A 56,611-nucleotide genomic window follows, 5' to 3' on the forward strand; every position below is an offset into this window, starting at 1 on the left:
GCCACTGGGTGATCCAGCCCCAGGCCTGCTGGTTGCGGTCCCTGGGCCTGCAGCCGAACGAATGGGCCGACGCCACCGCAGACCTCGACCCCGCCGAGCTGGACGAGCGGCAGCGTTCACGACTCCTGCGGGAAGCCCTGGAGGAAGCTTCCGGGGGGCAGGACGGAAGCCCGGCCCACCTGGAGCAAGCCGGGACCTGGCTCAGCCGGCAGCGCGGCCAGGGCCTGCTGCCCCCCCAGGGTGGCGGCGAGCTGGAGGCCGCGCTGCTGGCCCAGCGCTGGGCGGACCTCCACAGCGGCCTCGAGCCCCTCGGCCCGCCCAGCTGGCGGCTGGCCTCCTGGGCGGGCCTGGAGGAGGAACTGACCTGGTGGGGGAACACGGTCGCGGTGATCCAGCCGGCCCGCGCCCGGGCACGCCACCGCCTCGATCTCTGGCTCCAGCTTCTGCTGGCGGCCGCCGCGGAGCAGGAGCCGCAGGCAGGGGTGCTGATCGCCCGCGGTGAGCGGGGATTCGGGACCCAGCTGCGCCTGGTGGCCCCAGGGGCAGCGGCGGCCCGGGCCGAGCTCGAACGCCTTCTGGCGCTTCGCGAGGCCTGGCGACTGCCCTGCTGGCCCGTGCCCCCCGACACGGGCTGGACCTTTCTGGAGCGCGGCAAGGAGAAGGCGATCGGCCGCTGGGAGGGGGGGGCCATGGAGCGGGGCGAGAGGGAGGACCCGGCCCAGGCCCTGTGCTTCGGCCACGATCTGCCCGGGGAGCTGCTGATCGGAGCGGACTTCGCCGATCGGGCGTCCGAGCTGCTGGGCCCGCTGCTGGAGCGGGTGGGATGAGCGAACCCTTCGAGGCCAACGGCTTTCCGCTGGGGCCAGGACTCCGGCTGCTGGAGGCCAGCGCCGGCACGGGCAAGACCTTCGCCCTCGCCCACCTGGTGCTGCGCTTCATCGCGGAAGCCGAGCTGAACCTGGGCCAGCTCCTGGTGGTCACCTTCACCGAGGCCGCCGCGGCGGAGCTGCGCGATCGCATCGGCAAGCGCCTGCAGGCCGCCCTCAGCGGCCTCGATGATCCCGCCTTCGATCCCCCGGATCCGACGCTGGATGCCTGGCTCGACTGGGCGCGCCCCCGGGCCCGCCAGCTGCAGCCACGCCTCCTGCTCGCCCTCGAGGATCTCGATGGGGCCGACATCACCACCATCCATGGCTTCTGCCTGCGCACCCTGCAGCGGCAGGCCCTGGAGGCCGCCCAGCCCCCCGGGCTCAGCGTCGACACCGACAGCCCCTCCCTGCTCCGCCAGATCAGCCACGACTACTGGTGCCAGCAGCTGCTGCCCCTGCCGACCCATCTGCTGGGAGGGGTGCGGCAGGCGCTCAACGGGCCCGACGACCTCTTCGCCATCCTGCAGAGGCTGGATGGCGATCCCGCCCTCCAGCTCGACCCGCTGCCCCCGGGGATCCGCGCCGACGAGGCGCTGCCGCCCCAGCTGGAGCTTCTCTGGCAGGAGGCCTGGGAGCGGTTTGGTCAGCGCTGGGCGGAGCGGGGTGAGGCACTCCAGGCCGACATCCTCAGCGCGGCGGCCGAGTGGCGGGCCCTGGGACTCCGCGACACCAAGCCCTATGCCCCGCGGGTCAGCAGGGATCGCCATGGGGAAGTGAGCGCCTGGATCGGCGGCATGCCCCCCGGGGGGGACTACGCCGCCACGCGCCGGCAGGACCTCCTCAGGACCTACTTCCACCCCGGCAGCTTTCTCAAGGTGGCCCGCCTGGTGGACGGACCCGAGCCTTCCCTGCCCCAGCGCCCCCTGCTGGAAGCGATCGCAGCGGTGATGGAGGGTCCGGCGGAAGCGGCCCTGCTCCATGCCGCCCACTGGGGGCGAGCCGAGCTGCGGCAGCGGCGGGAGCGAAGCGGCAGGGTGGGCTTCGGCCAGCTGCTGGAGGGCCTGGATCCGGGCGAGACGGCCGCGGCGCCGGGGCCGCTGCTCCAGACCGTGGGCGAGCGCTACGCCGCCGCCCTGATCGACGAGTTCCAGGACACCGATCCGATCCAATGGCGGATCCTGTCGCAGGCCTTCGATCCCGCCCGGCACCGCCTGGTGCTGGTGGGCGATCCCAAGCAGGCCATCTACCGCTTTCGCGGCGGTGAGCTGGCCACCTACCGCAGGGCCGAGGCCGCCGCCCGCGACGGCGGAGGGGTGTACGCGCTCTCCGACAACTACCGCTCCACGCCGGCCCTGGTGGCCGCCCTCAACGCCCTGATGGCACCGGGACTGCGCCGCTCCGACCTGCCGGTGCCACCGGTGCGGGCCCGGGCAGCCGCCGCAGAGGCAACGGCGGCAGAGACGACCCCGGCAGAGGCACCCCCGGTAGAGGCGCCAGCCTCCTCAGGGGCCTCCAGCCCCGCCCCAGCCCTGCAGCTGCTCTGGCTGGGCGGCGACCGCGCGACGGGCGAGAAACCCGTGAGCGCCACCACCCTGGACCAGGGGCTCCCCGGCCGGATCGCCAGCTTCGCCGCCGGCCTGCTCAACGCCGGCCAGGCCCCCGGTGACCTGTGCGTGCTGGTGAGCACCCACAGCCAGGCGGAGAGGCTCCGCGCTGCCCTGGAGCGCAGCGGCATCGCCAGTCGGCTGGTGAGCAAGGGCGATGTGTTCGAGAGCGCCGCGGCCACGGCGCTGCAGCGGTTTCTCGATGCTCTGGCCAGGCCCGCCGATCCCGGCCGGCTGCGGCTGCTGGCCGCCTCTCCCCTGCTGGGCTGGAGTGCGGCAGCGATCGCCGCAGCCACGCCCGAGCAGTGGAGCGAGCTGGCGGGCCAGCTGGCCCGAGGGGCCGAGCAGCTCCCCGGTCGGGGGCTGCTGGGGGTGCTGAGCACCCTGCTGAACGCCCCCGGCCTGGCCCGCCTGGCCATGGGCGGCAGGCTGCTGGCGGACCTGGAGCAGTGCGCCGAACTGGTGCAGCAGCGACTCCATGCCGACCAGCTGGGGCCAGCGGCGGCCGCCGACTGGCTGCGCCGGCGGCGCCTGGAGCCGGACCGGGATCCCCCGGAGGCTGAGCAACCCAACAGCGACGTGGCGGATGCGGCGGTGTGGGTGGTCACCGTGCACCGCAGCAAGGGGCTGGAGTACCCCGTGGTGATCTCGCCATTCTTCTGGAAGGCACCCCGGAGCCGCACGGCAGGCGGTGGAGCCGTGCGCCTGGGGGTGCGCTGGCAGCCCCCCGAGGCACCCCAGCCTGTGCTGGACCTGCACCTCAACAGCCACTGGGGCCGGGGCCATGGGGCCGCCGTTCAGCATGAGCTGGCCGAGCTGCAGGAGCAGGAGCGGCTGGCCTACGTGGCCGCCACCCGGGCCAAGCAGCTGCTCGTGCTGGCCTGGGGGCCGGCGGCGGGCCAGCAGGGCAACCCGCTGCACCCCTGGCTGTTCGCGCAGGACCCCGTGCCGGGCCGCGGCGAGGATCCCTATGCGGCGCTGGGCGATGCCGCGTGGCGCGCCCGGCTGGAAGCCGAGATCGACCGGCGGGAGCTCCCCCTGGCCGTGCTGGATCCGCCGCCGGCCGGGGTCGTGGTCAACCCTCCAGCGCCTGCCGCGCCTGCCGTTGAGCCGGCCCTGCAGTGCGGCCCGGTGCCGACCTGGGAACTGGACCGCCGCTGGGGGCGCTACAGCTACAGCCGCTGGACCCAGGGCAGCCACGCCGCGGCCCCCCAGGCCCTGGAGGAGGGACGCGAGACCGATGGCCTGGTGAGCGAACCGGATCCGGACCCGAGCGACCAGGCCGCGCTGGCTGACAACTGGCCGGGGGAGAGTCCGCTGGCCGACTTCCCGCGCGGTTCCCAGGCCGGCGACTGCCTCCACAGGATCCTCGAACAGCTCAACTACCGGCAGGCCGCCGCGGCCCAGGCCGGCCTGTGCAGCCGCGAGCTGCAGCGCAGCGGCCTGGGTCCGGAGCACCTGCCGGGACTGCTCGCGGGTCTCGAGGCCCTCCGCCTCAGTCCGATGGGCGGAGCCCTCGGCCCCTTCCACCTCGCCGAACTGGAGGGCTCGGAACGGCTCAACGAGATGAACTTCGACCTGCCGCTCGGGATGGTGCGGGCCGATGACCTGGCCCGGCCGTTCCGAACCTGCCCGGGCGGGGCCTTCGGCCGGACCTACGCCAGCCGCCTCGCGGAGCTGGATGTGGCCAGTCGGGGCTTTCTCACCGGCTCGATCGACCTGGTGTTCCGCCGGGGAGAACGCTGGTGGGTGGCTGACTGGAAGAGCAACTGGCTGGGGGATCGGGAGGCCGATGGTCGGCCGCGGGGCTGCGGCCCGCGGCACTACGGAACGGCCGCCCTCCAGGAACTGATGGCGGCCAACCACTACCCCCTGCAGGCCCACCTCTATCTGGTGGCCCTGCATCGGTACCTGCGCTGGCGCCTGCCGGGCTACGCCCCGACCCGCCATCTGGGGGGCTATGCCTACATCTTTCTGCGGGGCGTGCCCGGTGCCGACCCGGCGGCGGCCGAGGTCGCCGCAAGGGGTGGGGCCCTGCCCGGGATGGCGGTGGAACGGCCGCCGCTGCGGCGCATCCTGGCCCTGGATCAGGTTCTGGAGGGCCCGCCATGATCGGCCCTGCCCTGGAGCGGCCCGGCTGGTTGACGGCCCTGGCGACCTCCCTCGCCGAGTCCCTGCCGCGGCTGCATGGCTGTCCCCCCGATCCCGGGGTTGGTGCCGTCATCGAGGCCCTGACCGCCGCCCTGGCGGATGGCCAGCTCGAGCTGACGCTGGAGGATCCCAGCCATCGGCGGGCCCTGGCGGCCTCGCCGCTGACGGCCGAGCCCTGTGGCCCCCTGGTCCTGGAGGGGGACAGGGTGCTGTGGCGGCGCTGGCAGCGGCAGCGGGACACCGTGCTGGAGGCCCTGATCCGGCGGGCCGGAGCAGCGGCGGTGGACCCCGGCCACCAGGGGGATCAGCGCGAGGTCCAGGGCCTCGTGGCGCTCCACGCGGAGGGGCTGGATGCCGACCAGCGCCGTGCCGTGGCGGCGGTGCTTCGCCATCGCCTGGTGTTGCTCGAAGGCGGGCCGGGCACCGGCAAGACCAGCACGGTGGCCAGGATGCTGGCGGCCGTGCGCCTCCAGCATCCGGACTGCCGCATCCACCTGGCGGCACCGACCGGCAAGGCCGCGGCCCGGCTGCGGACGGCGATCAGCCCTGTCGCCCCGGACCTCCCCTGCAGCACCCTCCACCGGCTGCTCGAGAGCCGGGGAGAGGGCTTCGGCCGCAACCGCCGCCATCCCCTCGGCCTGGATCTGCTGGTGATCGACGAGGTGTCGATGGTGGATCTGCCGCTGATGGAGGCGGTGCTGGAGGCCCTGCCGGCCCCCTGCCGCCTGGTGCTGGTGGGTGATGCGGCGCAGTTGCCGCCGGTGGGTCCGGGCCCGGTGCTGCTGGAACTCCAGACCGCCAGCCGGCGCCAGGCCCTGGGGGAGGCAGCGGTGGAGCTGCGCACGGTCTACCGCAACAACGGGGCCATCGCGGCCGTGGCGGAAAGGCTGCGCTGCGCTGAAGCGGATCGCTCCCCCCTGGGCCTGGAGGAGCAGCTGGCCAGGCTGCCGGCCGAGGCGAATCTGCGCTGGCAGCAGGCGGCGCCGCAGCGGCTGCCGGCCTCCCTGCTGGCGCGGCTGCGGAGTCACCAGGCCAGGCTGCAGGAGCTCTGCCGGGGCCTCGATCCGCACGACAGCGCGGCCATCGCCCGGCTGCTGGGGGCGCTGGACTCCTGCCTGGTGCTGACCTCCCGGCGCCGGGGCCGATGGGGGGTGGACGCCATCCACCGGGCCCTGCTGGGCGAGGAGCAGGGCCAGCCGATCCGCGCCTGGCCCAATGGCACCCCGGTGCTGTGCCAGCACAACCTCAGCGAGCTGGGGCTGGCCAATGGGGATGTGGGCCTCGTGGTCGACAGGGGGGAGGGCCGGCGGCTGTTGTTTGCTCCCGCCGGGAGCGGCGACGGGCTCTGGATCCATCCGGCCCAGCTCCCCTCGCCCCAGCCGGCCCTGGCCCTCACCATCCACAAGGCCCAGGGGAGCGAGGCCGAGGAGGTCTGGGTGCTGATGCCCGACAGCGGCCGTCCGGTCAGCCGCCTGCTCTACACCGCCCTGACCCGGGCCCGCCGCCAGGCCTACCTCATCACCCCAGACTCCCCCCATGCAGACCAGCGGCAACGCCAGCTCCCCTGACAGCCTGCCCCGGGTGTCCCGCCCCTGGGGCTGGTTCGAGACCCTGGCCGAGGGTCTGGATTACCGCGTCAAACGGCTGCTGATCCAGCCGAGGATGCGCCTGAGTCTCCAGCGCCACCGGCACCGCTGCGAACACTGGGTGGTGGTGGCCGGCAGCGGCCTGCTGCACCTGGAGGGGCAGGACATTCCGGCGGAGCCCGGCACCACACTGTTCATTCCGGTTCGGGCCCTGCATCGGGCCAGCGCTGGGGCTGAAGCGCTGGTGATCGTGGAGGTGCAGCGGGGTGAGGAGCTGCGCGAGGACGACATCGAACGACTCGCCGATGATCACGGCCGTGCCGATGATCACGGCCTTGTGTTGGGTGATAGAATTTGAATTCAGCCTTTTTCAAGGGCAGGGCAGTTCAACGGACTGCGAGGTCGTACGGGCTCTGCGCTTCGTACCGAGCGGCACCATCGGGATCTGACCGGGTCCAGAAGGGTGATTCGCTGGTTGGTTGTCGAAAGGCGGGAGCCTGCAGCGGCGGCTTGATCTTGCACTCCACTGGTTCAGTGCATCTGGGTTTCTGCCGGCCTGCGTAGAAGGACATTCCCAGGCTTCCGCCTGTAGCCGGCCCACGTGAATCCTTTGACTGAACAGATCAGCGGCGTCGATTTCCCCTGCCCTGCCGCCACCACCTCGCCCGACCTCACCAACGACCCGGCCAGCAGCGGGAGCAGCCCGGCCGCCGGCTTCGCCTCCTTCGGATTCGGCCCGGAACTGCTCGAAGCCCTTGCGGCGATCGGCTACAGCGAGCCCTCCCCGATCCAGAAGGCCGCCATTCCCGAGCTGATGCTGGGCCGCGATCTGGTCGGACAGGCCCAGACGGGCACCGGCAAGACGGCGGCCTTTGCCCTGCCGATGCTGGCGGGGCTCGATCCCGACCAGCGCAAGCCCCAGGTGCTGGTGCTGGCTCCGACCAGGGAGCTGGCCCTCCAGGTGGCCGAGGCCTTCAACAGCTACGCCGCCCAGCTGCCGCAGGTGCGCACCGTGGCCGTGTACGGCGGCGCCGATTTCCGCGACCAGATTCACCATCTGCGGCGCGGCGCCCAGATCGTCGTGGGCACGCCCGGTCGGGTGATGGACCACATGCGCCAGGGAACCCTCGACCTCTCGGGCCTGCGGGCCCTGGTGCTCGACGAAGCCGACGAGATGCTGCGCATGGGCTTCATCGATGACGTCGAGTGGGTGCTGGGGCAGCTGCCGGAACAGCGCCAGGTGGTGCTTTTCTCGGCCACCATGCCCGCCGAGATCCGGCGCATCTCCCAGCAGTACCTCAACAGCCCGGCGGAGATCACGATCAAGCCCAAGGCGGCGGACGCCAGCCTCATCCGTCAGCGTTTCCTCACGGTCCCCGCTCCCCTCAAGCTCACCGCGCTCGAGCGGGTGCTGGAGAGCGAGTGCAGCGAAGGTGTGATCATCTTCGCCCGGACCAAGGCCATCACCCTCACGGTGGCGGAATCCCTGGAGGCCCACGGCTACGACGTCGCCGTGCTGAACGGTGACGTGCCCCAGGCCCAGCGCGAACGCACGATCGAGCGGCTCAAGAGTGGCCAGGTGAACGTCCTCGTGGCCACCGATGTGGCCGCCCGCGGACTGGATGTGGAGCGGATCGGGCTGGTCATCAACTACGACATCCCCTTCGACAGCGAGGCCTATGTGCATCGCATCGGCCGCACCGGCCGGGCGGGGCGCAGCGGCGACGCCATCCTGTTCCTCACGCCGCGGGAGCGCCGCTTCCTGGGCGGGCTTGAGCGGGCGGTCGGCAAACCGATCGAACCGATGGAGGTGCCGAGCAACGCCACCATCAACCAGAACCGCCTCGATCGCCTGCGTCAACGGCTCACCGGAGCCCTGCAGGGCTCCGGTGTCAGCGCCGAAGAGAAGGCCCTGCTGAGCGAGATCGTGCAGCGGGTCGCCCAGGAACAGGGCTGCACCCCTGAGGCCCTGGCCCTGGCGGCCCTGGAACTCAGCCTCGCCGGCAAGCCGCTGCTGCTCCAGGGCCATGAGGACTTCTCCCAGCCGCGGGCCCAGGGGCCCGGTCGCGGCGAGGGCAGGGAGATCGTCGGCCGCGGGGAAACCCGTCGTGGCCGTCCCGAACGGCCCATGGGCGCCCCCGAGGAGAACATGGACCGCTTCCGGGTCGAGCTGGGCTGGCGGGATCGGATCAAGCCCGGCAACCTCGTCGGGGCCATCGCCAACGAGACCGGGCTGAACGGCCGCGCCATCGGCCGGATTCAGATCTTTGATGCCCACAGCATCATCGACCTGCCCAAGGGCATGCCCGAGGAGGTCTTCCAGGGTCTGCGTGAGTTACGGGTCCTGAACAAGCCCCTGCAGATCTCCCGCTTCCGCGGCTGATCAGCGGCTCCACAGGCCCCACTCAGAAAGCTGGCCAGGAGGCTGGCGTGGTGCAGAAAAGCCCTGGCGAGCCCTTCCGGGCACGTCAGGGCTTTCGGGCGGGTCCTCCCCCGCCGATCAGGGAGTGCTCAGGCGCAGAGCCGGGTCACCTCCCCCAGCGAGACTGAGGTGATCTCAGTCAGGGACAGGGATTCCACCGCGGCGATCAACGAGGTCTGCACCTCGAGCGCCTCGGTCTGGACCAGGCTCTGCAGCAGATCAAAGCGATCCTGGGGAGCAAGCTCACCGTCCTCGCTCCAGGCGAGGCTCCAGGGGACAGGGGCCGTCATCTCAACCACGCGTCGGATCAGGGTTTGCTGACAATGGGGCACTCTCAGGGATCGCCGGCGCTTCTACAGGGTCTCTTCAGAACCCCTTCAAGCTTCTCCATATACGGTCCGACCAAGACCTAGGGTGGATGGTGATCCCAGGTCGGTTCTGCTCCCTGAGGGTTCGCCCAGCTCCCACTGGCCATCCCTGGTAACGGCAGCATCACCCGGATCAGTTCCAGGCTTTGCTCCATTAATGACCATCTACGTTGGCAATCTCTCGTTCCAGGCCGAACGCGAGGATTTGCTTGATCTCTTCGGCCAGTACGGAGAGGTGCGGCAGTGCAGCCTGCCGCTCGACCGCGAGACCGGCCGCAAGCGCGGCTTCGCCTTCGTCGAACTCAGTGACGACGCGGCGGAACAGAAGGCCATCGACGACCTTCAGGACGTCGAATGGATGGGTCGGATGATCCGGGTGAACAAGGCCACCCCCCGCGAAGGCGGCGGTGGTGGTGGCGGTGGCCGTGGTGGCTACGGCGGCGGCAACCGGGGTGGCGGCGGCTACGGCGGCGGCGGTGGTGGCGGTGGCGGCAACCGCTGGTGACAGCGGGCTGAACCCTGCAGAGCAGGCCCCGGCCAGCGACTCCCCCGCCGCGGCCTTCACCCCTCGACCCCCCGGACACTGGCCACGGCCGGTGCCGGGGGGTCTTCTCCTCGGGTCGCCGATCGGCCGCGGGAGAGTGGGGGCCCCGTTCCCAGCACCTCGGCCGCCATGCCGTCCCCGGCCTCTCCCCATCCCCCGGCGCTGAACCGGCTGCTCTCTGCCCTGCGGCCCCACCGCCGCCTGGTGGCGCTGGCGGCCGGCTGCTCGGTGCTCAACAAGCTGTTCGACCTGGCCCCGCCGGTGCTGATCGGCCTGGCCGTGGATGTGGTGGTGCAGCAGGACAGCGGCTGGCTCGGCCGCTGGGGCATCACTGGCGTTCCCAGCCAGCTCGGGGTGCTGGCGGTGCTCTCCTTCCTGATCTGGAGCGCTGAGTCCCTGTTCGAGTACCTCTACGGGGTGCTGTGGCGGAACCTGGCCCAGACGGTGCAGCATGAGCTGCGCCTCGAGGCCTACGACCATCTCCAGAAACTGGAGATGGCCTACTTCGAAGCCAGCAGCAGCGGCCGTCTGATGGCGGTGCTGAACGACGACATCAACCAGCTGGAGCGGTTCCTCGACCACGGCGCCAACGAGATCCTGCAGCTGATCACCACGGTGCTGGCCGTCGGTGGCGCCATGGTGGTGCTGTCCCCGACGGTGGCGGGGGTGTCGTTCCTCCCCATCCCCGTGATCCTGTGGGGCTCCCTGCGCTTCCAGAGGCGCCTGGCGCCCCGCTACGCCGCCGTGCGGGAGCAGGCCGGCGATCTGGCCAGCCGACTCAGCAACAACCTGGGCGGCATGCTCACGATCAAGAGCTACACCGCCGAAGCCTGGGAGCTGGAGCGGCTGCGGCAACAGAGCCAGGCCTACCGCCAGGCCAACCGGCGGGCCATCAGCCTGTCGGCCGCCTTCGTGCCCTTGATCCGCTACGCGATCCTGTTCGCCTTCATCGCCATCCTGGTGATCGGCGGCCTGCAGGCCTGGCAGGGCACCATCGCGACAGGCACCTATGCCTTTCTGGTCTTCATCACCCAGCGCCTGCTGTGGCCTTTGACCACCCTGGGCCGCACCCTCGATGACTACCAGCGGGCGATGGCCTCCACCAACCGGGTGCTGGACCTGCTGGCCACGCCGGTGACCATTCCCAGCGGCCGGCAGCCCCTTCCCGCCGAACGGGTGCGGGGCGACATCCGCTTCGACGCGGTGGCCTTCGGCTACCCGGGTCGGGAGCCGCTGCTGGATGGCTTTGACCTTGCCATCCCGGCCGGGAGCACCCTCGGCATCGTCGGCTCCACCGGCTCCGGCAAGAGCACCCTGGTGAAGCTGCTGCTGCGCCTCTACGAGATCCAGGCCGGCCAGATCCGCCTCGATGGCATCCCGATCAGTGACCTGCGGCTGGAGGACCTCCGCCGGGCGATCGGCCTGGTCAGCCAGGACGTGTTTCTGTTCCACGGCTCGGTGGCGGAGAACATCGGCTACGGCAGCTTCCAGGCCAGCCGCGGCGCCATCGAGCAGGCAGCACGCCAGGCCGAGGCCTCCCGCTTCATCGAGGCCCTGCCCCAGGGGTACGACACGGTGGTGGGCGAACGGGGCCAGCGGCTCTCGGGCGGCCAGCGCCAGCGGATCGCGCTGGCCCGGGCCATCCTCAAGAATCCCCCCGTTCTCGTTCTGGATGAGGCCACGGCCGCCGTCGACAACGAGACCGAGGCGGCCATCCAGCGCTCACTTGAGCTGATCACCGCCAACCGCACCACCCTGGTGATCGCCCACCGCCTCTCCACGGTGCGGCATGCCGACCGGATCGTGGTGATGGAACACGGGAGGATCGTGGAGAGCGGCCGCCATGAACAGCTGATCGCGGCCGATGGGGCCTATGCCAATCTCTGGCGAGTCCAGGCCGGCCTGCGCAGCGGTGAGGTCCTCAGCTTCTAGTGGCTCTGCGGCTACCGGGCCCCGGTGCGAGGTGCAATAGCTTTTCGGAATGAAGACATCAGCGGTCAGGCAGGCCCCCACCCGGCAGGTGCGCAGGCGCGGTCAACGGGGTCCCCTGCTGCTGGCCATGCTGATCGGCCTGACGGGAGGCCTGTTCGCCTCCATGCCGCTGGCCAAGTGGCTCAGCAGCAACCCGCTGCCCAGCAATCCCCGCATCACCAATCCCTTCGCCGCCTGGAATGGCATCGGCGACCAGAACATCCTGCTGCTGGGCACCGATGTGGGCGGCGGCAACACCGATGTGATCGCCACCCTGCGCATCGATGGCGGCGTCACCCGGATCACCCAGGTGCCGCGGGACACCTACATCGAAGCCGAGGGCTACGGCCCCCAGAAGATCAACGCCCTCTACGCGATCGGGGGCACCGAACTGCTCGAACGGGAGCTTTCCCGCAAGATGGGGCGCCCGATCACCCACCACGTGGTGGTCAACCTGAGCGCGATCCGCCGCATGGCGGATGCCCTGGGCGGGATCGAGGTGGATGTTCCCAAGCGGATGTATTACACCGACAACAGCCAGGGTCTCTACATCGATCTCCAACCCGGCCCCCAGAACCTCAAGGGTCGGGACCTGGAGGGATTCCTCCGCTTCCGTCACGACGAGTGGGGGGACATCGGCCGGATCGAACGCCAGCAGCTGGCGCTCAAGGCCCTGTTCCGCAAGCTCACCAGGCCCGAGCATCTGGTGCGCCTGCCGATCCTGCTCGGTGCCGGCGGCAAGGACCTCAAGACCGACCTGGGACCGATGGAGCTGGGCGGTCTGATCACCGCCATGGGCAGCACCCAGCTGGAGACGGAACGGCTCGGTGGCCGCCCCTTCATGCTCGACGGGATCAGTTACTGGGAGACCGACTGGCCGGGACCGAACGAGGCGGATCGGGACGACTTCGACAACCGCTACGTCTACTGAAACCGCTGCGACGCCTGAGTCCATGGCTGGGGCCCTCCCCGCCAGCCGCAGGGTCACGCTCTCCGGGGAGTTCCCGCCTGGGCGGCGGCGGATGCCAGCGCCGTCGCCAGGGGACGCAGCAGCGGAGGCACCTGGCTGAAGGCACCGCTGAAGCCCGTGAACACCCACAGCCCCGCCGCCCCCTCCACCGGGCCCACCAGGGGGCGGCCATCGGTGCAGAAGGCCACCGGGACCTGGCGGTAGGCACCGGCCGCGTCGGCCGGCACGGCTCCGAAGTCGTTCAGGCCCTGCCGCAGGCTCGCCTCCATCGAGGCAGGGTCCGGAGCAGGTCCCGCCGGATCGGGAGGCACCAGGGTGAGCTGGCCGGCCAGCCAGGCCGTGCCAGTGGGCACCAGGCCGGCATCGACGATGCTGGCGGGCTCCCTCAAGGTTGCGGCCCGCTGCTCCAGCTCCTGCCGCCGGAAGTGCCAGGGCAGCACCACCTGGGCCGGCCAGCGCATCCGCCACGGTGGAGGCTGGCTGAGCTCCAGCACCCCTGCCCAGCTGGTGCGCAGCCCGTCAGGCAGGGCGGGCCAGAGGCTGCGGCAGGCGGCACCCGCCGCCAGCACCACCTGCTCCGCCTCCAGGCAGACGGGCGATCCGGGCGTTACACGGTCAGCCGGATCGGCGGTGACCTCCAGCCTCCAGCCCAGGGCCAGCCGCCGGGGGGGAGCCAGGACGCGCCCGCACAGCCGGCGCACACCGGCGGCGTCGAGCAGGCGGGGCAGGACCTCCAGCAGGGTGGAGGCCTCCACCTGGGCCACCGGCAGCGGTAGCCGTCCCAGCCCCGCGGGCAGGCCGTGGAAGCGAGCCAGGCGGAGACGCAGCCCGAGCGGACCATGGCGCCGCTGCAGCGCCAGCCAGGGACCGATGGCCGTGAGCGGCAGGAGGCCATAGCTCAGGGCGGTGGCCCCGACAGGACCGGCATCGACCAGCCATGGTGGTGAACCCATGGCGGCGAGCTCGAGGGCCAGCAGGCCACCGGCCAGGCCCCCACCGACCACGACGACCCCGGCCTGTTCCGGGGTCGCCATCTCAGACCAGGAGGGTGAAGGAGCTCACCACCTGCTGGAACAGCTCCTTCACCTTCCCCCAGCGGATCTCGTTGGTGCTGGCCGCGAACGTGTAGAGCCGGCCGCGGTCCACCACCACCGTGGCGAGCTCGTGGCGGTCGCGATCCTCCAGGTGCACGGCGTACTCCAGGTCGTAGAAGGTGCGGCCGTCCTGAACCCGCTCCTCAGCCTGCAGGAGTTCGGCCTCGCGCCCGGTCCCCTCGGGCGCGATCACCCGGCGCCGCAGGGTCTCTCCCACCGCCACCGCACTGCCCAGGGCCGTGAGGTCACTGTCGGGGGTGACCTCCGAAATCACCAGGCTGAGGGTCTCGTCACTGTTGATCAGGTCGTGGAACACGACCTGGGGGCCGCCGCTCACCTGCACCCGGGTCCAGCCTGTCGGGTAGAGGAAGGCGAACCGTCCATCGGGGTTCTGGTAGCGGTTCAGACCGGCCGCACTCGCACTGCAACCCACCAGCACCACGGCCAGCAGAAGCGCCAGCACCCCCCGCAGCAGGGGCCTGGACAGCGTGCTGGAGGGGGGACTGGGCGGGACGGGCAGTGTGGGGGCCATGGCAACCGGGGCGGGGGGAGGAGCTGCCGCCATTCTGCTGGCCCCCCTGGCCGCAGCCTCGGCACCCCGCCTGATCCCGCTTACATTCGCGCCATCTGCGGCGGATCGCTGAGCGGCTTCACGCGCCCGTTGGCCCGATTGATCGATCAGTTCGAGCGGCTGCCGGGCATCGGCCCGCGGACGGCCCAGCGGCTGGCCCTTCACCTGCTGCGTCAGCCGGAAGAGCAGATCCGCAGCTTCGCGGAAGCCCTGCTGGCCGCCCGCAGCCAGGTGGGTCAGTGCCAGCGCTGCTTCCACCTGTCGGCCGAACCCCTCTGTGAGATCTGCCGCAACGAGGAGCGCCGCAACGGCCAGCTCTGCGTCGTGGCCGACTCCAGGGACCTGCTGGCCATGGAGCGCACGCGGGAATTCCGAGGCATCTACCACGTACTGGGCGGTCTGATCTCGCCCATGGACGGCATCGGCCCCGAACTGCTGCAGATCCAGCCCCTGGTGCAGCGGGTCGCGGACGACGGCATCACGGAGGTGATCCTGGCGCTGACCCCCAGCGTCGAAGGTGACACCACCAGCCTCTACCTGGCACGCCTGCTGAAGCCGTTCACCACCGTGAGCCGAATCGCCTACGGCCTCCCCATGGGCAGTGAGCTGGAGTACGCCGACGAAGTCACCCTGGCCCGGGCCTTCGAGGGCCGTCGCACCCTGGACTGATCCCGCCCCACCACCCCGCACCTGCTGGCCCGCACCTCCTTGCCCGCCCGGCTGGCGCGCTTGGCTGGGGACGCAACGATCTGCGTCGGGTCGGACACACCGTCGCCCCGCGAGCTGGGCTGCGGCGATGCTCAGAACATCCACACGCTTCCTGCTGGCAGCCCCGCGGAGGGAAGGCCCGGATCTCCGAGCGCTCCTCGCCAGGCCTGCCGATCGGAGGGGGCGCGAGGGCCCTGATCAGCCTCTGATCAGCCGCTGTCAACCCGTTCCTTCACGACCCCCATGCCCCTGTCCGAAGGGAGCGAGCAGTCGAGGGCCTTCGATCTGCTGGCCGGCTTTGTGGATCCCCCCAGCAGCCCAGGCCGACGGCGATGGCTGCCCACGGCCGGCACCCTGCCCCAGCTTGGTCACGCCGCTGGGCATCCTGCGGCGGTGCCGCTGACCGCGGCCCTGCGAAGCCTGGGGCAGGTGATCTTCATCAACAACCCGGTCAGTGGCCTGCTGCTGTTGCTGGCCCTGGTGTGGCAGGCCCCCGCCATGGGGCTCCTTGCGGCCGTGGGGATCGCCACGGCGAACATCACCGCCCGCTGGGTCGGCGCGGACCGCGGCGCCCGTCGCAACGGCATCTACGGGTTCAATGGCGCGCTCGTGGGCAGTGCCGCGGCCGCCTTCGCCGCCCTGAATGGCCCCCTGAGCCTGGTGGCGTGGATGGGGTGGGTGGCCGCCGGAGCGGCCCTCACCACCCTGCTCCTCGAGGGCCTCGGAGGCTGGCTCGTGGGTCGGCTCGGGGTGCCGCCCCTCACCCTGCCCTTCTGCCTGATCACCTGGCTTGTCCTGGCCGTGGTGATGGGCCTCGACCATCCGGCCCTCAGCCTGCTGGCCCAGGGCCCAGCGCCGGCCCAGGTGCCCTGGGGGCTGGGCCTGCTGGAGGGGGTGGTGCGGGGCTTCGGACAGGTGTTTCTCTGCTCCTCCCTGCCCAGCGGCCTGATCGTTCTGGCGGCCGTTGCCGCCGCCAGCCCCCTGGCCGCCCTGCTTGGGCTGGCCGGCGGCCTGGTCTCCAGCCTCACGGCGCTGGCCCTGGGCATGGATACCGGTGCCCTCGCCCTGGGTCTGGGCAGCTACAACGGCGTGCTCACCGCCATCGCGATCGGCGGCACCTTCTATGCCACGACCCGGGACAGCCTGGTGATCGCCCTGCTGGCGGCCGCGGGCTCGAGCCTGATCTCACCGGCCCTGGCCCAGGGCCTGGGCAGCGCCCAGCTGCCCGTGCTCACCCTGCCCTTCGTGCTGGCCACCATGACCACGATGGTGCTGGTGCGCCGGGCCCTTCCCTCCCTCCTGCCGGTGGCGCTGCATTCGGTGCTCACCCCCGAGGAACACCGGCAGCGGTTCATCGTCGCCAGGGCGCTGCTGAGGGACTTTCGTCGCCAGCTGCACCAGAGCGTCGCCGGTGAACAGAAGGCCGTGCTGTTGCCCCGCGCGGATGCCGCCGAACGCGAGCGCCTCCGGCATCTGTTCGAGGACCTCGACCGGGACGGCAGCGGCAGCCTCAGCGTCGCGGAGCTCGCCACCGGGCTGATGCGCCGCCAGGGGGGCAGCCTTGCCGATGGCGCCAGCCGCCAACGCTTCCTGCAGCTCGAGACGATCCTCAGGCGCATGGATCTCGATGGCGACGGCCAGGTGGACCCCGAGGAATTCGGCGAACTGATGCTGCGGCTTCGTCGCCTGCACGCGGGACGGGCCGAGCTGCTCACCTATCTGCAGCCCGTCGATGCCGACGGCAATGCCGAACTGGACCCCGCCGAGCTCGACCGGCTGCTGGTGAGTGTGGGCCTGCCCCCCCTGCGGGACGAGGAGAGCCGCCAGGTGTTCGGCAGTCCAGGGCGGGGCCTGAGCTGGGGGAGCTTCCTGGATCTGCTGCTGCTGACCTGAGGGCCGGCTCCGGGACGGCCAGGCCAACCCCCTTGGCAGACAACCGCTCTTACAGTTCCCGCGCACCAGCCGGGCCAGCCACGGTCGGTCGCCACTCCTGCTGGTCGCCACTCCCGATCGATGCGTCCAACCCGCGGCCGATACAGCAGCATCCCGCCCCGGGAGCGCCTGCCCGCCTGGATCCGTTCCCCGATCGGCAACGCCACGGCCCTCGAGGCCGTGCAGGGGGTCGTCAAGCAGCAGCGGCTGCACACGATCTGTGAGGAGGGCCGCTGCCCCAACCGGGGCGAGTGCTACGCCGCGGGAACCGCCACCTTTCTGCTGGGTGGCCCGATCTGCACGCGCAGCTGCGCCTTCTGCCAGGTGGACAAGGGCGCCCCACCGGCGGCCGTGGACGATGACGAGCCCGAGCGGGTGGCCCAGGCCGTGGACACCCTGCAGCTGCGCTACGTGGTGCTCACCGCCGTGGCCCGTGACGACCTGGACGACCACGGCGCCAGCCTGTTCACCCGCACCATGGCCGCCATCCGGCGTCGCCGGCCGGAGGTGGCGATCGAGGTGCTCACGCCGGATTTCTGGGGTGGGCGGCAGGGCGAGGAGGAGGGTCGGGCCGCCCAGCGGACGCGACTCGCGGCGGTGCTCGCGGCGGAGCCGGTGTGCTTCAACCACAACCTCGAAACGGTGGAGCGGCTGCAGGGGGAGGTGCGCCGCGGCGCCACCTACCGCCGCTCCCTCGAGCTGCTGGCGGCAGCCCGGGAGCTCGCCCCGGCCCTCCCGACCAAGAGCGGTCTGATGCTGGGACTGGGCGAGAGCTTCGCAGACGTGGTGGCCTGCCTCGGGGATCTGCGCGACGTGGGCTGCCAGCGGCTCACCCTGGGGCAGTACCTGCGCCCCTCCCTGGCCCACATCCCCGTGGCGCGCTACTGGCGCCCGGAGGAGTTCGACGCCCTGGCCGGGATCGCCCGGGAGCTGGGTTTCACCCAGGTGCGCAGTGGCCCCCTGGTGCGCAGCAGTTACCACGCCGGCGAAGCGTGAGCGCGACGCCGAAGCAAGCAGCCGGCGCGGGCCCTCAGACCCGGGGCGTCAGCATGGCCAGGGCTTCGGCGCCGTGGCTGCCGCGCCAGAGCCAGCGCCACTGCCAGCCACAGGCCTCGGCGGCCCGCTGGATCGCCCGGCGATCCGCCGGGTGGTCGTGGGCGCTGATGTGATCGATCACCTGCTGGCGTTCGGCCGCCGCCAGCGGATCCCACGTCTGCAGGATGCGCTGGGTGTAGCGCGCGAGGTAGCTGGCACGGCTTTCACCGGATGCCCGAAACACGTCCGCCCAGAGGACGAGACCGCCGGGAGCCAGCCGGGACCGCAGCCCGGCCAGGAAGCGGTGCTTGGCCCCATCGTGGAGGTGATGCACGGCGTAGGCGGTGTGGACAAGATCGACAGCAGGAGCCGCAGCGACGGCGGGATCGAGGACCCAGGCCAGCAGGTCCTGCCGGCACCAGCTGCGGCGGTAGGCCACACCCTCCAGCCGGGCAGCCGCCAGGGGCAGGACATCGGCACAGAGGTCCACACCGGTGTAGGCCTCCAACGGCAGCTCCCGCAGCAGGGGAGCCAGCTGGGCGAGATCACCACAGCCCAGGTCGGCCATCCGCGGCCGGCCGGCCGTGGGGGATCGCTGGGCAAGCCAGTGCCGGATCGCGCCGGCCGTCGCCGCGGCAAGCGCCCGGTGTTCCATCAGGTCGTGGTCCACGACCCGGCGGTAGGTGCTCCATCGCCGTTGGAAGAGATCCGTGACCGTCCCTCCGGGCATCAGGCGCATCGGGCGCGATCAGCCCAGGGCCGCGAGCAAAGCCTCGGCCGCCGGCCTCGAAGACGCCGGATTCTGGCCGGTGATCAGCAGACCATCCACCACGGCCAGGGGCTGCCAGTCGCCGGCGGATTCATAGCGACCACCCAGCTGCCTGAGGCGGTCTTCGACCAGGAAGGGCACGATCGCGCTCAGCCCCACGGCCTCCTCTTCGGTGTTGCTGAAGCCGGTGACGCGCCGTCCCGCCACCAGCAGATCCCCGGCCGGGGTGCGGACCTGGGAGAGCACCGCCGGGGCATGGCAGACGGCCGCCACGGGTTTGTGCTGCACCACGAACGCCTCGAGGAGACCGATGGAGGACGGGTCGGAGGCCAGGTCCCAGAGCGGCCCATGGCCGCCGGTATAGAAGACGGCATCAAACCCATCCGCGCGCAGGGACGAGAGCTTCCGGGTGTTCGCCAGGGCCTGCCGGGCTTCGGGGTCGGCCTCGAAACGCCGGGTCGCCTCCGTCTGGAAGTCCGGCAGGCTGCTCTTGGGGTCCAGGGGCGGCTCGCCGCCCCTGGGCGACGCAAGGGTGAGGCCCAGGCCCGCATCGCGGAACACGTAGTAGGGCGTGGCCAGTTCCTCGAGCCAGAAACCGGTGGGGGTGCCCGTTTCCCCCAGCTGATCGTGGGATGTGAGAACGATCAGGATGTGCTTCATCGTCCCCACGCCTTGCCTGGGGCCCACTGTAGGGACGTGAAACGGACGGTCCTGGGGATCACACCCTGGGGATGACGTGCTTGGGGAGACGTCCTCGAGGGGGCAGCCTCGAGGGGAACAGCCTCGAGGGGCAGGGGCGCATCAGCGGACGTTCTGCAACGATCACGCACCCCGAGGCCTGGCACTGTTGGGCCTGGGCAGCGGACGTGGCTAGGTCTGGGAACGTTGCTTCTTCCTCAGCATGAGCCTCTCGGCGGTCGAATGCCCCAACGGCATCTGCCACAGCTTCCATGGCGGCCACACCGTGGCCCGGATGGACCTGGATGACAGCCTGCAACGTCACGGTCGGGACTGGTGCGAGCGGCTGGCCGAACGGGTCTACGAACTCTCGGTCGACAGCTTCAGCGAGAGCGTCACCCCCCATCTGCACCAGCCCGGTTGGCAGCGCCGCCACCTCGACTGGGAGTTCCGTCTGCAGGCCGAGGACGCCGAAGCGGAGCGCACCGTGGTGGATGGGGCCATCAATGCGGTGGAGAGCTTCCTCCGCAGCCATGAGGTGCAGCGCCTGTTCGTGCGCGAACTGGTGCAGGGGACCCTGGCGGAAGCCGGTTCCCGCGGCTCGCTGCGCGCGCGGGTGCTGCAGCAACTGATCGAGCAGGAGGTGCTGGCACTGATCGCCGAGCAGCGGGAAGACCTCCTGGATCGCGTCGCCATGGCCATGCTCGAAGAAGGGGATGGGCAGTTCGAACCGGTGCGCAACCTGGCCGGCGAGGCCCTCGAGCAGGTCGAGCATCTGCTGCTGAACCACGCCGAAGCGTCCCGGTAACGGAACGGGGGCGTGGGGGCGAGGGCCTTGTGGCTCCGCCCCCGCAGCCCCTTGCAGACAGGGCCACTCCCCCCTGGATTCAAGCGGCAGAGGGGGTGATCGAACCGTCTTCGCCATGGGCTGAGGGCCCATGGGCTGAGGGCCCATGGGCTGAGGCGCCATGGCTGTGCAGCGTTCCCTACAGATGGTTGTAGGAGGCGGCCTCGCTGGCCGTGAGCGGCACGGGGACCGGGTGCCGTTCGAAGTGCTCGATCGCCTGGCGGATGTCCCGCAGGAGCAGATCCGCCATCTCGCGGTTGAAGCCCCGCTTCACCAGGATCCGCTGGTAGGCCCTGGTGCTGAGACTGCCGGTGAAGGGGTAGGCCGGAACCTGCCAGCCGCGAGTGCGCAGGCGATCGGCCAGGTCGTAGAGGCTGAATCCGCCGTTGCGGCCGGGGGCCAGGGTCCAGACCACGGCGGGAATGCCCTGGTCGGGATCCCCGTCGTGGAGGATCTCGAAGAGCTCCAGCCTGGCCAGGGCGGCGGCAAGGTAGCGGGCCACGGCGTAGGAGACGCCGTGGGTGAGTCGGTAGCCCTCCCGCCCCAGCCGCACGAACATGAAGTACTGGGCGATCACCTGGCCCGCCGGCCGGGAGAAGTTGATCTGGAAGGTGGGCATGTCGCCCCCCAGGTAGCTCACGCTGAACACCAGCTCCCGGGGCAGATCGCTGGCCTGGCGCCAGATCACCCAGCCCACGCCGAGGGGGGCGAGGCCGAACTTGTGTCCGGAGGCATTGATCGACTTGACCCGCTCCAGCCGGAAGTCCCAGGGGGGAAGGTCAGGGGCGGTGAAGGGAGCGAGGAAGCCGCCGCTGGCCGCATCCACATGAATGGGCACATCCAGGCCGGTGCGCTCCTGCAGCCCATCGAGGGCGGCACTGATGCCGGCCACGTCTTCGTAGAGGCCGTGGTAAGTGACGCCGAGGGTGGGGACCACCATGATCGTGTTCTCATCCACCCGCTCCAGCACGTCATCGGGTGTCATGCACAGGCGGCCGGGGGCCATGGGGATCTCCCGCAGCTCGATGTCCCAGTAGCGGGCGAACTTGTGCCAGCAGATCTGCACACTGCCGCACACCATGTTGGGCCTGTCGGTGGGCAGGCCCGCCGCCTGACGCCTCGCCCGCCAGCGCCACTTGGCGGCCAGGCCGCCGAGCATGGCCGCCTCGCTGCTGCCGATGGTGGAGCAGCCGGTGGCGCCCTGCGGCGCGTTCCACAGATCGGCCACGAGGTTGACGCAGCGGCGCTCGATTTCCGCCGTCTGAGGGTATTCGTCCTTGTCGATCAGGTTCTTGTCGATGGCCAGATCCATCAGGGCATGAACCTCGGGCCCCTCGGTGGTCTGGCAGAAGGTGGCGAGGTTCTGCTTGCTGTTGCCATCGAGCAGCAATTCCTCCTCGAGAATCGCCTCGGTGATGGAGGCATCCTGTCCCTCCGCGGGGAAGACATCAGCCGGGAGCGGTTGCACCAGCAGCTCCGAGTCGCTGCTGTCCTTACGGGTGATGGGGCTGGTCTCGTGGAGGGCCATGCGGTGTCGCTCTCAGACCTGGCCCCACACCGTATCCAGGACGCTCCGGTTTCCAGCGCTAAGGGGATCGCCTGGTGAGCGGAGGGCTGAGCAGATCGCCGTAGAGATCCGTTCGGCGATCGGCGAAGTAGGTGGTTCCCTCCGGATGGGGATGGTGGTACTCGCCGGGGATCAGGTCGGCCAGCAGCAGGCAGGGCCGGTTGTCGGCGGCCAGCAGCAGGGACCCGTCCGGGGCGCAGATCACGCTGTTGCCGAGGTAGTGGGCCCAGGGCTCGCCCTCCACGGTCTCCAGACCACAGCGGTTGGCATAGGCCACGAAGCAGAAGTCCTGGAACGCATGGGCCGGCAGGAGGGTGCGGGAGACATCGGGGTAGGGAGGTGCGGTGCGCCGGCCGTCACTCAGCCGCACCCAGGTGTCGGCGGCGGTGGGAATCAGCACCAGCTGGCCCCCCCGCAGCGCCAGCAGACGGGTGAGCTCCGGGAATTCGGCTTCGTAGCAGTTGAGCAGGCCCACGCCGAGCCCGTTGACGGCCTGCACGGTGAAGGCGTCCCCCTCCTCCGCGAAGCGGTGGCCCTCGCTCCAGAACTTCCGCTCATCGGGGCCCCAGAGGTGGGTCTTGCGGTAGTTCTTCAGCAGGGTGCCGCTGGCATCCACCAGGGCGATGGCGTCGTAGAAGCGCTCCTCACCCGCCACCAGGGCCCGCTCGGCGTAGGGGCAGGCGATCGCCATCCCCTGACGGCGGGCACAGGCCGCCACGCGCTGCAGGCTGGGGCCGTCGAGCGGTTCCGCCAGCTGCCGCACCCGCGCGGGATCGCTGGCATAGCCACCGAGGTAGAGCTCCGGGAAGGCCAGCAGCTGCGCACCCCAGCCGGCGGCGGCTGCACTCACCTGCTCGAGCCGCTGCAGGTTCTCCTCCACGGCAGCCGCCGTGCCGGCCCGTCCCTCGCCCTGCCAGAGCGCCAGCCGCAGTCCTTCCCCCGGGGCCGGGGGTTCCGGCAGGATCCGGCTCAGCAGCAGGCCCCGGGAGGGCAGCTCAGCCACCTGTCCCGGCGGCGCGCAGGTCGAAGCGATCCAGGTTCATCACCTTGGTCCAGGCCGCGATGAAATCGGCCACGAACTTGGCCGGCGCATCGTTCTGGGCATAGACCTCCGCCAGGGCGCGCAACTGGGAGTTGGAGCCGAACACCAGGTCGACCCGGGTCGCGGTCCAGCGCAACGCGCCCGTCCGGCGGTCACGCCCCTCGAAGGTTGCCGCGGCTTCGGCCCCAGCGTCGGAGTTCGGCGTCCAGACCGTGCCCATGTCGAGCAGGTTCACGAAGAAGTCGGTGCTGAGGGTGCCGACCCGGTGGGTCAGCACGCCGTGGGATGAGCCGCCCGCATTGGCCCCCAGCACCCGCAGTCCCCCCACCAGCACGGTCAGCTCCGGGGCGCTGAGGCTGAGCAGCTGGGCCCGATCGATCAGCAGCTCCTCCGCCGGCACGCGGTAGGTGCGCTTCAGGTAATTGCGGAAGCCGTCGGCCTGGGGCTCCAGCACCGCGAAGGAGGCGGCATCGGTCTGCGCCTGGGTGGCATCGGTGCGGCCCGGGCTGAACGGCACCGTCACGGCCTGGCCGGCGGCGCGGGCGGCCTCCTCCACGGCCGCAGCCCCTGCCAGCACGATCAGATCCGCCAGGGACACCCGGGTGCCATCAGCCTGGGCGGCGTTGAAGCTCTGCTGGATCCCTTCGAGCACGCCCAGCACCCGGGCCAGCTGCCCGGGCTGGTTCACCTCCCAGCCGTTCTGGGGGGCCAGCCGCAGGCGGGCACCGTTGGCGCCCCCCCGCTTGTCGGAGCCGCGGAAGGTGGAGGCCGAAGCCCAGGCGGTGGCCACCAGCTCCGGCACGGTGAGCCCGCTGGACAGCACCTGGCCCTTGAGCTCGGCGATGGCGGCGGGGCCGATCAGGGGATGATCGACGGGGGGAACCGGGTCCTGCCAGATCAGATCCTCGGCGGGCACTTCAGGGCCGAGGTAGAGCACCTTCGGCCCCATGTCGCGGTGGGTGAGCTTGAACCAGGCGCGGGCGAAGGCGTCGGCAAAGGCCTGATGATCGACGTGAAAGCGGCGGGCGATCGGTTCGTAGATCGGATCGAAGCGCAGCGACAGATCCGCGGTGGTCATCATCGGCCGGTGCCGCCTGGTGGGGTCGTGGGCGTCGGGGATGAGGTGTTCCTCGCGCACATCCTTGGCGCGCCACTGCCAGGCGCCGGCCGGACTCTTCTCCAGCTCCCACTCGTAGCCGAACAGCATCGCGAAATAACCCCGGTCCCAGGTGGTGGGGTGGGGTTTCCAGGCCCCCTCGATGCCGCTGGTGGTGGCATCGGCGCCCTTGCCGCTGCCGAACCGGTTGCTCCAGCCCAGCCCCTGCTCCTCGAGCGAGGCCCCCTCCGGCCCAGGCCCGACCAGATCGGGGCTGCCGGCGCCGTGGGCCTTGCCGAAGGTGTGCCCCCCGGCCACCAGGGCGACGGTCTCCTCATCGTTCATGGCCATGCGGGCGAACGTCTCCCGCACATCCCGGCCGGAGGCCACCGGATCGGGTTCGCCGTTCGGGCCCTCGGGGTTCACGTAGATCAGCCCCATCTGCACCGCGGCCAGCGGATTCTCCAGCTCACGCTCGCCGCTGTGGCGCTCGTCCCCCATCCAGCTGGTCTCGCGGCCCCAGTAGGTGTCCTCCTCCGGCTGCCAGATGTCCACGCGGCCCGCGCCGAAGCCGAAGGTCTTCAAGCCCATCGATTCCAGCGCACAGTTGCCGGTGAGGATGATCAGATCGGCCCAGGAGATGCGGTTGCCGTACTTCTGCTTGATCGGCCAGAGCAGGCGCCGGGCCTTGTCGAGGTTGCCGTTGTCGGGCCAGCTGTTGAGCGGCGCGAAACGCTGGTTGCCGGTGCCGCCGCCGCCGCGGCCATCGCCGGTGCGGTAGGTGCCGGCGCTGTGCCAGGCCATGCGGATGAAGAGCCCCCCGTAGTGCCCCCAGTCGGCCGGCCACCAGTCCTGGGAGTCGGTCATCAGGGCGAGGAGATCGCGCTTGAGGGCCGCGAAATCCAGCTGGCTGAACGCTTCGGCGTAGTCGAAGCTGGCCCCGAGGGGATTGGAGGCCGGGGCGTGCTGGTGCAGGATCCCGAGATTGAGCTGGTGGGGCCACCAGGCATGGTTCGCCGAACCGCGGGCCGCGGCGGTGGCCGCGGCGTGGCCCGAGAACGGGCACTGGCCAAGCTCAGTCATCGCGGTGCCGCAGCGGGGAGGGAACGTTCACCCAGACCGTATGCACAGCCCTCCGGGCGGGCAGATGCCCCTCACATTCCGTAGCCCGCCAGCGCTGGCGCCATCCCGGCCAGGGTGATCACGACATTGCCCCGCTTGTGACCGGTGTCGACATAGCGGTGGGCCTCCACCATCTGGGCAAACGGATAACAGCGGTCGATCACCGGTTCGAATGCCCCGGCCTCCGCCAGAGCCGCGAGGGTCGCCACGTCCTCGGCCCGGGCCGAGGCCGGGCCCGCCAGCACGCGCCGGCGCGAGATCCATGAGTGCCAGCCGCTCAGCATCAGGTCGGGGAGGCCGGCCACCAGCAGCAGCAGGCGGCCCCCAGGCTTGAGCGAGCGCCGGCAACGGGCCAGGGGAGCCGTGCCGACGGCATCGACGATCACGTCATAGACCTCACCGCGCTGGGTGAAGTCTTCCCGGGTGTAGTCGATGACCTGGCGGGCCCCGAGCGATCGCACCAGATCCAGGTTGGCGCCGCTGCAGACCCCCGTCACATCGGCGCCCCAGTGCCGGGCCAGCTGCACCGCCGCGGTGCCGACGGCACCGGAAGCCCCGTTCACCAGCACCCGCTCGCCGGGCCGCAGCCCGGCGCGGCGGAAGTAGTCCAGCATCGTCGTGCCACCGAAGCAGAGGGCGGCGGCCGCCTCGAAGGAGAGGTGACTCGGCTTGGGGGCGACCGTCCCCGCGGCAGGCAGGCAGCAGTACTCCGCATGGCAACCCATGGCAGCGTCGCTGAAGCCGATGACGGCATCGCCGACCCGGAACCGGTCCACATCGCGGCCGAGCGCCTCCACGACCCCGGCCAGTTCCATCCCCAGGATGGGCTGCCTGGGGCGCCTGAATCCGGCGATCAGCCGGATGATCAGGCCGAAACCCGGCGGCACCTCCAGGCTGCGCATCCTCCAGTCGCCTGAGCTGACCGTGGTGGCATGGACACGGATCCGCACCTCATCGGCCCGGGGGGTGGGCAAGGGGACATCCTTCATCTGAAGAACGTCTGGCGGCCCATACCGCTCCACCACGAAGGCTTTCATGCCGCGCATGGCTCCGGCGCGCCGTCAGGGGGTGGGCAGGGTGAAGCCGGACTGGAGGTGCTTGAGATCCAGCAGCACGACCATGAACCACACCAACAGGGCCAGCCCCCCCAGGGATGCCGCGACCGTGGCCAAGGAGCGGAGCATGGGGGCGGTGCCGTCAGCCTCCCTGTCTAGCGGAACCCGCCTGCGCGCCTGCTCGTTACGGTGAGCGCCGCTGGGAGAGGGGCGTGGGTCTGCTGATCGACGGGGTGTGGCACGACCGCTGGTACGACACCAGCAGCACCGGCGGCCGCTTCGTGCGCTCGGCCTCCCAGTTCCGGCATTGGGTCACCCCCGATGGCCGGCCGGGGCCCAGCGGCGAGGGGGGATTTCGGGCCGAACCCCACCGTTACCACCTCTACATCTCCCACGCCTGCCCCTGGGCCCACCGCACGGCCATCTTCCGCAGCATCAAGGGCCTGGCCCCGATCGTCTCCCTGTCGGTGGTGCACTGGTTCATGGGGGACCAGGGCTGGACGTTCCATCCCGGCGAGGGGGTGGTCCCGGACCCGATCCACAAGGCCGAGTTCCTCCACACGATCTACACCAGCGCAGACCCTCACTACAGCGGCCGGGTCACGGTGCCGGTGCTCTGGGACAAGAGCACCGGGCGGATCGTGAACAACGAATCCTCCGAGATCATCCGCATGTTCAACAGCGCCTTCGAAGCTCTCGGCACCGCCCCCGGCGACTACTACCCCGAGGATCTCTGGGAGGAGATCGACCAGCTCAATGCCTGGATCTACGAGACCGTGAACAACGGGGTCTACCGCTGCGGGTTCGCCACCACCCAGGAGGCCTATGAGGAAGCCCTGCGGCCCCTGTTCGCCACCCTCGATGCCCTCGAGGAACGCCTGGCGGAACAGCCCTACCTGCTGGGCCATCGCCTCACCGAGGCGGACTGGCGCCTGTTCACCACCCTGGTGCGCTTCGATCCGGTGTATGTGGGGCACTTCAAGTGCAACCTGCGTCGCCTGGTCGATTACCCCAACCTCTGGCGTTACGTGCGGGAGCTTTACCACGTTCCCGGGGTGGCCGAGACGGTGAACATGGAGCACATCAAGGGCCATTACTACGCCAGCCACACCATGATCAATCCCTCCGGCGTGGTGCCGGCTGGCCCCCTGATCGATTTCTCCAAGCGCTGAGTTCCCAGCCGGGGCCCCCGCGGCGGGTCAGAACCCGTTCTCGAACACCAGGTCCTCCAGGGGCAGCTGGCCGGGCTTGGGCCAGGGGTCCTGGGTTCCCCGGCCGATCGCCACCATTGGCCCCATGACATGTTCCTGCGGCAGGCGGATCAGCTCGGCCAGCTTCTCGATCTCGAAGCCGATCATCGGGCAGCTCTGGTAGCCCATCCCGGTGGCGGCCAGCATCAGGGTCTGCATCGCCAGGCCGATCGAGCGCTGGGCCTCATCCCGCTGCAGCCACTCCCGGCCTTCGTGGAACGGGCCCATCCAGCCCACCAGCAGGTCGGCGACGGGCTGGGGGGCCTTGGCCCAGTAGCGCTCGGGCTGCTTGCTCCAGGCCTTCATGTCGGCCGTGAACAGCACCAGCAGCGACGCATCGGTGATCTGGGCCTGATCGTTGCCGTAGTCCTTGCGGATGGTGGCCCGCAGGGCTGGATCGCGCAGGATCACGAACCGCCAGTGCTGAATGTTGAAGCTCGTCGGGGCCTGGATGGTGGCCTCCAGCAACCTCCGTTCCTCCTCCGCGGTGAGCCGGTGGTCGGGGTCGAAGTGTTTCACCGCCCGGCGGGCGTAGATCGCGTCCAACACGTCCATGGCTAGGGCGGCAAAGGGTCCGTGCCGCTGACCCTAGGGGGTTCCTCGAGCGGCCCCGGAACGCTGCCGAGGCGACGGGCGCTGCGGCGCAGCCCCTCCGCGCAGTCCCCCACCATCAGCAGGCCGGCCCCACCCCACAGCAGCCGGGCGGGCAGATCGGCTGCGCCGGCTCCCAGCTCCCGCACGGGCTCGAAGCCCAGCTGGCGGAAGTAGCGCACCAGCCGCCGGTGCTGCCGCTCCCCATCCCGGATCGCCAGCAACCTGGCCCGGCGGCAGGGGGTCGCCTCCAGCGCCCAGGCGAAGGTGGCGGCCCAGATCAACGCGCCCACCCCGGCGCTGTCCTCCCCCTGCACCCGCAGCGTGTCCAGCCGCAGCCCATCCGCCAGCGGCAGCGCCCAGCCCTTCATCTCTCCCAGCAGCACCAGCCCATCGCCCGGCCGCCCAGGATCCCGGCGGCGGGCCACGCCGACGCGCAGCGTCCAGCCCACCCCCGCCAGGCGGCCCACCTGCAGCCGCAGCAACAGCCGGCGCCGGGCCGCCGCCTGCTCGATCTGCGCCAACGGGAAGGTCATGGCCGGTAGGGCTCGGCCCACAGCACGGCCTCGAGCGGCAGGGCACCGAACAGGTGGGGGAAGAGCTCACCAGTGCCCGGGGCCGGCTCCGGCCGCACCTCCACCCCGACCTGCGCCAGCCGGACGGGATCGAGACACAGCAGCACCACCGCGCCGGCGTCGGCGTAGAAGCGCCGGGCCGTGCTCGCCACCTGGTGGGCGTAGCTGGCGTGGATGAAGCCCACCTCCGCCAGGTCCCGGCCCCGGGTGGAGCGTCGGTAGCCCCCCGCAGCCCGGGCAGCCTGCCACTCCGGCTGCAGAGCCAGGTGGTAGAGCCAGCGGGGCGACCACCAGGGATGGCGGCTGGCCCAGGGATCCGCCATCACCGCGGCGAGCTGCGGGCCCTGGAGGAATCGGACCAGCCAGTCCTGGAGCGGCCGCAGGCCGGGGAGGCGATCGAAGCCGGCCGGATCGGCGCTCCTGAACTGGCGGACGAAGGGCAGCAGGGCCCAGTCGACCAGCGACGACCGCGGGCCCAGCAGCCAGCCACCCCGCTCCAGCCGGGCATTCCAGCCCCTCAGGATCGCCAGGGCCGCGCCCTGGTGCTCCTCCCGCCGGCTCTCCCCCGCTGGGCCGTAGCGGGCGGCGTACTTGAAGCGATCCAGATGGTGCTTGAAGGGGCCATCGTTCTCGGCGATCAAGGCCGCCGCCTCGACCCCATCCCAACCCAGCCAGCCCTCGGGGTCGCCCCCGGCCAGGGCCCACTGCATGATCGCCAGGCTCTCGTCGCGCACCCGCCCCTCCCGCTCCACCAGCACCGGCACGGTGCCCCTGGGGGAGGCCTCCAGCAGCTCCGGCGGCTTGGCCCTGAGGCTCACCTCCCGCACCTCCAGATCCCGGCCCGGCTCGAGACCAGCCGCACGGAGGGCCAGCCGCGCCCGGATCGCATAGGGACAGCGCCGGAAGCTGTAGAGCACCGGCAGGCCCTCCGCCGGTCGGCGCTCAGGCGCCACCTTGGGCCGGCAGGCTGAAGCTTCGGCCGATGTGGGGCTCACCCCGCTGCCTGGCCAGGTCCATCTGCCGCTGGCGCTCGGCGTAGCGGCGACGGTCGGCTTCGTCGTGCAGGTGCAGGCAGTGGCGGCAGCTCACCCCCGCCGCGTAACTGGGCAGCTGGCGGTCGGCGGCGGTGAGCGGCATGCGGCAGGCGTGGCAGAGGCTCGCCTCGCCGGGTTCGAGCCGGTGGTTCACGGCCACCCGCTGGTCGAACACGAAGCACTCCCCCCGCCAGCGGCTGCCCTGCTCCGGATGCTGCTCCAGGTAGCGCAGGATTCCCCCGTGCAGGTGATGAACCCCCGTGAAGCCCTGGCGCAAGAGGTGGGCCGTGGCCTTTTCGCAGCGGATCCCACCGGTGCAGAAGAGGGCGATCGCCTGCGGGCGCCGCTCCTCCACCAGGGGGCGCAGCTGGCGTTCCACCCAGTCGGGGAACTCGCGGAAGCTGCGGGTGCCGGGATCGATCGCCCCGGCGAAGCTGCCCAGCGCCACTTCGTAGGCATTGCGGGTGTCGATCACCAGCGTGCCCGGATCCTCGATCAGGGCATCCCACGCGTCGGGGGCCACGTGGGTGCCCACCGACGCCGAGAGGTAGGGCTGCAGGCCCGCCTCTCCCATCGTGACGATCTCCCGCTTGAGGCGCACCTTGAAGCGGTGAAAGGCCTGGGCGGGGGCCTGGGCGCTCTTCACCTCCAGGGCCGCCAGGCGCGGCTCGGCCCGCAACGTCGCCAGCAGGTCCTCCACGGCGGCCGCGGGGCCGCTCACCGTGCCGTTCACCCCCTCCGGGGCCAGCAGTACCGTGCCCTTGACCGCGCCGGCCTCTGCACAGCCCAGGAGCCGTCGGCGCAGCGCCGGCAGCTCGGCCGGCTCGAAGGCGGCGAAGCGGTAGAAGGCGGCCACCCGCAGGCTCATGCCAGGCAGAGCGGCTCGGTCGGCGCCTCCTCGACCCGCACCCCGGCGGCCGCCAGCAGTGCCCGATCGGCCGCCACGTCCGGATTGCCGGTGGTGAGCAGGGTGTCGCCGTAGAAGATCGAATCCGCGCCTGCCAGCAGACAGAGGATCTGCGCTTCCCGGTTCATCTGCTCCCGCCCGGCGCTGAGGCGCACCCGGGAGTGGGGCATGAGGATCCTGGCCGTGGCCACCATCCGCACCAGCTCCAGGGGGTCCACCGCCGGCTGCTCCTCCAGGGGAGTGCCCTCCACCGCCACCAGGGCATTGATCGGCACGCTCTCGGGATGGGGGTTCAGGCTGGCCAGCACCTGCAGCAGGGAGGCCCTGTCCTCGGGCCCCTCCCCCATGCCGATGATGCCGCCGCAGCAGAGGGTCACACCGGAACGGCGCACCCGCTCGAGCGTTTCGAGGCGTTCCTGGTAGGTGCGGGTGGTGATGATCCGCCCGTAGTGCTCGGGGCTGGTGTCGAGGTTGTGGTTGTAGGCGGTGAGGCCCGCCTCGGCCAGCCGCGCCGCCTGAGCATCGGTGAGCATGCCGGCGGTGACACAGGCCTCCATCCCCAGCTCCCGCACGCCCCGCACCATCTGCAGCATCGCCTCGAACGGGGCGCCGTCGCGGATCTCCCGCCAGGCCCAGCCCATGCAGAAGCGGTGGGCCCCCGCCTGCCTGGCGGCGCGGGCCCGCTCCAGCACCGGAGCCACCGCGAGCTCCGGCCGACCGGCCACGTCGGCGCTGTGGTGCAGTGACTGGGGGCAATAGGCGCAATCCTCCTCACAGCCGCCCGTCTTGACACTGAGCAGCGAGGCCAGCTGCACCCGGTAGCCGGGGTTGGCGGCGCGGTGCACCTGCTGGGCCTGCCAGAGCAGATCCATCAGCGGCAGCTCCAGCAACGCCTGGATCTCGGCACGGGTCCAGTCGTGGCGCATGGGCGGTCGGGTGATCACGGCGTCGGGCAACGGGCGATGGGCTGGAGAGGGCAAGGCGCTCAGGCGGCAGGTTCCACCCGGCCGAACCGCCGCTGGCGGTTCTGGTAGTCGAGCAGGGCCTGCAGCAGGGCCGCCCCGTCGAAGTCCGGCCAGAGCACATCGGTGATGTGCAGCTCGGCATAGGCGAGCTGCCACAGCAGGAAGTTGCTGATGCGCTGCTCGCCGCTGGTGCGGATCAGCAGGTCCGGATCGTGCTGGCCGGCGGTGTGGAGTTCGGCGGCGAAACAGCCTTCATCGATCGCCGCGGGGTCCAGTTCGCCGCGCGCCACCCGCTCCGCCAGCCGGCGGGCGACCCGCACCAGCTCGGCCCGGCCGCCGTAGTTGGTGCAGACGTTGAAATGGATGCCGGTGTTGGCCGCCGTGCGGGCGGTGGCATCGGCGATCAGCTGCTGCAAGCCGCGCGGCAGGGCCTCGAGGTCACCGAGGAAACGGATGCGGACCTGCTCCCGCTCCAGGGCGACGATCTCCCGCTCCAGCACCCGCTCGAACAGGGCCATCAGGAAACGCACCTCCTCTCCCGGGCGGTTCCAGTTCTCGGTCGAGAAGGCGTAGGCCGTCAGGGCCCCCACGCCCCAGTCGCTGCAGAGCCTGAGGGTGCGCTTCAGGGCCTCGACCCCCTCCCGGTGGCCCATCACCCGGGGCAGGCCGCGCTGGGAGGCCCAGCGGCCGTTGCCGTCCATGATCACCGCCACGTGGGCAGGCAGCCGGGCAGGATCCAGGCCCGCGGGTAACGGATGCCTCTGGGTGGGGCTGCTGGTCGCCAGGGCGCGACTCATCCGCGTGAATCCGGCGTGTCCTTGGCCACGCTACGCCCCGCGGGCAGAGCGAGGGACTTGGTGAGCAGATCGTGAAGGCGGCTGCTGGTGATCGGCCGCTCGAGCCGGCCCTGGCTCGCCAGGGCGAGGGTGCCGGTCTCCTCGGAGACGACGATCGCCAGACAGCGGTCGAACCGCTCGGTGAGGCCGAGCGCGGCGAGGTGGCGGGTGCCGTAGCGGTTGAGCCCCTGGCGGGAGAGGGGAAGGATCACCCCTGCCGCCAGGATGCGGTTCGCCTTCACCAGCACCGCTCCGTCATGCAGCGGGGTGTCGACGGCGAAGAGATTCAGCAGCAGGTCCACCGAGAGCTGGCCATCGATCGGGATGCCGGGGTTGAGAAAGTCCTCGGGCCGCAGGTCGCTGCCGAGATCCACCACGATCAGGGCCCCGCGGCGCGACTGGGAGAGCCGTCCCGCCGCCTCACTGAGCACGGCCACCGAGCCGGAGGCCAGCTGATCGCGGCGACGGTTGCCGAACAGGACCCCGATCCGTCCGGTGCCCAGCAGTTCCATCAACCGGCGCAGCTCCCCCTGCCAGAGGATGGCCAGGGTGAGGCTGCAGGCCAGCACGAGCGCGTCCACCAGCTTGCTGGTGAGGGGCAGGCTGGCGTAGCGCTGCACCACCCAGGCGAAGGCCACCAGCAGCAGATAGCCCCGGAGCAACCAGAGGGTGCGGGCCTCGGTGACCCGGCCCAGCACCACCACGCCAAGGGCGGTCGCGAACAGCAGATCCAGCAGCAGGCGGACATCCAGGAACCGAAGCCAACCACCAAGCCACGGCCCGGTCACGCCTGAACCCAATCCTGGCCTCAGGCTACCGGCGTGAGGCGGGCGGGAAGGACGTCGTAGCGCAGTAGGTCTTCCGGCTGCTCGCGCCGCTGCACCAGATCGGCCAGGCCCTCGTGCACCAGCACCGCCGCGGGGCGGGGAATGCGGTTGTAGTTGGAGGCCATCGAGGCGTTGTAGGCCCCCGTGGCGAACACGGCCAGCAGATCGCCGCTGGTGGCCGGGGGCAGGGCGATGTCCCGGAGCAGGACGTCGCCGGATTCACAGTGCTTGCCGGCGACCGTGACGGTCTCCGAGGCCTCGGCCCCCGGACGGTCGGCCAGGAGCGCGGTGTACAGCGACTGGTAGGTGATCGGGCGGGGGTTGTCGCTCATGCCGCCATCGACCGCGAGGTAGGTCCGCATCCCCGGGATCTCCTTGCGGCTGCCCACCGTGTAGACCGTGACGCCGGCCGTGGCCACCAGGGAGCGGCCGGGCTCGCACAGCAGCCGCGGCAGCTCGAGGCTGCGCTGACGGCAGGCCTCCGCCACCGCCTCGGCCACGGTGCGCACCCAGGCTTCGATGCTGGGCGGATCGTCGCTGGCGACGTAGCGGATCCCCAGCCCTCCGCCCACGTTCAGGTCGGTGACGGGATGGCCCAGATCCCGCGCCAGCTTCAGGGCGTCGGCCATCACCCCCGCCAGGTCGCGGTGGGGCTGGAGCTCGAAGATCTGGGAGCCGATGTGGGCATGCAGGCCGGTGAGCTGCGCCCAGGGGCAGCCCAGCAGGTGGTGCAGCACGGTCTCCAGCTGATCGGGATCGAAACCGAACTTGCTGTCCAGATGGCCGGTGCGGATGTACTCGTGGGTGTGGCACTCGATGCCCGGCGTGAACCGCAGCATCAGCCGCACGGGCTGCTCGAACGACGGTGACAGCTCGGCGAGAAGCTCGAGGTCACGCCAGTTGTCGACCACCACGGTCACCCCCTGGACGGCCGCGAGGGCCAGCTCCTCGCGGCTCTTGTTGTTGCCGTGCAGGACGATGCGCTCCGACGGCATGCCGCCGCCCAGGGCGGTGAGCAGTTCCCCGGCGGACACCGCATCCAGCCCGAGGCCTTCCTCCGCCACAATCGCGGTGATGGCCAGCGAGCTGTTGGCCTTGGAGGCGTAGAGCGCCAGGGACGGACCCGGATAGGCCGCCGCAAGGGCCTGGCGATAGGCCCGGCAGGTGGCCCGCAGCGTGGCCTCATCGAGCACGTACAGCGGTGTGCCGTAGGTGCGGGCCAGCTCGCTGAGCGTGCACCCCCCGACCTGGAGACGGCCCTCGCCATCGAGGGCCGTGGTGAGCGGGGTGAGGTTGCGGTTGGGGCTCGCCGTGTCCCGCTCCGGCTCGAAGGGCCGCAGGGCGGCGGCGACGGCGGCAGCAGGCTGGGCGGAGGGAACCGGGGACTGACCTGGCCGCGACTCGGCGCCGGTGACGGTTTCGCTGGACATCACCATGGCGGCAGCGCGGCTCTCGGAGATCGACGTCACGAAAGAATGTACGGAAGCACCGCCGCAGCTGGGCCGTGAGCCAGGCACCACCCCCGACCGGCGGGCTGCGGTCGGCTCCCCTGGCCCCGACCGACCTGGAGGAGTGTCTCGCCCTCGATCGCCAGTGCCTGCGGGGACTCTGGACCCCACAGCAGTGGCACACGGAACTGGGCGATCCCGGCCGGCCCGGGATCGGGCTCTGGGCGGGGGATGGGCTGGTGGGTGTGGGCTGCGCCTGGCTGGTGATCGATGAGCTCCACATCACCCTGGTGGCCGTGTTGCCGGACCGGCGCCGCCAGGGGCTGGGCCGGCGGGTGCTGGGGGAACTGCTGCGGGAGGGGCGTCGGCGCGGAGCCGCCCGGGCGACCCTGGAGGTGGGGGTCGAGAACCGTGCCGCGATCGCCCTGTACAGGGGGGCTGGCTTCACGACGGCCGGCAGACGTCGCGGTTACTACCGCAACGGCGAGGATGCCCTGATCCAATGGCTGCGGCTGGGGGATGGGGATCGACAGCCGGATGGGTGTGGATAACCGCCTTTTCTTATTCCTCAGCGGCCAGTATTTGCCGCATTGAGTTGCAATGAGAACGCAGCGGAGGCCTGCAGCAACTGGGATTCTCGATCTGAAGCCACCGCATCCACACCGCTCCGGTTAATCCTGATAGGTTGGATCAACTTGCAACAGGCCCCGGCCCATGTTCGAGCGGTTTACCGAGAAGGCCATCAAGGTGATCATGCTGGCCCAGGAAGAGGCCCGCCGCCTTGGACACAACTTCGTGGGCACCGAGCAGATCCTGCTGGGTCTGATCGGTGAGGGCACCGGCGTGGCCGCCAAGGTGCTCAAGTCGATGGGGGTCAACCTCAAGGACGCCCGTGTCGAGGTGGAGAAGATCATCGGGCGGGGCTCCGGCTTCGTGGCCGTCGAGATTCCCTTCACCCCCCGCGCCAAGCGGGTGCTGGAGCTCTCCCTGGAGGAGGCCCGCCAGCTCGGCCACAACTACATCGGCACCGAGCACCTGCTGCTGGGCCTGATCCGCGAGGGTGAAGGTGTCGCCGCCCGGGTGCTGGAGAACCTCGGCGTCGACCTGGCCAAGGTGCGCACCCAGGTGATCCGCATGCTGGGCGAGACCGCCGAGGTGGCCGCCGGAGGCGGCGGCAAGGGCTCCACCAAGACCCCCACCCTCGACGAGTTCGGCAGCAACCTCACCCAGCAGGCCGCCGATGGCAAGCTGGACCCCGTGGTGGGCCGCCAGCACGAGATCGAGCGGGTGATCCAGATCCTGGGGCGCCGCACCAAGAACAATCCCGTGCTGATCGGCGAGCCCGGCGTCGGCAAGACCGCCATCGCCGAGGGGCTCGCCCAGCGCATCAATTCCGGCGATGTTCCCGACATCCTCGAGGAGAAGCGGGTCCTCACCCTCGACATCGGCCTGCTGGTGGCCGGAACCAAGTACCGCGGTGAGTTCGAGGAACGCCTCAAGAAGATCATGGAGGAGATCCGGGGGGCCGGAAACGTGATCCTCGTGATCGATGAAGTCCACACCCTGATCGGCGCCGGTGCCGCCGAGGGGGCGATCGACGCCGCCAACATCCTCAAGCCGGCCCTGGCCCGAGGCGAGCTGCAGTGCATCGGTGCCACCACGCTGGATGAGTACCGCAAGCACATCGAACGGGATGCCGCCCTGGAACGCCGCTTCCAGCCGGTGATGGTGGGCGAGCCCTCCGTGGAAGACACGATCGAGATCCTGCGCGGCCTCAAGGAGCGCTATGAGGAGCACCACCGGCTGAAGATCGCCGACGAAGCCCTGATTGCGGCGGCCACCCTGGGGGATCGCTACATCTCCGACCGCTTCCTTCCCGACAAGGCCATCGACCTGATCGATGAGGCCGGCAGCCGGGTGCGCCTGATGAATTCCAAGCTGCCGCCCGCGGCCAAGGAAGTCGACAAGCAACTGCGTGCCGTTCAGAAGCAGAAGGAGGAGGCCGTACGCGAGCAGGACTTCACCAAGGCCGGTGAACTGCGCGACAAGGAGGTGGAGCTGCGCGAGCAGATCCGCACGATCCTGCAGGCCCGCAAGGATGATCAACCCGCTTCCGAAGCTCCCGAAGGAGCCGCGGTCGAGGTGTTCTCCGATCCGGACCGTTCGCCCATGGTCTCGGAAGAGGACATCGCCCACATCGTGGCGTCCTGGACGGGCGTTCCGGTGCAGAAGCTCACCGAGAGCGAGTCGGCCAAGCTGCTGAACATGGAGGAGACCCTCCACCAGCGCCTGATCGGCCAGGACGAAGCCGTCAAGGCCGTCTCCCGGGCGATCCGCCGGGCCCGCGTGGGCCTCAAGAACCCCAACCGTCCGATCGCCAGCTTCATCTTCTCCGGACCCACCGGGGTCGGCAAGACGGAGCTGACCAAGTCGCTGGCGGCTTACTTCTTCGGCAGCGAGGACGCCATGATCCGGCTCGACATGTCGGAGTTCATGGAGCGCCACACGGTCAGCAAGCTGATCGGTTCGCCTCCGGGCTACGTGGGCTTCAACGAGGGCGGCCAGCTCACCGAAGCCGTGCGGCGGCGTCCTTACACCGTCGTGCTGTTCGACGAGATCGAGAAGGCCCACCCCGATGTGTTCAACCTGCTGCTGCAGTTGCTCGAAGACGGACGCCTCACCGACTCGAAGGGACGCACGGTGGACTTCAAGAACACCCTGATCATCATGACCTCGAACATCGGTTCGAAGGTGATCGAGAAGGGTGGCGGCGGCCTCGGCTTCGAGTTCTCAGGTGGCGATGTCGAAGACACCCAGTACAACCGCATCCGGTCCCTGGTGAATGAGGAGCTGAAGCAGTACTTCCGCCCTGAATTCCTCAATCGACTCGACGAGATCATCGTCTTCCGTCAGCTCACCCGCGACGAAGTCAAGGAGATCGCCGAGATCATGCTCAAGGAGGTGTTCGGACGCATGGACGAGAAGGGAATCCACCTCTCGGTCACCGAGGCCTTCAAGGAACGGCTGGTGGAGGAGGGCTACAACCCCTCCTACGGGGCCCGCCCGCTGCGTCGTGCGGTGATGCGGCTGCTGGAGGATTCCCTCGCCGAGGAATTCCTCTCCGGAAGGATCGGAGAAGGGGACAGCGCCGTGGTGGATGTGAACGAAGCCAAGCAGGTGGTGATCCTCAAGCAGGCGCCCATCGCCGCGGTGCCTGAACTGGCCGGCGCCGGAGCCTGAACTGGCCGGCGCCGGAGCCTGAGGCTCCGGTCCCCGGGCCGGGGACCGGCTCCCTGGAAACTCCCTGGACAGCCGTTCGCTGGGTCACGGCGCGATCTTTACAATCCAGCCATGCCCCAGCAGCGATCCAGCCGCGCCGTTTCCAGGCCCTTCAGCAAGCCTGTCCTCCAGCCCGCCGAGCAGACCTCGCAGCCCAGCCATCACTGGGTGGCACCACGTGAGGTGATCCGCGGCGAGGGAGCCTGGCTGCGGGCCCTTCCCCGGATAGCCAGCCTCTGCCACACACCCCTGCTGCTGGGCCGGGGAGCGGCCACCGAGGCCCTGCGCCGGCAACTGGCCCTGGATCTCCGCCAGGCCGGCCTCAACCCGTGTGAGGCCGGCCTGGCGTTCGACTGCTGTGAGGAGGACCTCGCGCGGATCAGCCGCCAGATCAGGGAAGCCGCCAGCACGGTGGAGGCGGTCATCGCTGCCGGCGGCGGCAAGGTGCTGGACGCCGGCAAGCTGCTGGCCGAGCGCCATGGTCTGATCTGCATCACCGTGCCCACCAGCGCGGCCACCTGCGCCGGCTGGACCGCCCTTTCCAACGTCTACAGCCGCGACGGAGCCTTCCAGCGGGATGTGGCGCTGCAGCGCTGCCCGGACCTGCTCGTCTTCGACCATGCCCTGGTGCGCACCGCTCCCGGCCGCACCCTGGCCAGTGGCATCGCCGATGCCCTGGCCAAGTGGTATGAGGCCTCGGTGAGTTCTTCGGCAAGCGCCGATGGCCTCATCCAGCAGGCTGTGCAGATGGCCCGGGTGCTGCGCGACCAGCTGCTGATCGAGGCGGAGACGGCCCTGGCCGAACCGGCCAGCGAAGCCTGGGTGCGGGTGGCCGAGGCCTGCGGCCTCACCGCCGGTGTGATCGGCGGCCTGGGTGGGGCCCGCTGCCGCACCGTGGCGGCCCATGCCGTTCACAACGGGCTCACCCAGCTCGCCGGCAGCCATGGCGCCCTCCACGGCGAAAAGGTCGGCTTCGGCATCCTCGTGCAACTGCGGCTGGAGGAGGTGCTGGGGGGGAACCAGCTGGCCGCCCAGGCCCGGCGTCAGTTGCTGCCGCTGTTCCGGCAGCTGGGCATCCCGCGCGACCTGGCCGAGCTGGGCCTGGGGCGAGCCAGCCTCGAAGAACTTCAGCAGGCCTGTGACTTCGCCTGCGCCCCAGGGTCCGACCTGCACCACCTGCCGTTCAGGGTCACACCGGTGGATCTGCTGGCCGCCCTGGTCAGCACCTGCAGCGGCGAGCGTGCCGCAGCGTGATCACCGCCACCGCCGTTGAGACCCCGCTGGAGCAGTGCCGCCACCTGGTGGAGCGGGCCGCCCTCAGCCTGATCGACCCCCAGGGCCGGGCCCTGGCCCGGGCCGTTCAGTGGTGGCAGCTCGACGGCCTGGAGGGGGCCTGGCCGGTTGCGGTCATCGGCCAGGGCCCGCCGCTGCTGCTGCTGCACGGCTTCGACAGCTCCTTCCTGGAGTTCCGTCGTCTCGCCCCCCTGCTGGCGGAACAGCACCAGCTGATCATTCCGGACCTCTTCGGCTTCGGCTTCTGTCCCAGGCCAGCGGAGGCCCGCTACGGGCCGGAGGCGGTGCTTAGCCATCTGCGGGCCCTGCTGACGGCCCTGGGCGACCGTGTGGGCGAAGCCCCGGTGGGCCTGATCGGGGCCTCGATGGGGGGATCGGTGGCGGTGGAGCTGGCCCGCCAGCGGCCGGAGCACATCGCACGGCTGCTGCTGCTGGCCCCCGCCGGGCTCACCGGCCGGCCGATGCCGCTGCCACCGGTGCTCGACGGCCTGGGGGTGCGGTTTCTGGGATTGCCGGGGGTGCGCCGCGGCCTCTGCCGCAGTGCCTTTGCCGATCCCGACCGGGCCGTGGGTGAGGCGGAGCTCGAGATCGCCTCCCTGCATCTGGCGACCCCCGGCTGGGGGGAGGCCCTGCGCCGCTTCGCGCGCACAGGAGGGTTCGCGGGCTGCGGTCATCCCCTCCCTTCCCAACCGCTGCAGGTGCTCTGGGGCGCGGATGACCGCATCCTCCGCCAGCCCCAGAAAAGGGCCGCCCTGGCCCTGCTCGGTGAGCGGGTGCGGGAGCTGGAAGCCTGCGGCCATCTCCCCCACATCGATCAACCCGAGACCGTCGCGGCCACCTGGCGGGAAGGACAGCCCCGCTGACCATGGCCGCCGATTCCCAGGCCAGCGGACCGGTGCTGCAGCTCCTGGCCAGCGCCCTGCAGCTGTGGGTGCGGCAGCAGTGCCAGGCCGTCCAGAGTCTGGACATCCAACTGGAGGGCTCGGCCCTCGGCCTGCTGCGGGGGCGTCTGCAGGGGGTTCGCCTTCAGGCCACCCAGGTGGTGTACCAGGGCCTCCAGCTGGAACGGGCCGAGCTGCGCAGCGGCGCGATCGCCGTGCAGCTCGGCCATCTCTGGCGTGGCCAGCCGCTGGAGCTCGACCAGGCCTTCACGGTCCGGGGGCTGGTGGGCTTCACGGCGAGCGGACTCAGCCAGTCGCTCGGGCGGCCGGAGTGGCTCCCCCTGGCCGAAAGCCTGGGGGAACAGCTTCTGGAGGGCCAGCGGGTGACGGCGTTCCGGACCGAGGCCGCTCATCTGGTGCTGTCGGCGGCGGCAGCCGATGGCGGCCGGCCCGTCGAGTGCCGGACCACGATCGGCGCCGACGGGGGCACGATCGCGATCCGCCGCCTCGATGGAGCGGCTGTGGTGCACCTGCCCATGGACCCGGCGATCCGGATCGAACGGGCCTCGCTGGAGGGTGAACTGATCGTGCTGGAGGGCGAAGCCCTGGTGTCTCCCTGACCCGTGTCCCCCTAGCCCAGGGGCAACGGCAGCGCCAGGGTGACCAGGGAATACACCACCGCCGGTACGAACAGGTAACTGTCGATGCGATCCAGGATGCCGCCATGGCCGGGGATGGCATCGCCGGAGTCCTTGAGTCCGGCATCCCGTTTCATCATCGACTCGGTGAGATCACCCACGAGGGCGAACAGGGCCACCACGGCTCCCAGGGCGGCGCCGATCAACCAGCCCCAGCCCCAGCCGATCCAGGTGCCGCCCACGGCGCCAACCGCCATCGCACAGGCCACCCCACCGAGGGCCCCTTCAACGGTCTTGCCCGGTGAGATCGGCGAGAGGGGGCGCCGGCCGAAGCGCCGGCCGATCACGTAGGAGCCGATGTCGGTGGCCACGATCAGGAAGCAGGCCAGCAGGGTGAGGGCCAGACCGTTCTCCGGGAGCTCCCGCAGCTTGATCCAGTGACTGGGCAGAAAGCCCAGATAAAAAAGGCCGAAGACCGAGGCGGCGATGTCGGCGATCGTGCCGGTGACGGGTTGCAGCAACAGCCAGCCGCAGATCACCGCCCCCGAAGCCGGCAGCACCGCGGCCGCCACGCCGCCGGCGAACCAGCTGCCATGGCTGGCGAGCTGGGTGGAGACCAGCAGCAGCTGCACCGCCACCAGGGTGGTCTTGGTGGCCGGGCGGATCCCCTTCGACTGGGCCATCCGGAAGAACTCCAGCAGACCCAGGTGCACGATCACACCCACCGCCACCGTGAACCACCAGCCGCCGAGCATCACCACCACGAAGCCGAAGGCTCCGGCCGCCCAGCCGCTCAACAACCGCGGCAGGGACGTGGTGGTGCGGGGTTGGGGGATCACGGACGCTCCGCGGCGATCAGGAACAGCGGCTCGGCGGCGGCCAGCTTGGCCTGGCTGCCGCGCCGTTGCATCCGGTGGACGGTGGCCTGCACCACCTGCACATCGCGCGCCTCGAGCTGGCCCAGGGTATCGGTGGCATCCACCAGGCCCTCCAGGCTGGCGGTGCTGATCACAAGGCGGCCTGCGGGCTGCAGCGACTGCCAGACCAGCCGCAGCACATCCCCCAGGGGGCGGCCGACTTCCAGCACGACCCGGTCGGGGGAAGGCGGGAGCCGGGCCAGATCATCCGGCGCCGCACCGGGATGGATATGCAGGTTGGTGATCCCGAAGCGACGGCGGTTCTGCTCCAGCAGGGCAATCGCCTCGGGATCCCGCTCCAGGGTGTGCACCTGGCCCCGGGGCATGAGCCGGGCGATCTCCAGGGCCAGGGCGCCGGTGCCCCCGCCCACATCCCAGACGAGGGACTCGGCCCGGGGCCGCAGATGGGCCAGCAGCATCACCCGCAGTTCCATCGGCGTGGGACTGAAGCCCGGGGCGGCGTCGAAGGCCCCGTCCGGCAGCCCGGGGGTGACGAAATCCCACTGGTAGGGCGAGGCCGGGGACGCAGCACTGGGGTCGTCCATCAACGGCGGCCTTCGAACAAACGCGGGATGGGGCCAACGCGGGGAGGGGCAGGTCTGGGCCGGGGACGCAGCCCGCCGTGATGCCTTCCCATCAGCTGGCCACAACCCTCACCGTATCAGCGATCTGGCCAGGCCAGAGCCGCTCCTGCCCCTGCAGCCACTGGGCCCGGGCAGGATCGATGCGCTCCCCGGGAATCACCAGGGGGATACCCGGCGGGTAGGGGCAGAGGGGCTCGGCGGCCACCCGGCCTGCCGCCGCCGCGAGGGGGACCCGCTCGGCAGGGGCGCGCCAGGCCTGCCCCACCGGCAGCTCCGGCTCCCCCAGCTGCGGCAGGGGCGGAGCGCTGAAGGGCGGCAACGGTTCGCCCCCGCGGCATCGGGCCAGCGCCGCGAGGGCCCGGGGCAGCCGTCGCACCACCCCGCGGGGGGGTGCAACCCCCAGACAGAAGGTGAGGGTGCCGGGATCCGGCAACTCGGCGAGCACCCCGCGCTCCAGCAGCCAGACATCGGCGTCCAGGCCGCCGATGCCCAGGGCGGCCGTCAACACCACCAGGCGCAGGGGATCGTCGTTGGCCAGCAGCGGCAGGTTCAGGTCCCGGCAGCGGCGGCGCAGGCGTCGCGCCACCTCCACGGCCCGGGCGCGCTGGGCCAGCCCCGCAGCGCTGCGGCCATGGCGCAGGCTGCTGGCGGCGGAGGCCAGCAGGAGGGCGCTGGGGCTGGAGGTCTGCAGCCAGAGCAGGCTCCGCTGCACCGCCTCCACGTCCCAGCGACGACCCTGAGCCAGCAGGGCCGCGCTCTGGGCCAGGCCACCCCCACTCTTCTGGCAGGACACCACCACCAGGTCCGCCCCGGCCGCCAGGGCCTCCCCGTTGCCATGGGCCTGATCCACCAGCAGGGGCAGACCGGCCCGGTGCACCACCGCGGTCAGTCCCGCCAGATCCGCCCCGAACCCGTGGTACGTGGGGGCCACCAGGGCCACGGCCGCCAGGGGGCCGCCGGCCAGGGCCCCGGCCAGCGCCCGGCCGAGCCCCTCAGGGGTCGGAGGCCGCCACAAGCCGCTGATCGGATCGAAGGGCAGGCTGAACAGCACCGGCTGCAGCTGCCCCAGCACACAGGCGTGCAGCAGGGACCGGTGCAGGTTGCGCGGCAGCAGCACCCGGCTGCCGGGTGGTGCCAGCGCCAGCAGCGCGGCCTGCAGCAGACCGCTGGCCCCGTTCACCCCGAACCAGCAGCGCTCGGCCCCCAGCAGCTCGGCGCAGACCTGCTGCTCACGGGCCACCGCGCCATCGGGCTCCAGCGGCCCCCCGAACCCGGGCAACTCCGGCAGATCCCAGCTGCCGGGGCGCTGGCGCAGCAGACGCGCCAGATCGGGCGGCAGCCCCCGGCCCCGGCCATGGGCCGGCAGGTGGAGCGGCAGGGCGGCAGGGGTGGGGGCGAACAGAAGAGACAGAAAGAGGGAAGAGGAAAGAAGAGAAACCGTGCGGGAACGCCTGGATGGCGAGGGGCGGAACACCCGGCCGGTCCCGCGTTTCTAGAGTCTCGGTCCCCATCCGACCCTGCCCTTGACCGCCGCAGCCAGCCCCGGGACCCCGGCGGTCCCCGCTCCCCTGGGCTACGCCCCCCGGGAGGACCTGCGCTGGCTGCTGAGGCGCCCCGGGATGCTGGTCGGACGGCTCGTCTTCGTGCTCTGGCAACTGGCCAGCCTGGCCCTGGCGCTGCTGGTGCAGGGCAGCAGCACCGACCGCCGCGTCCAGCAGCGTCTCGGCAAGCGCATCCTCGACACCCTCACCAGCCTGGGCCCCTGCTTCATCAAGGTGGGGCAGGCCCTCTCCACCCGGCCCGACCTGGTGCGGCGGGACTGGCTCGATCAGCTCACCCAGCTCCAGGACAACCTCCCCGCCTTCCCCCAGGCCGTGGCCCTGCGGACGATCGAAGCGGAGCTGGGGGCCCCGGTGGAGCAGCTGTTCGAGCTCTTCCCGGACTACCCGGTGGCGGCCGCCAGCCTGGGGCAGGTGTACAAGGCCCTGCTGCCGGACGGGCACTGGGTGGCCGTGAAGGTGCAGCGGCCGGATCTGCCCCTGATCCTGCGGCGGGACCTGGTGATCATCCGGCTGCTGGCCATCCTCACCGCACCGCTGCTGCCGCTGAATCTGGGATTCGGGCTCGACGAGATCATCGATGAGTTCGGTCGCACCCTGTTCGACGAGATCGACTACCGCAAGGAGGCCGACAACGCCGAGCGTTTCGCCGCCCTGTTCGCCAGCCATCCCGAGGTGACCGTGCCGCGGGTGGAGCGCCAGCTGAGCACCCAACGGGTGCTCACGACCAGCTGGATCCACGGCACCAAGCTGCAGGAACGGCAGGTGCTCGAAGCCCGGCACCTCGACCCCACGGCCCTGATCCGCACCGGCGTGGTGGCGGGCCTGCAGCAGCTGCTGGAATTCGGCTACTTCCACGCCGATCCCCACCCCGGCAATCTCTTCGCCCTGCCCGGCCGCACCGGTCCCCTCGGCCATGTGGGCTATGTGGATTTCGGCATGATGGATTCGATCAGCAATGCCGATCGCCTCACCCTCACCGGGGCTGTGGTTCACCTGATCAACCGGGATTTCCGCGCCCTCGCCCAGGACTTCGTCACCCTCGGTTTTCTCCACCCCAGCACCGATCTCGAACCGATTCTCCCGGCCCTGGAGGAGGTGCTGGGTGGCGCCCTGGGCGAGAACGTGGGCGACTTCAACTTCAAGACGATCACCGACCGCTTCTCCGAACTGGTCTTCGACTACCCCTTCCGAGTGCCGGTGCGGTTCGCCCTAATCATCCGGGCGGTGGTGAGCCAGGAGGGCCTGGCCCTGCGGCTCGACCCCGATTTCAAGATCATCCGGGTGGCCTATCCCTACGTGGCCCGTCGCCTGCTCGCCGGGGACACCGCGGAGATGCGCGAGAAACTGCTCGAGGTGCTGTTCGACCGCGACGGTCGCCTGCGGATCGAGCGCCTCGAGAGCCTGCTCGGGGTGCTCGAGGATGACGGCCCGAGTACGGACCTGCTGCCGGTTGTCGGTTCGGGCCTGAAGCTGCTGTTCGGACCGGATGGGGCCAGCCTGCGCCAGCGTCTGCTGCTCACCCTGGTGCGGGATGACCGCCTGCACACCGACGATCTCCGGGCCCTCGCCGACCTGCTTCGGCGCACCTTCAGCGCCCGCAAACTGGCCAGCGGCCTGCTGGCCCGGCTCAATCCCCTGACCGCCGCCGCCTGACTGCCCCAGCCTGAGCGCCCCAGCCTGAGCGCCGCCACCCGGCGCGGCTAGGGTCGCTGGTGCCAGTTCCTGAATCCTGTGCCCTTCGAGCCGAGCTCCGCGCCAGTCAACCTGAGCGAGGCGGCCGCCGATCTGGCCCTGGGCAGCTATGGCGATCTGGATGCCCAGGAGTTCCTGCTCGAGTACGCGCCCCTGCTGCAGCCCCCCTACGTGCTGGCCGGCCTGGGGCTGGCGATCAGCGTGCTCTGCGGCCTCACCTTCGCCCGTCTCGTGCAGAACCGCCTGGAGGGATGGAAGCAGGACCGGCTGGCGCTGCTGCCGCTCGGCAATGGCGCCACCACCCTGCCCTACATCGGGGTGGTGATCGGCGTGACCCTCTTCATCGGCGGCAGCCTCCAGGTGTTCGGCTTCTCCTCGGGAGCGGCGCTGCTGGTGTCGTTCGTGCTCTCGATCGGCACGGCCGGCGCCCTGTGGGTCCAACTGGAGCGGCTGATGGCGCAGGTCGAGAACGGCACCTTCAGCGCCGTCGATTTCGACAACTTCGACCAGTTCTTCTGACCCCGGCGCGCACCGGATTCGCGGCTTCCGGGGTTTCCGGATATCACGACGGTGTGGGCAGCGGCCCGCAGCTCGGCTAACCCACGGGGACAGGTTCGGACCCGGCCGTGTGCTTCCTGGTGTTGCTCGGACTGGTGGGTCTGGCCCTGCTGATCCGGGAACGCAACGCGCTGCGTGAACGGCTGCGCCGGCTCGAGCAGGCCGTAGCGACGCTCGAGGGCCGCATCGCCCAGCCCCCTGCAGCGCGGCCCTCACCGCAGACACCACCAGCCGAAACACCGCTGCCCCAGCTGCCACCCCCCGCGCCGCCGGCAGCACAACCGCCCCCACCGGAGCCCGCAGGCCCGATCCGGCGACCCGAGGCGCGAACCGAGCCCCCCCGGCGACCTGGCTTGAAGCCGGCCCGGCCAGCCCGGCCCACCCCGGCGACGCAACGCCAGGGCCCCGGTCTGCGGCAGCGGGTGGAGAGCCTGCTGGTCGAGAACTGGACCGGGATTCTCGGGGTGGTCGTGCTGGTCGCGGGGATCACCTTCACGGTGATCAACGCGGCCCTGCTGCTCAGGCCCCTGCAACGGTTCCTGCTCACGGTGGTGGTTGCCCTGGCACTGGCGGCACCCTCCCTGGCGGTCGGTCAGCGGGAACCCTGGCGCAACCTCACCACCTGGATGCGCAGCGGAGCCGGGGCCCTGCTCCTGCTCGCCTGCACCGCCGCCGGCACCCTGCCCCAGCTGGGTCTGCAATGGACGGAGCGCCAGGACCTCTCCCTCGTCCTGATCGGCCTGGCGGTGCTGGTCAACCTGGCGCTGGCGACCCTGGCCCGCACCCAGACCATCGCCGCGCTGCACGTGGTGGTCAACCTGGTGCCGCTGGCGATCGTCCCCCAGTCGGGCCTCACCCTGGTCATCGCCACCCTGGTGTGCCTGCTGGGCAGCCGCCTGCCGGGGGGCCGGCGCTGGAACGCCCATCAACTGGTGGTGACCTGGGCCTATGCCCTGTACCACCTCGCCTGGGTGGTGCGAAGCCAACCCTTCCTGGACGACGACGACGCCAGCCTGCGGCTCCTCGGTGCGCTCAGCGCCGTGCTGGTGTTCGGAGGCGGGATCCTGCTCCAGCACCAGCCCCGCTGGCTCTCCCCCCGCCTGCAGCCCCTTCCCCTGGCGGTGTTGATCAGCCAGGGGGGCGCCCTGGGGCTGGCCCTGCTGCTCTACCCCCGGCAGGCGGTGCTGCGGGCCACGGTGCTCGGCCTCGGCGCCCTCACGGCCCTGCTGCTGGCGCGGCGCTCCCGCCGCAACGGCTGGGCGTGGCTGGAGCTCGCCGACAGCCTCGGGGCCCAGGGCTTCGCGGTGGCGGCCGTGTTCAGCCTGCAGCCCCTGATCGCCGACCTGCCGCTCCTGTTGCTGGTGCTGCAGGCGGAAAGCCTCGCCTTCCTGTGGCTGGGGGTGGTGGAGCAGGCCCCCTGGATTCGTCGCCTCGGCTGGGCCTTGAGCGGTCTGAGCGCCGCCGCGCTCACCACCCTGACGCTGCTCCAGGCTCTGGCGGGCCGCCTGGACCTGCAGCTGCCGGGCTTTGCCGCCTCCCCAGCGCAGACCACCTCGGTGCTGCTGATCGCGGCCCTGCTGCTGGCCGGGAGCCAGGAACTGCTGCACCGGCGGGAGGTGCCGCTGCCGCTGCCGCCCCTGCTGGGCTGGCTGGCCGGGCCGCCGCTGTGGGTGGCGATCGGCCTGACCAGTGCGCCGGCCTGGCGGCCGGCCCTGCTGCTGGGGGTGATCGGCGGGTTGCTGCTGCTGGCCCGTCGCTGGCAGACCCCCGGCCTGCGGGGGGGGCTGAATGGCGCCGTGGTGGCCCTGCATGCCCAGTTCTGGCTGTGGGTGCTGGTGGCGGGACCCTGGTCCTGGCCCACCCTGCTGCCGCGACTGCTGCCCCTCACCCTGCTGGCCCTGCTGCTGCTGGCCAACCGGCAGGCCACGGCCTGCCGGCGACTGGGCTGGGGCCTGCTGCAGGGCACCGCTGCCGTGCTGACCCTCGCCACCATCGGGCTGCGCCTGGTCGGCACCTCCTTCCCGGCGCTCCAGCCCAACGCCGTGGTGCTGCTGGTGGAGGCCGCTCTGTTCACCGGCCTGCCGCGGCTGCTGCTGCGCCGTGGCCTGCCGGTGCCGTGGCCGGCCACGGCTGGCTGGCTGGCTCCGGCTCTGGTGCTCACCGGCACCCTGGCAGGCCTGGCGGCACCCGCAGCGCTCTGGGGAGCCGCCGTGGCCCTGGGCCTCCTGCTGCTCCTGGCCAGACGCTGGCGCCCCGCCGGCCTGCTGGCGGGAAGCACGACGGCGGCGGGGCTGGTGCATCTGCTCAGCTGGCCGGAGCTGCTGAACGGGCAGCCCTGGGCGCCGGGAGCCCTGCTGCTGCGGCTGACCCCGCTTGCGGCCCTGGCCGTGGGCCTGCACCTCAGCGGCCGCGGCCGGGACCTCGCCGGCTCCACACCGCCCGGCCGCTGGCTGGGGCTGGATCTGCTGGGCCTGACGCTCGGCCTCGCCGCCCACCTGCTGTTCCAGCCCGTCTCGCCGCTGATCCCGGGCGTGGCCTGGCTGCTGCTGGCCCTGCTCTGGCTGGAGGCCGCGGATCGCCTGCCCGGCCGGGATGCCGCCCACGCCCTCGGGCTGGCAGGGCTCAACCTGCTGGCCTACGTCGGCGCCTATCTGCTGGTGATCAGCCAGAGTCCGGCGATCGTGGAGCTCGGGCCGCTGTCGCTGCGGGGGCGGCTGCTGATCGAGCTGCTGGCGGTGCTGGTGCTGCTCTACGGGTGGTTCTTCCGGCCACGTCCGGTCCTGGCGGAGCTGAAGCTCTGGGAGCGGCTCCAGCCCTCTCTTCTGGAGGGCTCCCTGCTGGCCACGGCGGCCCTGGTGCTCAGCGAGGTGGGGCTGCTCTGGCGACCGGTGGCCTGGTCGTTCCTGGCCCTGGTGCTGATCAGCCCCCCCCTGCGCCGGCTGTTCGCCAGTCGCCTGCAGGTCTACGCGGTGATCCTGTTCTGGTTGGGCCTGGCCACCCTGGTGGCGATGCTGGGCACGCTGCCCTCCCCGAGTCCGCACTGGGCGGCCCAGCCTCAGACGCTGGGGCTGCTGGCGATCGGCCTGCAGGTGGGCTTCATCGTGGCGGCCCACCGCTGGCTCGATCCCGACCAGCTCCGCCATCCCGGCGGGCTGGCGCTGCTGACCTGGATCGGGCGCCGGGTGGCGCCCCATCCCTTCCGCTGGCTCTACCTGCCCCTGTTCGCCGCCGTCGCGTACTACCTCGCCAGCCGCTACGACCGCTCCCTGCTCACCCTGCTGTGGGCGGCGGAAGCCTTCGGGATCTACGTGCTCGGTGCGGTGCTGCGGGAGCCCCCGTTCCGCACGATCGCCCTGATCGGCCTGGGGGCCTGCCTCGTCCGGCTGGTGGCGATCGACATGGCCCAGGCGGATCTGGGGCTGCGGGGCCTGGTGTTCGTGGGCGTCGGGGGGCTGATGCTGGCGATCAATGCGATCGCCAGCCGCTTCCGGAGCCGGTTCGAATGAAGGAGGCACCCGGCGGCAGACTCCGGCTGGGCCTGCTGGCCCTGCTGCTGCTGGGTGGCACCGGCCTGATCGCGCTGCTCTGGCAGGGCAGGCCCACCCCGCCCCTGGAGACATCCCTGGCCACCCCCTTCCAGCTGCTGGGCACACCCGGGCACCTGGTGGATCGGCTGGCCAACCGGGTGCTGCCGGTGGGCGATCTCGACGAAGAGGCCCTGGGTCAGACCCTGCACCGGCGCTACGAGAGCCAGCTGCGCCCAGGGGATCCGGACCAGCCCTATCTCGATCAGCTCATCGAGGGTCTGCGACCCGGCACCCGTCGGCCGTTCACCTACCGGGCCTACGCGATCGGCGACTGTGGCGCCGCCAACGCCCGGGCCCTGCCCGGCGGGGTGATCCTGGTGTGCCGGGAGCTGTTCAGCCTGCTCGACTCCGAGGCCGCCCTGGTGGCCGTGCTGGCCCACGAGATCGGCCATGTGGAGCTCGGCCACTGCTTCGCCCACGTGCGCTTCGAACTGCTGAGCCGCCGGCTGGGCCCCCGCAGCCTGGGCCAGCTGGCGGATGCGGCGGTGCGGGTGGTGCTGCAGCAGCCCTACAGCAAGGCGGCCGAACACGAGGCCGATGACCATGCCTACACCGTGCTGCTGGCCAGTCGCTACGACCCGGCGGCCCAGGGCCAGGCCTTCGCCGCCTTCAACCGGGCCTACGGGTCCGGCCGGCGCCGGGCCGACCTGATCCTCGATGGTCTCGCCAGCCACCCGCCCGGGGCCCTGCGCGAGGCCGAGTACAGCCAGCGGGCGGAGGCCTGGTGGCGCCGCCATCGGGGAGAGCGCCGCTACCGGGGCCGACGGAACCTCGAGAAGCGCCGCAGCCTGACCGCGTGGGAGCGGCCCGAGGAATGGGTGCGGAACGGTGGAACCACTCAGGCCACCAGATAGCCCTCGAGCATTCCGGAGCGGGAGCGGATGCCCTCGAGCGCCTTGCGCTCCAGATTGCGGGTCTTGTCGCGGCTCATGCCCAGGTTCTTGGCAATGGCGCTGAGGCTCATCGGCTCAGAGGTCTCGGCGGAATCCGGATCGATGCCGTAGCGCATCTTCAGCACCCGACCCTGCAGTTCCGGCAGCTGCTCCAGCAGCGCCCGCAGGTCCCCCTTCAGGCACTCCCCGTCCACACGCTCCTCCGGCAGCTCCCCATCCCCCGCCAGCAGATCCAGCAGCTCCGTATCCTCCCCATCCCCCACCTTCGTCTCCAGACTCACCGGCTGACGCGCACGGCACAGCAGGTCCTTCACCTCCTCCTCCGGCAGCTCCACATACCCCGCCAGCTCCGTCACCGTCGGTGTCCGGCCCAGCTCCTGGCTCAGTTCCCGCTGACCCTTCTTCAGCTTGTTCAGCGTCTCGGTGATGTGGATCGGCAGCCGGATCGTGCGGCTCTTCTCCGCAATCGCCCGCGTGATCCCCTGGCGGATCCACCAGTACGCATACGTACTGAACTTGTAACCCCGCGTCGGGTCGAACTTCTCCACACCCCGCACCAGGCCAATGGTCCCCTCCTGGATCAGGTCCAGCAGCTCCATGTTCCGCTTGGTGTACTTCTTCGCCACGCTCACCACCAGGCGCAGATTCGCCGCCACCATCCGCTCCTTCGCCCGGCGGCCCGCCTGCAGGCGCTTGCGCAGCACAGGGCCGCTCAGACCCAACGCCTTCGCCAGCTCCGCCGCACTCGGACGCGTCCCGCCCGCACGCATCGTCAGCTCCTGCTCCGTCTCCTCGATCGCCATCAGCTCCTGCACCTGGCGGCCCAGCGTGATCTCCTGCTCGTGCGTCAGCAGCGGCACCCGGCCGATGTCGCGCAGGTAGCTGCGCACCAGATCGGCACCACCAGGGAAGACGGAGCCATCGGCAGTGGCCACCGGCAGGGAAGGCATGGGGAAGGGAGTTACGAAACTGATTCGTTTCGTAACCCTATCACCACTTTCCCGTCCTCCCCCACGATGGGGTGATGGCCAGGGAGCGCCTCCAGAAACTGATCGCCGCCGCGGGGATCTGTTCGCGGCGGCGGGCCGAGGACCTGCTGCGCAGCGGGCGGGTGCGGGTCAACGGCGCCGTCGCCCAGCTCGGCGACAGGGCCGATCCGGAGCAGGGGGATGCCATCACGCTCGACGGACGTCCCCTGGCCGGGCCGGCCGAGCCGCTGCTGCTGCTGGTCAACAAACCCGTCGGCCTGCTGTCGACCTGCTCCGACCCCCATGGCCGACCCACCGTGCTGGATCTGCTCCCCGCCGACCTGCGCGAGGGCCGGGGCCTCCACCCGATCGGGCGCCTCGACGCCGACAGCCGCGGCGCCCTGCTGCTCACCAACCAGGGGGATCTGACCCTGCGGCTCAGCCACCCCCGCTATGGCCACCGCAAGCGCTACCGCGTGTGGGTGACGGGGGTCCCCTCCGCCGACACCCTCAAGCGCTGGGCGGCAGGGGTTCCGCTCGACGGCAGGCCCAGCCAGCCGGTGGCGGTGCGGGTGCTGCGCCGCAGCGGCGGGGCCACCTGCCTGGAGGTGGTGATGGGGGAGGGCCGCAACCGCCAGATCCGGCGCACGGCCGAGGGCCTCGGGCACCCCGTGCGGGATCTGCAGCGGGTGGCAATCGGCCCCCTGCGCCTGGGAAACCTGCCCGAGGGGCACTGGCGGGCCCTCGATCGCCAAGAATGGCAGGCCCTGGCCGAGCATCCCTCCTGAGCCGCCCCTCTGCCCCCCCGCGCGCGCGCTTCGGCCGGTTCTGGCGCTGGGGCCGTGGTCGCACCTCGCCCGCGGCTGACGCGGTCTCGGCAGACCCGCTGGTGTCTGCCGGCCAGCGGCTGCGCCAACGCCGCGAGGAGCGCCAGCTGACCCTGCGGGAGCTCGCCCTGGAGACCCGGATCAGCACACCCGTGCTCGAGGCCCTGGAACGGGGCTGGCGCGACCGTCTCCCCGAGGCGACCTACCTGCGCACGATGCTGCCGCTGATCGAGCGGCATCTGGATCTGGAGCCCGGCAGCCTGGAGGTGGTGCTGCCCGCCAGCCCGGCCCCCGCCGACAACCGGCGGCGGGAGGGTCTGCTGCGCCGCTTCACCCCCGGCTCGATCGACGTCTTCACCACCTGGCAGGGCACCCTGGTCTACGGGGTGCTGACCCTGGGGCTGGTGTATGGCCTCAACCTGCAGCAACAGCAGCTGGCGGCAGAAGGGCTGGTGGTGCTGCGGCCGATCCCACCGTTGCCCCCCGAGGAACAGGCCCGGCAACCCGGGGCCGAACAGGTGCTGCTGGCGATCTATCCCGACCTCCGCCCCCTCGACCGGGCGGCCGCCGGACGGGGCCTCAAGCTGCTCGGAACGGGTACCCCCCGGCAGCAGCGGGAGGAGGCCCGCGGCGAGCTGATGGTGCGGCTGGCCTCACCGGCCCAGCTGCGCCTGGAGACCGGCCGCGGCGTCACGACCGAACTGAAGGGAGCCAGTGGGGAACTGGCCCTCGAGATCAGTGGGCCCTGGACCCTGCGCCTCACCCCGGCTCCGGCCGAAGCGGACGCGGTCCGCTGGAATGGGCTCGCCGTGACGGCCAGCCCCGGGCAGCCCACCACCTACCGCCGGCCGGACCGGTAGGTGGTCGACCGGTAGGGGGTGGACCGGGCCGAACCGGGCCCACCCCGGGGGCCCATCGCAGCGGGGGCTCAGGCCCGCCGGTGGCGGCGTGCCATCTCACCGAGGCCCTTGAGGGGCCCCTCCAGGCTTGCGATCGGGCTCTGCAGCCGCCAGGTCCAGTTTCCCGAGCCGGTGCCCGGTGTGTTGAAGCGGGAGCGGTCGTCGAGTTCCAGCAGGTCCTGCACCGGCGCGATGGCCAGGTCGGCCTCCGTGGCCATGGCGGCCTCGAGAAGCTGCCAGGCCGGGGCGGTGATCGGCTCCCCCAGTGCCTGCTCCACCCGCCAGCGTTCGTCACCATCCATGGCCTGCCACCAGCCGGTGGTGGTGGCGTTGTCATGGGTGCCGGTGTAGACGACCCAGCGTCGTCCGTGGATGTTGGCCGGGAGGTAGGGATTGTCCTCGTCGCCATTGAAGGCGAACTGGAGGATCTTCATGCCGGGGAGGGAGAAACGATCCCGCAGCGCCTCGACCGGCGGGGTGATGACCCCCAGGTCCTCCGCGATCAGGGGCAGCCGCCCATCCTTCTGCAGGCGACCCTTCTGGGCGCAGCGCAGCCAGAGCAGCCCCAGCAGCACACCTCCGGGGGAGCGGCGCCAGCGGCCGTTCGTGGCCGTGGTGTCCGCGCCCGGCACACTCCAGAAGGACTCCAGGGCGCGGAAGTGGTCGAGCCGCAGCCGGTCGAACAGCGCGAACTGACGGCCGAGCCGGGCCAGCCACCAGCCGAAGCCGCTGAGCCAGTGGCGCCACCAGCGGTACACCGGGGTGCCCCAGAGCTGACCGGTGGCCGAGAAGTAGTCGGGTGGCACCCCGCTCTGCTGCTCCAGCCCCCCATCCCCGCCGAGGGAGAACAGGCCGGGGTGGCACCAGACATCGGCGCTGTCGTGGGCCACGTAGAAGGGCAGATCGCCCACCAGATCGACGTCGAGCTGCTGGGCGCGGTGACGCAGCGCTTCCCACTGGCACTGCAGATGCCACTGCAACAGGGCCTGCTCCAGCAGGGGGCCCGCCTGCTCCCGGTCAAGGCGGCGCAGAGGGGCCCGATCCCGCCGGGCCAGCGGCGCCGGCCAGAGCCACCAGGGCCGGTTGCCGTGCATCTCCCGCAGCACCATGAAGCGGCAGTGGTCCGCCAGCCAGTGGCTCTGCTGCAGGGTCCAGGAGCGGAAGGCGGCCTGCTGCGCGGGGGGCTGCTGGGGCCAGCGCCGGGCCAGGGCGGCGGCCAGCGCGGCCGTGCGGCCGGGCATCAGCGCCAGATCCACCCGCTCGCTCGATCCATGGTCGGGCAGAGCCTGCCGGTCCGCCTCGGTCAGAGCCCCCTCCGCGACCAGCCGGTCCACGTCGAGCAGCCAGGGATTGAGCGCCGAGCCGCTGGGGGAGCTGTAGGGGGAGCCGGTGCTGTCGGTCGGGGCGAGGGGCAGCAACTGCCAGACCCCGACACCATGGCGAGCCAGCAGCTCCAACCAGGCATGGGCGGCCTCGCCCAGGGTGCCGCAGGGTCCGGGGCCCGGCAGGGCGGTGGGGTGCAGCAGGACACCGCAGCGGCGACGGTTCGAACCCGAGGGGCTGCTCACGCTGCCGGCAGCCGGTAGCGGCTGATGATCCTCTTGGCGAAGGCGGGGATGTGGGCGTCGGCCTTGCCGGGGTGGTGACGCCTCACCCAGAGGGCATTGCGGGTGAAGTGGGAGTCGATCGAGAAGCGCCCATACTCCAGCCCCTGGGGACCGATGCGCTGCACGAAGAAGCCGACCAGTTCAGCCAGCCAGCGGGGGAGCCTGACCGCCCGGTCGTAGGCCTCGATGCCCTGCTGCACCGCTGCCCGCCGGTCGCCGCGGCTGGTGACCGGGGCCACCTCCAGCTCGGGCGCCACCAGATCCAGCAGCACCTGGCCCCGGGGGTTGCGGACGGTGATCCACTGGCGGCCGAAGGTCGCCCCCATGTAACCGACGACGAGATCGGCACCGGCATTGGTGTAGTCGAAGCAGCTGAGGCAGCTGGGGGCGAAGACATCCTTGAGCCTGGGGGTGTCCAGGCCGAAGAACGGCACCGTCTCGGTGCGGCCGTCGCTGTGGCGGAAGTGGATGCGGAAGTCCTGCATGAACTCGTAGTGCACCACGGTCTCCGGGGAACTGACCGTGCTCTCCAGAAACGTCTGCAGACCCTGGCGGGACACGTTGTCCACACAGGGCAGGCCGAGCACGTAGAGCTCGTCGAGCGGGAGGGTGTGCTGGACAGCCCGCAGGGCCTGGATCTGGCAGCCGACCCCGATCGCCAGCAGGCGGCGGATCCCGCTGCCAGGCAGCTGCTCGAGCACCTCCAGGTTGGGGGAGAGGGTGGGCTTGTTGACCCGGGCCGCCAGCACCTCGGCGGGGGTGCGGGCCAGCCGCGGCACGGGCGTGAAGCGGTCTTCCGGACTCTGGCCCACGCAGAGCACGGCATCCACCAGGCCGGTTTCCAGCGCCCGCACGCCGATGCGGCTGACGATGCCGGTCCACTGGGCCCCCTCGAGGGGCTGGCGCAGCCGGGCGGTGAGCATGCGCTGCTGCACGCCGAAGTAGAGCTCGTCCTCGTTCTCGAGGTCGCGGCTGCGGCCGTGGGCCCCACGCTCCATCGCCTCGAAACGCTGGGTGAGGAAGGCGCAGCTGTCGCGCACGTAGGCGACCCAGCGGCTGTCACAGAGGCCGCACTGGCTGCAGAGGTCCTTGGCCGGATAGATGCTCCCCTTGGCCAGGGGGCGGGCCCGCTCATGGGGTGCCTGGACGCGGCCGGCGGAGGATGGTGGAGGGGCCGGCACGCGAAGGCCTGTCGCTGGACCACAACCTAGACGGACCGTCCCTCCAGGGGGTGAGCCAAAGTGGTTGCCCCGTGACGAATGGGCGCCCAGCGAACCCGATGCCCCCTCGCCCCTCGCCCCCTTCCGCCGCCACCGCCGGGCAGCAGCCTCCCCGCGCCGGGGGAGCCAGGCCCACGGCAGCCCGCCCAACCCTCCGCGCCCGCCTGGCCGTGCGGCTGGGACTGGCGGGTCTGGGCATCCTCGGCGGGCTGGGCCTGCTGGGGATCCTCTGGTCGAAGCCCGACCCGGGGCTGGAGGCCCAGCAGGAACGGAGCATCGCGGATCTGGCCAAGCCCCCCAACCGCCCCGTGACCGTGCTGGTGATCGGGGTGGATGCCGACCGGCTCACCGACCCCACCAACAAGGCCGCTCCCCCCGGCCCCGCCAACGCCGACGCGCTGCTGCTGCTGCGGGTCAATCCCGGCGGACCGCTGCAGGTGCTGGGCGTGCCCACCAGCCTGGCCGTGAAACTGCCGGGCCAGACGCAGCTCCTGCCCCTCGGCAGCCTCTACCGGCGCGGGGGACCCGCCCTCACCGCCGATGCGGTGCGGGACCTGGTGGGCCTGGAGCCCGGCAAGCCTGACCGCTACCTGGTGGTCAGCCGCGGCGCCCTGCGAAGCCTCGTGGACGGACTCGGCTCGGTGGAGGTGAACCCCTCCGCCACCATGCGCTACAGCGACAAGCGCCAGGGGCTGACGATCGATCTGCAGGGGGGACTGCAGCGCCTCAAGGGACAGCAGCTGGAACACCTGGCCCGCTACCGCGACCCGGC

The 56,611-nt window shown here is 71.2% G+C and carries 49 protein-coding genes (1 of these 49 cut by a window edge); 25 read left to right on the plus strand and 24 right to left on the minus strand.

Translation table 11 applies throughout. The annotated features are described in order from the left end of the window. The 5 genes from ACLNEE_RS01690 to ACLNEE_RS01710 all read left to right on the plus strand — a co-directional run. The coding region (locus ACLNEE_RS01690) for a hypothetical protein (RefSeq protein WP_412006708.1) at positions 1 to 827 on the plus strand (827 nt) is incomplete at its 5' end. Beyond that, positions 824 to 4,585 (plus strand): UvrD-helicase domain-containing protein, encoded by a 3,762-nt coding sequence (locus tag ACLNEE_RS01695; protein WP_412006709.1) that lies wholly within the window; start codon positions 824 to 826, stop codon positions 4,583 to 4,585. The genes ACLNEE_RS01690 and ACLNEE_RS01695, both read left to right, overlap by 4 nt. Further along, a complete protein-coding gene (locus ACLNEE_RS01700) occupies positions 4,582 to 6,192 on the plus strand; it encodes an ATP-dependent DNA helicase (protein ID WP_411424339.1) in 1,611 nt (536 codons plus the stop codon). Before ACLNEE_RS01695 ends, ACLNEE_RS01700 begins: the two co-directional genes overlap by 4 nt. After that, complete coding sequence (locus ACLNEE_RS01705) at positions 6,161 to 6,568, plus strand: phosphomannose isomerase type II C-terminal cupin domain (RefSeq protein ID WP_411424338.1); 408 nt, start codon at positions 6,161 to 6,163, stop codon at positions 6,566 to 6,568. The genes ACLNEE_RS01700 and ACLNEE_RS01705 overlap by 32 nt, the downstream gene beginning before the upstream one ends. 252 nt (positions 6,569 to 6,820) lie before the next feature. Then, positions 6,821 to 8,593, plus strand: coding sequence for a DEAD/DEAH box helicase (locus ACLNEE_RS01710; RefSeq protein ID WP_411424337.1), 1,773 nt, complete (start codon positions 6,821 to 6,823; stop codon positions 8,591 to 8,593). A 128-nt stretch (positions 8,594 to 8,721) separates the two neighbouring features. Here ACLNEE_RS01710 and ACLNEE_RS01715 read toward each other — a convergent pair whose 3' ends face one another. Beyond that, positions 8,722 to 8,922 carry a hypothetical protein gene (locus ACLNEE_RS01715; RefSeq protein ID WP_411424336.1) on the minus strand — a complete coding sequence of 67 codons (201 nt, stop codon included), beginning with the start codon at positions 8,920 to 8,922 and terminating at the stop codon, positions 8,722 to 8,724. Positions 8,923 to 9,157: 235 nt separating this feature from the next. Here ACLNEE_RS01715 and ACLNEE_RS01720 point away from each other — a divergent pair, with 235 nt between their 5' ends. The 3 genes from ACLNEE_RS01720 (at position 9,158) to ACLNEE_RS01730 (ending at position 12,446) form a co-directional block, all read left to right on the plus strand. Beyond that, a complete protein-coding gene (locus tag ACLNEE_RS01720) occupies positions 9,158 to 9,505 on the plus strand; it encodes an RNA recognition motif domain-containing protein (protein ID WP_411424335.1) in 348 nt (115 codons plus the stop codon). Positions 9,506 to 9,673: 168 nt separating this feature from the next. Beyond that, positions 9,674 to 11,476 (plus strand): ABC transporter ATP-binding protein, encoded by a 1,803-nt coding sequence (locus ACLNEE_RS01725; protein WP_411424334.1) that lies wholly within the window; start codon positions 9,674 to 9,676, stop codon positions 11,474 to 11,476. Between the two features lie 49 nt (positions 11,477 to 11,525). Further along, positions 11,526 to 12,446 (plus strand): LCP family protein, encoded by a 921-nt coding sequence (locus ACLNEE_RS01730; protein ID WP_411424333.1) that lies wholly within the window; start codon positions 11,526 to 11,528, stop codon positions 12,444 to 12,446. Positions 12,447 to 12,499: 53 nt separating this feature from the next. Here ACLNEE_RS01730 and ACLNEE_RS01735 read toward each other — a convergent pair whose 3' ends face one another. Further along, positions 12,500 to 13,519 (minus strand): hypothetical protein, encoded by a 1,020-nt coding sequence (locus ACLNEE_RS01735; protein ID WP_411424332.1) that lies wholly within the window; start codon positions 13,517 to 13,519, stop codon positions 12,500 to 12,502. A gap of 1 nt (position 13,520) precedes the next feature. Further along, positions 13,521 to 14,111 (minus strand): photosystem II reaction center PsbP, encoded by a 591-nt coding sequence (psbP, locus tag ACLNEE_RS01740; RefSeq protein WP_412006710.1) that lies wholly within the window; start codon positions 14,109 to 14,111, stop codon positions 13,521 to 13,523. A gap of 129 nt (positions 14,112 to 14,240) precedes the next feature. Between psbP and recR the strand changes: the two genes are divergently transcribed. The 3 genes from recR to lipA all read left to right on the plus strand — a co-directional run bounded on the left by recR (position 14,241) and on the right by lipA (position 17,786). After that, the gene (gene recR / locus ACLNEE_RS01745) at positions 14,241 to 14,819 is read left to right on the plus strand and encodes a recombination mediator RecR (RefSeq protein WP_411424330.1); all 579 of its coding nucleotides are present in this window, start codon (positions 14,241 to 14,243) and stop codon (positions 14,817 to 14,819) included. 282 nt (positions 14,820 to 15,101) lie between these two features. Continuing rightward, entirely contained in the window at positions 15,102 to 16,751 is a 1,650-nt protein-coding gene (locus ACLNEE_RS01750) for an urea transporter (RefSeq protein ID WP_412006711.1), read from the plus strand. A gap of 120 nt (positions 16,752 to 16,871) precedes the next feature. Beyond that, positions 16,872 to 17,786 carry a lipoyl synthase gene (lipA, locus tag ACLNEE_RS01755; RefSeq protein ID WP_411424563.1) on the plus strand — a complete coding sequence of 305 codons (915 nt, stop codon included), beginning with the start codon at positions 16,872 to 16,874 and terminating at the stop codon, positions 17,784 to 17,786. Positions 17,787 to 17,820: 34 nt separating this feature from the next. On the opposite strand, the gene ACLNEE_RS01760 is transcribed toward lipA, so the two are convergent. Next, complete coding sequence (locus tag ACLNEE_RS01760) at positions 17,821 to 18,564, minus strand: methyltransferase (RefSeq protein WP_411424562.1); 744 nt, start codon at positions 18,562 to 18,564, stop codon at positions 17,821 to 17,823. 9 nt (positions 18,565 to 18,573) lie between these two features. Next, positions 18,574 to 19,254, minus strand: coding sequence for a type 1 glutamine amidotransferase domain-containing protein (locus ACLNEE_RS01765; RefSeq protein ID WP_411424561.1), 681 nt, complete (start codon positions 19,252 to 19,254; stop codon positions 18,574 to 18,576). Between the two features lie 241 nt (positions 19,255 to 19,495). Here ACLNEE_RS01765 and ACLNEE_RS01770 point away from each other — a divergent pair, with 241 nt between their 5' ends. Further along, the gene (locus ACLNEE_RS01770) at positions 19,496 to 20,080 is read left to right on the plus strand and encodes a hypothetical protein (protein ID WP_411424560.1); all 585 of its coding nucleotides are present in this window, start codon (positions 19,496 to 19,498) and stop codon (positions 20,078 to 20,080) included. Between the two features lie 178 nt (positions 20,081 to 20,258). On the opposite strand, the gene ACLNEE_RS01775 is transcribed toward ACLNEE_RS01770, so the two are convergent. The 5 genes from ACLNEE_RS01775 to ACLNEE_RS01795 form a co-directional block, all read right to left on the minus strand. Beyond that, entirely contained in the window at positions 20,259 to 21,647 is a 1,389-nt protein-coding gene (locus ACLNEE_RS01775) for a glutamate decarboxylase (protein WP_411424559.1), read from the minus strand. Between the two features lie 58 nt (positions 21,648 to 21,705). Beyond that, complete coding sequence (locus ACLNEE_RS01780; RefSeq protein ID WP_411424558.1) at positions 21,706 to 22,689, minus strand: carbon-nitrogen hydrolase family protein; 984 nt, start codon at positions 22,687 to 22,689, stop codon at positions 21,706 to 21,708. Further along, positions 22,682 to 24,907 (minus strand): catalase/peroxidase HPI, encoded by a 2,226-nt coding sequence (gene katG, locus ACLNEE_RS01785; protein ID WP_412006712.1) that lies wholly within the window; start codon positions 24,905 to 24,907, stop codon positions 22,682 to 22,684. The genes ACLNEE_RS01780 and katG overlap by 8 nt, the downstream gene beginning before the upstream one ends. 71 nt (positions 24,908 to 24,978) lie before the next feature. After that, entirely contained in the window at positions 24,979 to 25,992 is a 1,014-nt protein-coding gene (locus ACLNEE_RS01790; protein ID WP_412006713.1) for an NAD(P)-dependent alcohol dehydrogenase, read from the minus strand. Between the two features lie 15 nt (positions 25,993 to 26,007). Continuing rightward, positions 26,008 to 26,130 carry a hypothetical protein gene (locus ACLNEE_RS01795; RefSeq protein ID WP_411423929.1) on the minus strand — a complete coding sequence of 41 codons (123 nt, stop codon included), beginning with the start codon at positions 26,128 to 26,130 and terminating at the stop codon, positions 26,008 to 26,010. Between the two features lie 83 nt (positions 26,131 to 26,213). Here ACLNEE_RS01795 and ACLNEE_RS01800 point away from each other — a divergent pair, with 83 nt between their 5' ends. Further along, positions 26,214 to 27,173 carry a glutathione S-transferase family protein gene (locus ACLNEE_RS01800; RefSeq protein WP_411423928.1) on the plus strand — a complete coding sequence of 320 codons (960 nt, stop codon included), beginning with the start codon at positions 26,214 to 26,216 and terminating at the stop codon, positions 27,171 to 27,173. 27 nt (positions 27,174 to 27,200) lie between these two features. On the opposite strand, the gene ACLNEE_RS01805 is transcribed toward ACLNEE_RS01800, so the two are convergent. From ACLNEE_RS01805 to lysA, 8 genes are read right to left on the minus strand one after another with little or no spacing between them, the layout of a single operon-like run. After that, a complete protein-coding gene (locus ACLNEE_RS01805; RefSeq protein ID WP_411423927.1) occupies positions 27,201 to 27,806 on the minus strand; it encodes a nitroreductase family protein in 606 nt (201 codons plus the stop codon). A 2-nt stretch (positions 27,807 to 27,808) separates the two neighbouring features. Continuing rightward, a complete protein-coding gene (locus ACLNEE_RS01810; RefSeq protein WP_411423926.1) occupies positions 27,809 to 28,378 on the minus strand; it encodes a hypothetical protein in 570 nt (189 codons plus the stop codon). Next, positions 28,375 to 29,370 carry a DUF952 domain-containing protein gene (locus tag ACLNEE_RS01815; RefSeq protein ID WP_412006714.1) on the minus strand — a complete coding sequence of 332 codons (996 nt, stop codon included), beginning with the start codon at positions 29,368 to 29,370 and terminating at the stop codon, positions 28,375 to 28,377. Before ACLNEE_RS01815 ends, ACLNEE_RS01810 begins: the two co-directional genes overlap by 4 nt. Continuing rightward, positions 29,360 to 30,319, minus strand: coding sequence for an oxygen-dependent tRNA uridine(34) hydroxylase TrhO (gene trhO, locus ACLNEE_RS01820; RefSeq protein WP_411423924.1), 960 nt, complete (start codon positions 30,317 to 30,319; stop codon positions 29,360 to 29,362). Before trhO ends, ACLNEE_RS01815 begins: the two co-directional genes overlap by 11 nt. Continuing rightward, a complete protein-coding gene (bioB, locus tag ACLNEE_RS01825) occupies positions 30,316 to 31,338 on the minus strand; it encodes a biotin synthase BioB (RefSeq protein WP_411423923.1) in 1,023 nt (340 codons plus the stop codon). The genes trhO and bioB overlap by 4 nt, the downstream gene beginning before the upstream one ends. Before the next feature lie 5 nt (positions 31,339 to 31,343). Then, entirely contained in the window at positions 31,344 to 32,120 is a 777-nt protein-coding gene (locus tag ACLNEE_RS01830) for an isoprenyl transferase (protein ID WP_411423922.1), read from the minus strand. Then, positions 32,117 to 32,947, minus strand: coding sequence for a diadenylate cyclase (locus ACLNEE_RS01835; protein WP_411423921.1), 831 nt, complete (start codon positions 32,945 to 32,947; stop codon positions 32,117 to 32,119). The genes ACLNEE_RS01830 and ACLNEE_RS01835 overlap by 4 nt, the downstream gene beginning before the upstream one ends. 20 nt (positions 32,948 to 32,967) lie before the next feature. Further along, positions 32,968 to 34,455 (minus strand): diaminopimelate decarboxylase, encoded by a 1,488-nt coding sequence (gene lysA, locus ACLNEE_RS01840; protein ID WP_412006715.1) that lies wholly within the window; start codon positions 34,453 to 34,455, stop codon positions 32,968 to 32,970. Between the two features lie 35 nt (positions 34,456 to 34,490). Here lysA and ACLNEE_RS01845 point away from each other — a divergent pair, with 35 nt between their 5' ends. From ACLNEE_RS01845 to ACLNEE_RS01865, 5 genes are all read left to right on the plus strand, one after another. Beyond that, entirely contained in the window at positions 34,491 to 34,985 is a 495-nt protein-coding gene (locus ACLNEE_RS01845; protein ID WP_411423919.1) for a GNAT family N-acetyltransferase, read from the plus strand. A 163-nt stretch (positions 34,986 to 35,148) separates the two neighbouring features. Further along, positions 35,149 to 37,674 carry an ATP-dependent Clp protease ATP-binding subunit gene (locus tag ACLNEE_RS01850; RefSeq protein WP_411423918.1) on the plus strand — a complete coding sequence of 842 codons (2,526 nt, stop codon included), beginning with the start codon at positions 35,149 to 35,151 and terminating at the stop codon, positions 37,672 to 37,674. Between the two features lie 111 nt (positions 37,675 to 37,785). Then, a complete protein-coding gene (locus tag ACLNEE_RS01855) occupies positions 37,786 to 38,967 on the plus strand; it encodes an iron-containing alcohol dehydrogenase family protein (protein WP_411423917.1) in 1,182 nt (393 codons plus the stop codon). Further along, on the plus strand, positions 38,964 to 39,869 hold the full coding sequence (locus ACLNEE_RS01860) for an alpha/beta fold hydrolase (RefSeq protein WP_411423916.1): 906 nt from the start codon (positions 38,964 to 38,966) through the stop codon (positions 39,867 to 39,869). Before ACLNEE_RS01855 ends, ACLNEE_RS01860 begins: the two co-directional genes overlap by 4 nt. 2 nt (positions 39,870 to 39,871) lie before the next feature. Continuing rightward, complete coding sequence (locus ACLNEE_RS01865) at positions 39,872 to 40,507, plus strand: LmeA family phospholipid-binding protein (RefSeq protein ID WP_411423915.1); 636 nt, start codon at positions 39,872 to 39,874, stop codon at positions 40,505 to 40,507. An 11-nt stretch (positions 40,508 to 40,518) separates the two neighbouring features. On the opposite strand, the gene ACLNEE_RS01870 is transcribed toward ACLNEE_RS01865, so the two are convergent. The 3 genes from ACLNEE_RS01870 to ACLNEE_RS01880 form a co-directional block, all read right to left on the minus strand. Next, complete coding sequence (locus ACLNEE_RS01870; protein WP_411423914.1) at positions 40,519 to 41,364, minus strand: phosphatidate cytidylyltransferase; 846 nt, start codon at positions 41,362 to 41,364, stop codon at positions 40,519 to 40,521. Further along, a complete protein-coding gene (cbiT, locus tag ACLNEE_RS01875; protein ID WP_411423913.1) occupies positions 41,361 to 41,987 on the minus strand; it encodes a precorrin-6Y C5,15-methyltransferase subunit CbiT in 627 nt (208 codons plus the stop codon). Before cbiT ends, ACLNEE_RS01870 begins: the two co-directional genes overlap by 4 nt. A gap of 91 nt (positions 41,988 to 42,078) precedes the next feature. After that, entirely contained in the window at positions 42,079 to 43,500 is a 1,422-nt protein-coding gene (locus ACLNEE_RS01880) for an Orn/Lys/Arg family decarboxylase (RefSeq protein ID WP_411423912.1), read from the minus strand. A 49-nt stretch (positions 43,501 to 43,549) separates the two neighbouring features. Between ACLNEE_RS01880 and ACLNEE_RS01885 the strand changes: the two genes are divergently transcribed. From ACLNEE_RS01885 to ACLNEE_RS01900, 4 genes are all read left to right on the plus strand, one after another. After that, on the plus strand, positions 43,550 to 45,241 hold the full coding sequence (locus ACLNEE_RS01885; RefSeq protein WP_411423911.1) for an ABC1 kinase family protein: 1,692 nt from the start codon (positions 43,550 to 43,552) through the stop codon (positions 45,239 to 45,241). A 78-nt stretch (positions 45,242 to 45,319) separates the two neighbouring features. After that, positions 45,320 to 45,799: a hypothetical protein gene (locus tag ACLNEE_RS01890; protein ID WP_411423910.1), complete on the plus strand. Its 480-nt coding sequence runs from the start codon at positions 45,320 to 45,322 to the stop codon at positions 45,797 to 45,799. Between the two features lie 119 nt (positions 45,800 to 45,918). After that, the gene (locus ACLNEE_RS01895; RefSeq protein ID WP_412006716.1) at positions 45,919 to 49,344 is read left to right on the plus strand and encodes a hypothetical protein; all 3,426 of its coding nucleotides are present in this window, start codon (positions 45,919 to 45,921) and stop codon (positions 49,342 to 49,344) included. Beyond that, a complete protein-coding gene (locus ACLNEE_RS01900) occupies positions 49,341 to 50,279 on the plus strand; it encodes a M48 family metalloprotease (RefSeq protein ID WP_411424528.1) in 939 nt (312 codons plus the stop codon). Before ACLNEE_RS01895 ends, ACLNEE_RS01900 begins: the two co-directional genes overlap by 4 nt. Here the strand turns inward: ACLNEE_RS01900 and ACLNEE_RS01905 are convergent. Next, entirely contained in the window at positions 50,264 to 51,268 is a 1,005-nt protein-coding gene (locus tag ACLNEE_RS01905; protein WP_412006717.1) for an RpoD/SigA family RNA polymerase sigma factor, read from the minus strand. The two genes, ACLNEE_RS01900 and ACLNEE_RS01905, sit on opposite strands and share 16 nt — an antisense overlap. A 74-nt stretch (positions 51,269 to 51,342) precedes the next feature. Between ACLNEE_RS01905 and ACLNEE_RS01910 the strand changes: the two genes are divergently transcribed. Together ACLNEE_RS01910 and ACLNEE_RS01915 are read left to right on the plus strand one after the other, a co-directional pair. Continuing rightward, on the plus strand, positions 51,343 to 52,074 hold the full coding sequence (locus ACLNEE_RS01910) for a pseudouridine synthase (protein WP_411424527.1): 732 nt from the start codon (positions 51,343 to 51,345) through the stop codon (positions 52,072 to 52,074). A gap of 101 nt (positions 52,075 to 52,175) precedes the next feature. Next, on the plus strand, positions 52,176 to 52,973 hold the full coding sequence (locus ACLNEE_RS01915; RefSeq protein WP_412006718.1) for a helix-turn-helix domain-containing protein: 798 nt from the start codon (positions 52,176 to 52,178) through the stop codon (positions 52,971 to 52,973). A gap of 68 nt (positions 52,974 to 53,041) precedes the next feature. Here ACLNEE_RS01915 and malQ read toward each other — a convergent pair whose 3' ends face one another. Both malQ and ACLNEE_RS01925 read right to left on the minus strand, forming a co-directional pair. Next, positions 53,042 to 54,580 carry a 4-alpha-glucanotransferase gene (gene malQ, locus ACLNEE_RS01920; protein WP_411424525.1) on the minus strand — a complete coding sequence of 513 codons (1,539 nt, stop codon included), beginning with the start codon at positions 54,578 to 54,580 and terminating at the stop codon, positions 53,042 to 53,044. After that, the gene (locus ACLNEE_RS01925; protein ID WP_412006719.1) at positions 54,577 to 55,800 is read right to left on the minus strand and encodes a Coenzyme F420 hydrogenase/dehydrogenase, beta subunit C-terminal domain; all 1,224 of its coding nucleotides are present in this window, start codon (positions 55,798 to 55,800) and stop codon (positions 54,577 to 54,579) included. Before ACLNEE_RS01925 ends, malQ begins: the two co-directional genes overlap by 4 nt. 98 nt (positions 55,801 to 55,898) lie before the next feature. Between ACLNEE_RS01925 and ACLNEE_RS01930 the strand changes: the two genes are divergently transcribed. Next, positions 55,899 to 56,611: the 5' portion of an LCP family protein gene (locus ACLNEE_RS01930; RefSeq protein ID WP_411424775.1), read on the plus strand. Its footprint extends 349 nt past the window's final position; only the first 713 of its 1,062 coding nucleotides appear in the window; the start codon lies at positions 55,899 to 55,901; its stop codon lies off the right edge, out of view.

The organism is Aphanothece stagnina RSMan2012, from assembly GCF_046764815.1.
GTDB lineage: Bacteria > Cyanobacteriota > Cyanobacteriia > PCC-6307 > Cyanobiaceae > NIES-981.

Excerpts from the sequence above, each read along its gene's own strand:
- ACLNEE_RS01695 (WP_412006709.1), top strand. The coding sequence starts at position 824 with ATGAGCGAACCCTTCGAGGCCAACGGCTTTCCGCTGGGGCCAGGACTC.
- ACLNEE_RS01700 (WP_411424339.1), top strand. The coding sequence starts at position 4,582 with ATGATCGGCCCTGCCCTGGAGCGGCCCGGCTGGTTGACGGCCCTGGCG.
- ACLNEE_RS01705 (WP_411424338.1), top strand. The coding sequence starts at position 6,161 with ATGCAGACCAGCGGCAACGCCAGCTCCCCTGACAGCCTGCCCCGGGTG.
- ACLNEE_RS01715 (WP_411424336.1), bottom strand. The coding sequence starts at position 8,922 with ATGACGGCCCCTGTCCCCTGGAGCCTCGCCTGGAGCGAGGACGGTGAG.
- ACLNEE_RS01720 (WP_411424335.1), top strand. The coding sequence starts at position 9,158 with ATGACCATCTACGTTGGCAATCTCTCGTTCCAGGCCGAACGCGAGGAT.
- ACLNEE_RS01725 (WP_411424334.1), top strand. The coding sequence starts at position 9,674 with ATGCCGTCCCCGGCCTCTCCCCATCCCCCGGCGCTGAACCGGCTGCTC.
- ACLNEE_RS01730 (WP_411424333.1), top strand. The coding sequence starts at position 11,526 with ATGAAGACATCAGCGGTCAGGCAGGCCCCCACCCGGCAGGTGCGCAGG.
- ACLNEE_RS01735 (WP_411424332.1), bottom strand. The coding sequence starts at position 13,519 with ATGGCGACCCCGGAACAGGCCGGGGTCGTCGTGGTCGGTGGGGGCCTG.
- psbP (WP_412006710.1), bottom strand. The coding sequence starts at position 14,111 with ATGGCCCCCACACTGCCCGTCCCGCCCAGTCCCCCCTCCAGCACGCTG.
- ACLNEE_RS01750 (WP_412006711.1), top strand. The coding sequence starts at position 15,102 with ATGCCCCTGTCCGAAGGGAGCGAGCAGTCGAGGGCCTTCGATCTGCTG.
- lipA (WP_411424563.1), top strand. The coding sequence starts at position 16,872 with ATGCGTCCAACCCGCGGCCGATACAGCAGCATCCCGCCCCGGGAGCGC.
- ACLNEE_RS01760 (WP_411424562.1), bottom strand. The coding sequence starts at position 18,564 with ATGCGCCTGATGCCCGGAGGGACGGTCACGGATCTCTTCCAACGGCGA.
- ACLNEE_RS01765 (WP_411424561.1), bottom strand. The coding sequence starts at position 19,254 with ATGAAGCACATCCTGATCGTTCTCACATCCCACGATCAGCTGGGGGAA.
- ACLNEE_RS01770 (WP_411424560.1), top strand. The coding sequence starts at position 19,496 with ATGAGCCTCTCGGCGGTCGAATGCCCCAACGGCATCTGCCACAGCTTC.
- ACLNEE_RS01775 (WP_411424559.1), bottom strand. The coding sequence starts at position 21,647 with ATGGCCCTCCACGAGACCAGCCCCATCACCCGTAAGGACAGCAGCGAC.
- katG (WP_412006712.1), bottom strand. The coding sequence starts at position 24,907 with ATGACTGAGCTTGGCCAGTGCCCGTTCTCGGGCCACGCCGCGGCCACC.
- ACLNEE_RS01790 (WP_412006713.1), bottom strand. The coding sequence starts at position 25,992 with ATGCGCGGCATGAAAGCCTTCGTGGTGGAGCGGTATGGGCCGCCAGAC.
- ACLNEE_RS01795 (WP_411423929.1), bottom strand. The coding sequence starts at position 26,130 with ATGCTCCGCTCCTTGGCCACGGTCGCGGCATCCCTGGGGGGGCTGGCC.
- ACLNEE_RS01805 (WP_411423927.1), bottom strand. The coding sequence starts at position 27,806 with ATGGACGTGTTGGACGCGATCTACGCCCGCCGGGCGGTGAAACACTTC.
- ACLNEE_RS01810 (WP_411423926.1), bottom strand. The coding sequence starts at position 28,378 with ATGACCTTCCCGTTGGCGCAGATCGAGCAGGCGGCGGCCCGGCGCCGG.
- trhO (WP_411423924.1), bottom strand. The coding sequence starts at position 30,319 with ATGAGCCTGCGGGTGGCCGCCTTCTACCGCTTCGCCGCCTTCGAGCCG.
- ACLNEE_RS01830 (WP_411423922.1), bottom strand. The coding sequence starts at position 32,120 with ATGAGTCGCGCCCTGGCGACCAGCAGCCCCACCCAGAGGCATCCGTTA.
- ACLNEE_RS01850 (WP_411423918.1), top strand. The coding sequence starts at position 35,149 with ATGTTCGAGCGGTTTACCGAGAAGGCCATCAAGGTGATCATGCTGGCC.
- ACLNEE_RS01855 (WP_411423917.1), top strand. The coding sequence starts at position 37,786 with ATGCCCCAGCAGCGATCCAGCCGCGCCGTTTCCAGGCCCTTCAGCAAG.
- ACLNEE_RS01865 (WP_411423915.1), top strand. The coding sequence starts at position 39,872 with ATGGCCGCCGATTCCCAGGCCAGCGGACCGGTGCTGCAGCTCCTGGCC.
- cbiT (WP_411423913.1), bottom strand. The coding sequence starts at position 41,987 with ATGGACGACCCCAGTGCTGCGTCCCCGGCCTCGCCCTACCAGTGGGAT.
- ACLNEE_RS01900 (WP_411424528.1), top strand. The coding sequence starts at position 49,341 with ATGAAGGAGGCACCCGGCGGCAGACTCCGGCTGGGCCTGCTGGCCCTG.
- ACLNEE_RS01905 (WP_412006717.1), bottom strand. The coding sequence starts at position 51,268 with ATGCCTTCCCTGCCGGTGGCCACTGCCGATGGCTCCGTCTTCCCTGGT.
- ACLNEE_RS01910 (WP_411424527.1), top strand. The coding sequence starts at position 51,343 with ATGGCCAGGGAGCGCCTCCAGAAACTGATCGCCGCCGCGGGGATCTGT.